Annotated in this window: 62 protein-coding genes, 3 tRNA genes and 1 pseudogene (1 of these 66 cut by a window edge); 6 read left to right on the top strand and 60 right to left on the bottom strand. The window is 68.8% G+C overall.

The features are described 5' to 3' along the window. Window positions 1-276, bottom strand: partial view of a glutamine--fructose-6-phosphate transaminase (isomerizing) gene (glmS, locus tag GA0115242_RS04990; protein ID WP_093824889.1) — the 5' end (the start) only. It extends 1572 nt beyond the left edge of the window; only the first 276 of its 1848 coding nucleotides appear in the window; its start codon is at window positions 274-276; its stop codon lies off the left edge, out of view. A 153-nt stretch (window positions 277-429) separates the two neighbouring features. On the opposite strand from glmS, the gene coaA reads away from it, so the two are divergent. Together coaA and GA0115242_RS04980 are read left to right on the top strand one after the other, a co-directional pair. Beyond that, window positions 430-1398 (top strand): type I pantothenate kinase, encoded by a 969-nt coding sequence (gene coaA, locus GA0115242_RS04985; RefSeq protein WP_161353003.1) that lies wholly within the window; start codon window positions 430-432, stop codon window positions 1396-1398. Between the two features lie 47 nt (window positions 1399-1445). Beyond that, on the top strand, window positions 1446-2393 hold the full coding sequence (locus GA0115242_RS04980; RefSeq protein WP_093824885.1) for a DUF389 domain-containing protein: 948 nt from the start codon (window positions 1446-1448) through the stop codon (window positions 2391-2393). 132 nt (window positions 2394-2525) lie between these two features. Here the strand turns inward: GA0115242_RS04980 and glmM are convergent, their stop codons facing one another. The 4 genes from glmM to GA0115242_RS04960 all read right to left on the bottom strand — a co-directional run bounded on the left by glmM (window position 2526) and on the right by GA0115242_RS04960 (window position 6502). Further along, window positions 2526-3884, bottom strand: coding sequence for a phosphoglucosamine mutase (gene glmM, locus GA0115242_RS04975; protein ID WP_093824883.1), 1359 nt, complete (start codon window positions 3882-3884; stop codon window positions 2526-2528). Between the two features lie 193 nt (window positions 3885-4077). Next, complete coding sequence (rpsI, locus tag GA0115242_RS04970) at window positions 4078-4590, bottom strand: 30S ribosomal protein S9 (RefSeq protein ID WP_093824881.1); 513 nt, start codon at window positions 4588-4590, stop codon at window positions 4078-4080. A gap of 43 nt (window positions 4591-4633) precedes the next feature. Continuing rightward, window positions 4634-5077 (bottom strand): 50S ribosomal protein L13, encoded by a 444-nt coding sequence (gene rplM, locus GA0115242_RS04965; protein WP_093824879.1) that lies wholly within the window; start codon window positions 5075-5077, stop codon window positions 4634-4636. A gap of 204 nt (window positions 5078-5281) precedes the next feature. Continuing rightward, window positions 5282-6502, bottom strand: a complete 1221-nt coding sequence (locus GA0115242_RS04960; RefSeq protein WP_093824877.1) for a glycosyltransferase 87 family protein — start codon at window positions 6500-6502, stop codon at window positions 5282-5284. A gap of 74 nt (window positions 6503-6576) precedes the next feature. On the opposite strand from GA0115242_RS04960, the gene GA0115242_RS04955 reads away from it, so the two are divergent. Next, window positions 6577-7455 (top strand): hypothetical protein, encoded by an 879-nt coding sequence (locus tag GA0115242_RS04955; protein WP_093824876.1) that lies wholly within the window; start codon window positions 6577-6579, stop codon window positions 7453-7455. 4 nt (window positions 7456-7459) lie between these two features. On the opposite strand, the gene truA is transcribed toward GA0115242_RS04955, so the two are convergent. The 47 genes from truA to GA0115242_RS04710 form a co-directional block, all read right to left on the bottom strand. Beyond that, window positions 7460-8317, bottom strand: a complete 858-nt coding sequence (gene truA / locus GA0115242_RS04950; RefSeq protein WP_093824874.1) for a tRNA pseudouridine(38-40) synthase TruA — start codon at window positions 8315-8317, stop codon at window positions 7460-7462. Between the two features lie 74 nt (window positions 8318-8391). Beyond that, window positions 8392-8907, bottom strand: a complete 516-nt coding sequence (gene rplQ, locus GA0115242_RS04945) for a 50S ribosomal protein L17 (protein ID WP_093824873.1) — start codon at window positions 8905-8907, stop codon at window positions 8392-8394. 126 nt (window positions 8908-9033) lie between these two features. After that, on the bottom strand, window positions 9034-10056 hold the full coding sequence (locus GA0115242_RS04940; protein WP_003966937.1) for a DNA-directed RNA polymerase subunit alpha: 1023 nt from the start codon (window positions 10054-10056) through the stop codon (window positions 9034-9036). 125 nt (window positions 10057-10181) lie between these two features. Next, on the bottom strand, window positions 10182-10586 hold the full coding sequence (gene rpsK / locus GA0115242_RS04935) for a 30S ribosomal protein S11 (protein WP_003956432.1): 405 nt from the start codon (window positions 10584-10586) through the stop codon (window positions 10182-10184). Window positions 10587-10652: 66 nt separating this feature from the next. Further along, a complete protein-coding gene (gene rpsM / locus GA0115242_RS04930; RefSeq protein WP_037680379.1) occupies window positions 10653-11033 on the bottom strand; it encodes a 30S ribosomal protein S13 in 381 nt (126 codons plus the stop codon). 199 nt (window positions 11034-11232) lie between these two features. Continuing rightward, entirely contained in the window at window positions 11233-11346 is a 114-nt protein-coding gene (gene rpmJ / locus GA0115242_RS04925; RefSeq protein WP_003998809.1) for a 50S ribosomal protein L36, read from the bottom strand. A 59-nt stretch (window positions 11347-11405) separates the two neighbouring features. After that, entirely contained in the window at window positions 11406-11627 is a 222-nt protein-coding gene (gene infA / locus GA0115242_RS04920; RefSeq protein WP_003948620.1) for a translation initiation factor IF-1, read from the bottom strand. Window positions 11628-11987: 360 nt separating this feature from the next. Beyond that, window positions 11988-12824, bottom strand: coding sequence for a type I methionyl aminopeptidase (gene map, locus GA0115242_RS04915; protein WP_093824871.1), 837 nt, complete (start codon window positions 12822-12824; stop codon window positions 11988-11990). Between the two features lie 99 nt (window positions 12825-12923). Next, window positions 12924-13586 carry an adenylate kinase gene (locus tag GA0115242_RS04910; protein ID WP_093824869.1) on the bottom strand — a complete coding sequence of 221 codons (663 nt, stop codon included), beginning with the start codon at window positions 13584-13586 and terminating at the stop codon, window positions 12924-12926. Further along, window positions 13586-14899, bottom strand: coding sequence for a preprotein translocase subunit SecY (gene secY / locus GA0115242_RS04905; RefSeq protein WP_093824867.1), 1314 nt, complete (start codon window positions 14897-14899; stop codon window positions 13586-13588). Before secY ends, GA0115242_RS04910 begins: the two co-directional genes overlap by 1 nt. Before the next feature lie 174 nt (window positions 14900-15073). Continuing rightward, window positions 15074-15529, bottom strand: a complete 456-nt coding sequence (gene rplO, locus GA0115242_RS04900; RefSeq protein WP_093824865.1) for a 50S ribosomal protein L15 — start codon at window positions 15527-15529, stop codon at window positions 15074-15076. A gap of 2 nt (window positions 15530-15531) precedes the next feature. Next, entirely contained in the window at window positions 15532-15714 is a 183-nt protein-coding gene (rpmD, locus tag GA0115242_RS04895; RefSeq protein WP_006376032.1) for a 50S ribosomal protein L30, read from the bottom strand. Next, complete coding sequence (gene rpsE / locus GA0115242_RS04890) at window positions 15714-16319, bottom strand: 30S ribosomal protein S5 (RefSeq protein WP_007494753.1); 606 nt, start codon at window positions 16317-16319, stop codon at window positions 15714-15716. The genes rpmD and rpsE overlap by 1 nt, the downstream gene beginning before the upstream one ends. Window positions 16320-16358: 39 nt before the next feature. Next, on the bottom strand, window positions 16359-16742 hold the full coding sequence (gene rplR, locus GA0115242_RS04885; protein WP_093824863.1) for a 50S ribosomal protein L18: 384 nt from the start codon (window positions 16740-16742) through the stop codon (window positions 16359-16361). 3 nt (window positions 16743-16745) lie between these two features. Further along, the gene (rplF, locus tag GA0115242_RS04880; RefSeq protein WP_093824861.1) at window positions 16746-17285 is read right to left on the bottom strand and encodes a 50S ribosomal protein L6; all 540 of its coding nucleotides are present in this window, start codon (window positions 17283-17285) and stop codon (window positions 16746-16748) included. 24 nt (window positions 17286-17309) lie between these two features. After that, window positions 17310-17708, bottom strand: a complete 399-nt coding sequence (gene rpsH, locus GA0115242_RS04875) for a 30S ribosomal protein S8 (protein WP_057607912.1) — start codon at window positions 17706-17708, stop codon at window positions 17310-17312. A 212-nt stretch (window positions 17709-17920) separates the two neighbouring features. Then, on the bottom strand, window positions 17921-18106 hold the full coding sequence (locus tag GA0115242_RS04865; RefSeq protein WP_003948630.1) for a type Z 30S ribosomal protein S14: 186 nt from the start codon (window positions 18104-18106) through the stop codon (window positions 17921-17923). Between the two features lie 5 nt (window positions 18107-18111). After that, window positions 18112-18669 carry a 50S ribosomal protein L5 gene (gene rplE, locus GA0115242_RS04860; RefSeq protein ID WP_007494758.1) on the bottom strand — a complete coding sequence of 186 codons (558 nt, stop codon included), beginning with the start codon at window positions 18667-18669 and terminating at the stop codon, window positions 18112-18114. Then, window positions 18669-18992, bottom strand: coding sequence for a 50S ribosomal protein L24 (gene rplX, locus GA0115242_RS04855; protein ID WP_003992365.1), 324 nt, complete (start codon window positions 18990-18992; stop codon window positions 18669-18671). The genes rplE and rplX overlap by 1 nt, the downstream gene beginning before the upstream one ends. Before the next feature lie 2 nt (window positions 18993-18994). Continuing rightward, the gene (gene rplN / locus GA0115242_RS04850; RefSeq protein WP_003998823.1) at window positions 18995-19363 is read right to left on the bottom strand and encodes a 50S ribosomal protein L14; all 369 of its coding nucleotides are present in this window, start codon (window positions 19361-19363) and stop codon (window positions 18995-18997) included. 100 nt (window positions 19364-19463) lie between these two features. Next, the gene (gene rpsQ, locus GA0115242_RS04845) at window positions 19464-19748 is read right to left on the bottom strand and encodes a 30S ribosomal protein S17 (protein WP_093824859.1); all 285 of its coding nucleotides are present in this window, start codon (window positions 19746-19748) and stop codon (window positions 19464-19466) included. Further along, a complete protein-coding gene (rpmC, locus tag GA0115242_RS04840) occupies window positions 19748-19972 on the bottom strand; it encodes a 50S ribosomal protein L29 (RefSeq protein WP_030221001.1) in 225 nt (74 codons plus the stop codon). Before rpmC ends, rpsQ begins: the two co-directional genes overlap by 1 nt. Next, window positions 19972-20391, bottom strand: coding sequence for a 50S ribosomal protein L16 (gene rplP / locus GA0115242_RS04835; RefSeq protein WP_046732372.1), 420 nt, complete (start codon window positions 20389-20391; stop codon window positions 19972-19974). The genes rpmC and rplP overlap by 1 nt, the downstream gene beginning before the upstream one ends. A gap of 5 nt (window positions 20392-20396) precedes the next feature. Continuing rightward, on the bottom strand, window positions 20397-21224 hold the full coding sequence (rpsC, locus tag GA0115242_RS04830) for a 30S ribosomal protein S3 (protein ID WP_093824857.1): 828 nt from the start codon (window positions 21222-21224) through the stop codon (window positions 20397-20399). Further along, entirely contained in the window at window positions 21224-21571 is a 348-nt protein-coding gene (rplV, locus tag GA0115242_RS04825; protein ID WP_003974262.1) for a 50S ribosomal protein L22, read from the bottom strand. Before rplV ends, rpsC begins: the two co-directional genes overlap by 1 nt. A 40-nt stretch (window positions 21572-21611) precedes the next feature. Then, the gene (gene rpsS, locus GA0115242_RS04820) at window positions 21612-21893 is read right to left on the bottom strand and encodes a 30S ribosomal protein S19 (protein ID WP_007384069.1); all 282 of its coding nucleotides are present in this window, start codon (window positions 21891-21893) and stop codon (window positions 21612-21614) included. 12 nt (window positions 21894-21905) lie between these two features. Then, a complete protein-coding gene (rplB, locus tag GA0115242_RS04815) occupies window positions 21906-22742 on the bottom strand; it encodes a 50S ribosomal protein L2 (protein ID WP_093824855.1) in 837 nt (278 codons plus the stop codon). A 38-nt stretch (window positions 22743-22780) separates the two neighbouring features. Beyond that, complete coding sequence (gene rplW, locus GA0115242_RS04810; RefSeq protein ID WP_093824853.1) at window positions 22781-23200, bottom strand: 50S ribosomal protein L23; 420 nt, start codon at window positions 23198-23200, stop codon at window positions 22781-22783. Beyond that, complete coding sequence (rplD, locus tag GA0115242_RS04805; RefSeq protein WP_093824851.1) at window positions 23200-23856, bottom strand: 50S ribosomal protein L4; 657 nt, start codon at window positions 23854-23856, stop codon at window positions 23200-23202. Before rplD ends, rplW begins: the two co-directional genes overlap by 1 nt. Before the next feature lie 8 nt (window positions 23857-23864). Continuing rightward, a complete protein-coding gene (gene rplC / locus GA0115242_RS04800) occupies window positions 23865-24509 on the bottom strand; it encodes a 50S ribosomal protein L3 (RefSeq protein WP_093824849.1) in 645 nt (214 codons plus the stop codon). A gap of 17 nt (window positions 24510-24526) precedes the next feature. Next, on the bottom strand, window positions 24527-24835 hold the full coding sequence (gene rpsJ, locus GA0115242_RS04795) for a 30S ribosomal protein S10 (RefSeq protein ID WP_003948644.1): 309 nt from the start codon (window positions 24833-24835) through the stop codon (window positions 24527-24529). A 500-nt stretch (window positions 24836-25335) separates the two neighbouring features. Next, entirely contained in the window at window positions 25336-26565 is a 1230-nt protein-coding gene (locus GA0115242_RS04790) for an acyltransferase family protein (protein ID WP_093824846.1), read from the bottom strand. Between the two features lie 303 nt (window positions 26566-26868). Beyond that, window positions 26869-28062, bottom strand: a complete 1194-nt coding sequence (gene tuf, locus GA0115242_RS04785; RefSeq protein WP_093824844.1) for an elongation factor Tu — start codon at window positions 28060-28062, stop codon at window positions 26869-26871. Window positions 28063-28226: 164 nt separating this feature from the next. Then, window positions 28227-30356 carry an elongation factor G gene (gene fusA / locus GA0115242_RS04780; RefSeq protein WP_093824842.1) on the bottom strand — a complete coding sequence of 710 codons (2130 nt, stop codon included), beginning with the start codon at window positions 30354-30356 and terminating at the stop codon, window positions 28227-28229. A gap of 39 nt (window positions 30357-30395) precedes the next feature. Beyond that, the gene (gene rpsG / locus GA0115242_RS04775) at window positions 30396-30866 is read right to left on the bottom strand and encodes a 30S ribosomal protein S7 (RefSeq protein ID WP_003992340.1); all 471 of its coding nucleotides are present in this window, start codon (window positions 30864-30866) and stop codon (window positions 30396-30398) included. 2 nt (window positions 30867-30868) lie between these two features. Further along, window positions 30869-31240 carry a 30S ribosomal protein S12 gene (gene rpsL, locus GA0115242_RS04770; RefSeq protein ID WP_003948652.1) on the bottom strand — a complete coding sequence of 124 codons (372 nt, stop codon included), beginning with the start codon at window positions 31238-31240 and terminating at the stop codon, window positions 30869-30871. 446 nt (window positions 31241-31686) lie between these two features. After that, entirely contained in the window at window positions 31687-32193 is a 507-nt protein-coding gene (locus tag GA0115242_RS04765; protein ID WP_256089369.1) for a DUF1707 and DUF4190 domain-containing protein, read from the bottom strand. Window positions 32194-32342: 149 nt separating this feature from the next. Further along, the gene (locus GA0115242_RS04760) at window positions 32343-36242 is read right to left on the bottom strand and encodes a DNA-directed RNA polymerase subunit beta' (RefSeq protein WP_093824838.1); all 3900 of its coding nucleotides are present in this window, start codon (window positions 36240-36242) and stop codon (window positions 32343-32345) included. 94 nt (window positions 36243-36336) lie between these two features. Beyond that, window positions 36337-39822 carry a DNA-directed RNA polymerase subunit beta gene (gene rpoB / locus GA0115242_RS04755; RefSeq protein ID WP_093824836.1) on the bottom strand — a complete coding sequence of 1162 codons (3486 nt, stop codon included), beginning with the start codon at window positions 39820-39822 and terminating at the stop codon, window positions 36337-36339. A gap of 560 nt (window positions 39823-40382) precedes the next feature. Beyond that, window positions 40383-40763 carry a 50S ribosomal protein L7/L12 gene (gene rplL / locus GA0115242_RS04745; protein ID WP_093824834.1) on the bottom strand — a complete coding sequence of 127 codons (381 nt, stop codon included), beginning with the start codon at window positions 40761-40763 and terminating at the stop codon, window positions 40383-40385. A gap of 152 nt (window positions 40764-40915) precedes the next feature. Further along, window positions 40916-41446 (bottom strand): 50S ribosomal protein L10, encoded by a 531-nt coding sequence (gene rplJ, locus GA0115242_RS04740; RefSeq protein WP_093824832.1) that lies wholly within the window; start codon window positions 41444-41446, stop codon window positions 40916-40918. Between the two features lie 345 nt (window positions 41447-41791). Next, window positions 41792-42649 carry a hypothetical protein gene (locus GA0115242_RS04735; protein ID WP_093824830.1) on the bottom strand — a complete coding sequence of 286 codons (858 nt, stop codon included), beginning with the start codon at window positions 42647-42649 and terminating at the stop codon, window positions 41792-41794. Between the two features lie 167 nt (window positions 42650-42816). Then, a complete protein-coding gene (gene rplA, locus GA0115242_RS04730) occupies window positions 42817-43542 on the bottom strand; it encodes a 50S ribosomal protein L1 (RefSeq protein WP_093824829.1) in 726 nt (241 codons plus the stop codon). Window positions 43543-43624: 82 nt separating this feature from the next. Continuing rightward, window positions 43625-44059: a 50S ribosomal protein L11 gene (gene rplK / locus GA0115242_RS04725; protein WP_030671915.1), complete on the bottom strand. Its 435-nt coding sequence runs from the start codon at window positions 44057-44059 to the stop codon at window positions 43625-43627. A gap of 265 nt (window positions 44060-44324) precedes the next feature. Next, window positions 44325-45182, bottom strand: coding sequence for a transcription termination/antitermination protein NusG (gene nusG / locus GA0115242_RS04720; protein WP_093824827.1), 858 nt, complete (start codon window positions 45180-45182; stop codon window positions 44325-44327). Window positions 45183-45262: 80 nt separating this feature from the next. Continuing rightward, window positions 45263-45547: a preprotein translocase subunit SecE gene (gene secE / locus GA0115242_RS04715; protein ID WP_093824825.1), complete on the bottom strand. Its 285-nt coding sequence runs from the start codon at window positions 45545-45547 to the stop codon at window positions 45263-45265. A 108-nt stretch (window positions 45548-45655) separates the two neighbouring features. Beyond that, a tRNA-Trp gene (locus GA0115242_RS04710) sits at window positions 45656-45728 on the bottom strand. Between the two features lie 283 nt (window positions 45729-46011). On the opposite strand from GA0115242_RS04710, the gene GA0115242_RS04705 reads away from it, so the two are divergent. After that, window positions 46012-47238, top strand: a complete 1227-nt coding sequence (locus tag GA0115242_RS04705; protein WP_093824823.1) for a pyridoxal phosphate-dependent aminotransferase — start codon at window positions 46012-46014, stop codon at window positions 47236-47238. A gap of 143 nt (window positions 47239-47381) precedes the next feature. After that, window positions 47382-48419, top strand: a complete 1038-nt coding sequence (locus GA0115242_RS04700; RefSeq protein ID WP_093824820.1) for an adenosine deaminase — start codon at window positions 47382-47384, stop codon at window positions 48417-48419. A gap of 44 nt (window positions 48420-48463) precedes the next feature. Here the strand turns inward: GA0115242_RS04700 and GA0115242_RS04695 are convergent, their stop codons facing one another. The 8 genes from GA0115242_RS04695 to GA0115242_RS04660 all read right to left on the bottom strand — a co-directional run bounded on the left by GA0115242_RS04695 (window position 48464) and on the right by GA0115242_RS04660 (window position 53483). Then, a complete protein-coding gene (locus tag GA0115242_RS04695) occupies window positions 48464-49519 on the bottom strand; it encodes a UDP-N-acetylmuramate dehydrogenase (protein ID WP_093824818.1) in 1056 nt (351 codons plus the stop codon). A gap of 120 nt (window positions 49520-49639) precedes the next feature. After that, a complete protein-coding gene (locus GA0115242_RS04690; protein ID WP_093824816.1) occupies window positions 49640-51088 on the bottom strand; it encodes a DHA2 family efflux MFS transporter permease subunit in 1449 nt (482 codons plus the stop codon). Between the two features lie 142 nt (window positions 51089-51230). After that, a complete protein-coding gene (locus GA0115242_RS04685; protein ID WP_176729745.1) occupies window positions 51231-51803 on the bottom strand; it encodes a TetR/AcrR family transcriptional regulator in 573 nt (190 codons plus the stop codon). A gap of 171 nt (window positions 51804-51974) precedes the next feature. Beyond that, entirely contained in the window at window positions 51975-52403 is a 429-nt protein-coding gene (locus GA0115242_RS04680) for a MaoC family dehydratase (protein WP_093824814.1), read from the bottom strand. A 7-nt stretch (window positions 52404-52410) separates the two neighbouring features. After that, a complete protein-coding gene (locus GA0115242_RS04675) occupies window positions 52411-52863 on the bottom strand; it encodes a MaoC family dehydratase N-terminal domain-containing protein (protein ID WP_093824812.1) in 453 nt (150 codons plus the stop codon). A gap of 174 nt (window positions 52864-53037) precedes the next feature. Then, entirely contained in the window at window positions 53038-53202 is a 165-nt protein-coding gene (gene rpmG, locus GA0115242_RS04670) for a 50S ribosomal protein L33 (protein ID WP_003948671.1), read from the bottom strand. Between the two features lie 89 nt (window positions 53203-53291). Continuing rightward, a tRNA-Met gene (locus GA0115242_RS04665) sits at window positions 53292-53364 on the bottom strand. 46 nt (window positions 53365-53410) lie between these two features. Beyond that, window positions 53411-53483, bottom strand: a tRNA-Thr gene (locus GA0115242_RS04660). Window positions 53484-53719: 236 nt separating this feature from the next. On the opposite strand from GA0115242_RS04660, the pseudogene GA0115242_RS04655 reads away from it, so the two are divergent. Further along, a pseudogene (locus tag GA0115242_RS04655) lies at window positions 53720-54436 on the top strand (hydrolase); the annotation flags it as partial.

Here is a 54436-nt window from a genome sequence, read left to right as displayed (position 1 = left end):
GTTGTCGAGATGCGGGTGGGCGTTGGCGTCGGTCGGGCCGCCGTGCGTGGCCCAGCGGGTGTGCCCGATGCCCGTGGAGCCGCTCGGCAGCGGCCGTTCGAGCAGTTCCTTCTCCAGGTTGACGAGCTTGCCCGCCCGCTTCGCCGCGGCCAGCCCCCCGTCCGCGGGCACCGCCACGCCCGCCGAGTCGTACCCCCGGTACTCCAGCCGCTTCAGTCCGGCCATGACCACGTCCAGCGCCGACTGCGACCCCACGTATCCCACAATTCCGCACATGAGCGGCAGCCTAGGCGCCAGACCCGGTCAGAACACGGCACATCGTGCCCGATTCCGGAAATCGCGGCGGCCGTTCGGCCGACGTGACCGACCCCACCCTCCGCCCCGTTCAAACTCCGTTAACAATGGACTGTGATCTCTCCGGTCTCCCCGATGCCCCGGAGCGCCCACCGGCACAGGCCGGAGGCGACTCCCTACGTCGATCTCACCCGAGCCGAGTGGAGCGCGCTGCGGCACAAGACACCGCTGCCGCTCACCGCCGAGGAGGTCGAGAAGCTGCGCGGCCTCGGCGATGTCATCGACCTCGACGAGGTGCGTGACATCTACCTCCCGCTCTCCCGGCTCCTCAACCTCTACGTCGGCGCCACCGACGGCCTGCGCGGCGCCCTGAACACGTTCCTCGGCGAGAAGGGCTCCCAGGCCGGGACGCCGTTCGTCATAGGGGTCGCGGGTTCGGTCGCGGGCGGCAAGTCGACCGTGGCCCGGCTGCTCCAGGCGCTGCTCTCGCGCTGGCCCGAACACCCCCGGGTGGAGCGCGTCACCACGGACGGCTTCCTGCTGCCCACCAAGGAGCTGAAGGCGCGCGGCCTGATGGCCCGCAAGGGTTTCCCCGAGTCGTACGACCGCCGCGCGCTCACCCGCTTCGTCGCCGACATCAAGGCGGGCAAGGACGAGGTGACGGCCCCCGTCTACTCCCACCTCATCTACGACATCGTCCCGGACGAGAAGCTCGTCGTGCGCCGCCCCGACATCCTGATCGTGGAGGGCCTCAACGTCCTCCAGCCCGCCCTGCCCGGCCAGGACGGGCGCACCCGGGTCGCCCTCGCCGACTACTTCGACTTCAGCGTCTACGTCGACGCGCACCCCGACGACGTCGAGCGCTGGTACCTCAACCGGTTCCGGCAACTGCGCGCCACCGCGTTCCAGGACCCGTCGTCGTACTTCCGCACTTACACCCAGGTCTCCGAGGAGGAGGCCCTCGACTACGCGCGCACCCAGTGGCGCACGATCAACCTCCCCAACCTGGTGGAGAACATCGCGCCCACCCGGGGCCGGGCCACCCTGGTGATCCGCAAGGGCCCCGACCACAAGGTGCAGCGGCTGCGGCTGCGCAAGCTCTGACCCACCGGGCGCGGGCCGCGCGGCGGGCTGCCTGTTAGATGAGCGCCATGCTGCATCTGCGTCTGATCACACCGTCCGGGACGACCGACGCCGTCGTCCGTCTGATCGGGGCGACCGTCGGCACCGCCCACCTGGTGGTGCTGCCGGGCGCGGCCCGCGATCCGGCGGGCGACCTGGTCCTGTGCGACGTCGCCCGCGAGGCGGCCGACGACCTCCTCACCGGGCTGCGCGAGCTGGGCCTCGACCGGACCGGTTCCATCGCCGTCGGGTCGATCGACCTGTCGCTGTCGGAGCGGGCCGACCGGGCCGAGGAGGACGCCCCGGGCGAGGGCGCGGACGCGGTCGTCTGGGAGCAGTTGTCGGAGGCCACCCACGAGGAGTCCACGCTCTCCGTCACCTACCTGGCGTTCATCACCCTGGCCACGATGATCGCGGCCTGCGGCGTGGTCCTGGACAACGCGATCCTGATCGTGGGCGCGATGGCGGTGGGGCCGGAGTTCGGCCCGCTCGCCGGGGTCTGCACCGCGCTCGTCCAGCGGGCCCCGCGGCTCGCGCTGCGCTCACTGATCGCGCTGCTGGCCGGGTTCGCGGTGGCGATGGCGGTGACGGTCGGCTTCACCCACCTCATGGACGCGTTCGACCTGTTCACCCGGGTCCGGCTGGAGGCGGACCGCCCCAACACCAACTTCATCTACCGGCCCGACGCGTTCTCCTTCGTCGTGGCGGTCCTGGCGGGCGTGGCCGGCACCCTCTCCCTGACGTCGTCGAAGTCGGGCGCCCTGGTGGGGGTGGCGATCTCCGTGACGACGGTCCCGGCGGCGGCCAACGCGGCGGTGGCCTTCGCCTACGACGAGTACCGCCAGGCCTGGGGCTCCACGGAACAGCTCCTGCTGAACCTGGCGGGCATCACCGTGGCGGGCACCCTGACCCTGCTGACCCAGAAACACCTCTGGAACCGCCACCGCACAAGCCCACCCAGCACCACTCCCCGCTAGCCACCCACCAGGGGCGCGGGGAACCAAGCACCCGGGATCAGAACAACCCACCAGGGGCGCGGGGAACTGCGCGCCCAGCCACAACACACCCGCGGCCGAACCACCACAGCACCCCCCACCCCTCCCCGCTCACTACCCCAACGCGGACTTCACCGCATCAGCCAGCCGCCCCGCGACAGCACGGGCCTGCTCGATGTCCGCGGCCTCGACCATCACCCGCACCAGCGGCTCGGTCCCGGACGGCCGCAGCAGCACCCGCCCGGTACCCCCCAGCTCCCGCTCGGCCTCGGCGACGGCGGTCGCCAGCTCTGCGGACGTCCCCACCTTGCCCCGGTCCACGTCCGGCACGTTCACCAGCACCTGCGGCAACCGCTCCATCACCGCGGCCAGCTCCCGCAGCGGCGTCCCCGTGGCGGCGACCCGCGCCGCCAGCATCAGCCCGGTCAGCGTGCCGTCACCGGTCGTCGCGTGGTCGAGGATGATCACGTGCCCGGACTGCTCGCCCCCGAGCGCGTACCCGTGCTGCTTCATCTCCTCCAGCACGTACCGGTCGCCGACCGCGGTCTGGACGAGCTTCAGCCCCTCCCGCTCCAGCGCCAGCTTGAACCCGAGGTTCGACATGACCGTCGCGACGACGGTGTCGGACCGCAGCGCGGAACGTTCCCGCATGTCCAGCGCGAGCACCGCGAGGATCTGGTCGCCGTCGACCTCGGCACCGGTGTGGTCCACCGCGAGGCACCGGTCGGCGTCACCGTCGTGGGCGATGCCGAGCGCCGCGCCGTGCTCGACGACCGCGGCCTTCAGCTGCCCCATGTGGGTGGAGCCGCAGCCGTCGTTGATGTTGAGTCCGTCGGGGGCCGCGCCGATCGTGATGACCTCGGCTCCGGCCCGCGAGAACGCCTCGGGCGAGACCCGGGAGGCCGCGCCGTGTGCCTCGTCCAGGACGATCTTCAGACCGTCGAGCCGGTTCGGGAGCACGCCGATGAGATGCGCGACGTACTGGTCGAACCCCTCGTCGTAGGAGCGCACCCGGCCGACGCCCGAGCCGGTCGGCCGCTGCCAGGGCTCGCCGCGCCGGTGCTCGTCGTAGACGTGCTCGATGCGGTCCTCCAGCTCGTCGGCGAGCTTGTGGCCGCCGCGCGCGAAGAACTTGATCCCGTTGTCGGGCATGGCGTTGTGGCTGGCGGAGAGCATCACACCGAGGTCGGCGCCGAGCGCGCCGGTGAGATAGGCCACCGCGGGCGTCGGCAGCACGCCGACCCGCAGCACGTCCACGCCCGCGCTGGCCAGGCCCGCGACGACGGCCGCCTCCAGGAACTCCCCGGACGCGCGCGGATCCCGTCCGACGACGGCCTTCGGCCGGTGGCCCTCGAAGGTGCCCGCCTCGGCGAGTACGTGCGCCGCGGCCACGGAGAGGCCGAGCGCCATCTCCGCGGTCAGATCCGCGTTGGCGACGCCGCGCACGCCGTCCGTGCCGAAGAGTCGTCCCACTTGTCCTCCTTGAGGAAGCGTGGGTCCGGGATGCGCGGCTCCCGCGTCCCGGACCTGCCATGTGTGAACATCCGATCACACCAGCCTTTGAGCATCTTGTGCCGTTATACGCCCTGGCCGGTGATAAACGAACGCCCCGGCGGCACAAGTGGCGTGCCGCCGGGGCGTTCGAGGTACAGAGCAGCAGCTGTGTTTAGCGCTTGCTGTACTGCGGGGCCTTGCGGGCCTTCTTGAGACCGGCCTTCTTGCGCTCGACCGCACGGTCGTCACGCTTGAGGAACCCGGCCTTCTTGAGGGGGGCGCGGTTGTTGTCCACGTCGGCCTCGTTCAGCGCGCGGGCCACACCGAGGCGCAGGGCACCGGCCTGACCGGAGACACCGCCGCCGGAGATGCGGGCGACGACGTCGTAGCGGCCCTCGAGCTCGAGCACCTTGAAGGGCTCGTTGACTTCCTGCTGGTGCACCTTGTTGGGGAAGTAGTCCTCAAGGGTGCGACCGTTGATCTTCCACTTGCCGGTGCCCGGGACGATCCGGACGCGGGCGATGGCGTTCTTGCGACGGCCCAGGCCGGCGGCCGGCTGGGGCTCGCCGAAGCGGGACGCGAGGGACTCGGAGGTGTACTCGCCCTCGACGGGGACGTCCGACTCCGTGGTGTAGCTGTCGATCTCAAGCTCTTCGAGCGGCTGCTCGGCAGTGGTCTCGGCCACGATGCTCCTCAGATTCTGTTTCAGTCTTAGGGGGTGGCCGGAACTACTGCGCGACCTGGGTGATCTCGAACGGCACCGGCTGCTGCGCAGCGTGCGGGTGCTGGTCGCCCGAGTAGACCTTCAGCTTGGTGAGCATCTGACGGCCCAGGGTGTTCTTGGGGAGCATGCCCTTGACGGCCTTCTCGACGGCCTTCTCGGGGTTCTTGTCGAGCAGCTCGTCGTAACGGACGGAGCGCAGACCACCCGGGTAGCCGGAGTGGCGGTACGCCATCTTCTGGGTCCGCTTGTTGCCGGACAGGTGCACCTTGTCCGCGTTGATGATGATGACGAAGTCACCAGCGTCGACGTGGGGGGCGTAGATCGGCTTGTGCTTGCCCCGCAGAAGGGTGGCGGCGGTCGTGGCGAGACGACCCAGGACGATGTCCTGGGCGTCGATGACGTGCCACTGGCGCGTCACATCGCCGGGCTTGGGGCTGTACGTACGCACGGTTCGTAGCCTTCGCTTCGAGTGAATGGTCCTGAACAGGTCACCGAAACGATCACGACAGCCTGGACCGCACTGCGGCGACGCATACCGCGTACGTGGGTCGCTGGTCATCGGCCCGGTGGACCGGTGTAAGGGCCCGTCCCGTGAGAATGAGCAAGCCAATACACAACGAAGAGGCAGAATACCCGGGCTGCCCCGGACGGGTCAAAACGCGGGATCCCCGCCCACGACCGGCTCGGCCGCGGCGGCCTCCCGGCGCCGGGCGGCCGGGGGCACGGCGACCCGGAACCGGCCCGGCCGCGCGTTGTGCCGGGCCACGGTCGCGGCCAGCGCGAGCAGCGTCCAGGCGTCCTTGAAGGCCCTGCGCTGCGGCGCCTCCAGCAGGGGCAGCCGGAGCCCCGGGAGCTGCGGGGCCAGCGACAGCCAGAACCACGGCGTCCGGGCCACCGCCCCCGGGAACGGCAGCCCGGCGAGCAGCAGCGGCACCACCACCAGCAGGTAGTGGTCGTAGGACGGGCGGGAGACCAGGAACGCCGAGAGCATCAGCCCCGCCGCCGTCTCCGCCAGCCGCTGCGGCTGCGGCCCGCCCCGCCGCCAGCGCAGGTACGCGCACCCCACCCCGGTCACGCACAGCAGCAGCGCGACACCCTGCGCCGCCGTCTGCGGCACCCCGAGCCGCGGCAGCACCGCCGCCGGGGACGCCTCGTAGAGCCGCACGAACCCGTCGTCGCCGCGCAGCAGGAACGGCAGCGTGCGGGTGACGAACCCCAGGGGGTCGGGCAGCAGCAGCGCAGAGACGACCGAGGTGACGGCGGGCACCAGGACCAGCGCCGCCAGCGCGCGCGGACGCCGGGCGAAGACGAGGAGCAGCGCCACCGGCGCCAGCAGCGGCTTCAGGGCGACGGCCGCGCCGAGCACCGCGCCCGCCGCCGTCCAGCGGCCCCGCCCGGCCAGCAGCAGGGCGAGCGGCAGCGCGAGCGCCGCGGTCGCCGTCCAGTTCCCGAGCCGCACCAGATGCCCGAACGGCGCGAACCCGGCCGCCAGCGCCGTGAGCCCCAGCACCGCGAACCGGCTGCGCGGCGGGACACCGTACAGCCGCAGCGCGCACCCCCAGCCGAGCACCAGGCAGCCGCTGACCGCCACCGGCACCAGCAGCCGCAGCACGGAGAGGGGCAGCAGCGCCTGCGGAGCCGCCGCGAGGACCGCGCTCGGGAAATAAAGGAAGTGCGGATCGTCATACGGCGACCCACCGGCCAGCCAGGTCCGCGCGGCCCGCACGACGATGGCGTTGTCCATCCCTCCGTCCGAGGTCACACGGGCCGTGGCCACCGCGGCGGACCCCAGGACGAGCGCCAGCACCGCCCACAGATGCCAGGAGGCCCGCCGTACCAACCACCCTGAGATGTCGTCTTTGCCGGTCTTCACCGGGGCAACGCTAGGGCCTGCGAGCCCTCTTGGGGCGCACCAGCACGCCCCGCGCCCCGTCTAAGATGCGCCCCATGAGCTTTGGGCAGCAGGGGGGACCCCCGTCCCAGTGGGATCCCTGGAAACCGCACTCCCAGCAGCCGTGGACCGACGACGGCAACGGCGGCACCCCGGACTGGGCCGCGCTCGCCGAGGCGTCCGAGAGCCGCAACCGCAAGAAACGGCTGCTGCTGATAGGCGGCGGCGCCTTCGCCACCCTCGCGATAGGCACCGCCGTCGCCATGGCCGTCGTCTCCGCGGGCGACGACAAGCGCGCCGACAAGCCGACCTCGGAGCTTCCGGCCTCGGCCTCGCTGCCGGGCGGCGGCACCGCCCCCTCCTTCGCGCCGACCAGCGCCGCGCCACCGCTGGACCCGAAGGAGTTCATCGCCAGCAAGGCCAAGGACACGGCGCCCCTCAGCGCGGAGCTGCTCTTCCCCGGCACCCAGCTGACCATGGGCTCGACCGTGTACAAGAAGGGCGCCACGGCCGACGCCAAGGACTGCTCGGCGGCCTCCCAGGGCACCCTGCCGACGGCCCTGCGCGCCAACGGCTGCACCAGCCTGATGCGCGCGACCTACGTCAAGGACGGCGCCGCGGTCACCGTCGGCGTCGCGGTCTTCGACACCGAGGCGCAGGCGGCGAAGGCGAAGGCGCAGTCGGACAAGAAGGGCTTCGTGAAGCCCCTCGCGGGCAGCGGCGTGAAGGACTTCTGCGTCTCCGCGCTCTGCCGCACGACCATCAACTCGGTCGGCCGCTACGCCTACTTCACCATCGCCGGCTTCACCGACGGCAAGGACGTCACGACCAAGGACACCCAGGTCTTCTCGATCGGCGACGACCTGGCGGAGTTCACCTTCCGCCAGATCAACCGCCGCGGCGAGGCCCAGGCGTCTGCCGCCGCCAACCGCTGACCGCTCAGCAGCACCCCGCCGCCGGCAGGGAGCGCCTGTTGCGGGCCTCCTTGCTGCGCGCGGCCAGCAGTTCGTCGGCGGGGTAGCCGACCTCCTCGAGGGTCAGCCCGTGCGGGCGCACCACGTGCACCGCCGAGTCCCGCACCCCCGCCGCGAGCACCTTCCCCGGCCACTCGGGACCGCGGTGCCCGTCCCCCACGAACAGCAGCGCCCCGATCAGGGAGCGCACCATGTTGTGGCAGAAGGCGTCGGCGCGCACGGTCGCCGTGACGATCCCGTCCTCCCCGCGCACCAGGCTCAGCTCCTGGAGGGTGCGGATGGTGGTGGCGCCCTCCCGCTTCTTGCAGTAGGCCGCGAAGTCGTGCTCGCCGAGCAGCCGCAGGGCCGCCTCGTTCATGGCGTCCACGTCGAGCGGCCAGTCGTGCCACAGCACGTGTCCGCGCAGCAGCGGGTCGACGCCCCCGGGGTGGTCGGTGACCCGGTACGCGTAGCGCCGCCAGATCGCCGAGAAACGGGCGTTGAAGCCCTCGGGCGCCTCGGTGAGGCTCCACACCCTGACGTCCTTCGGCAGCCGCCCGGCGAGCCGCTTGAGCAGCTTCTCGCGGTGCTCGGCCCACAGCGCGCCCGGCAGGTCGACGTGGGCGACCTGGCCGCGCGCGTGCACCCCCGCGTCGGTGCGCCCCGCCACCGTCAGGTCGAACGGGGTCTCCTTCGCCCTGGTCACCGTGCGCAGCGCGGCCTCGATCTCGCCCTGCACGGTCCGGCGGCCGCCCGCCTGCTTGGCCCAGCCGTGGAACTCGCCGCCGTCGTACGACAGGTCGAGGCGCACCCGGACGTACCCGGGCTGTACTTCGTCACTCACTCCCGCATCCTCTCAGGTACGCGAAAGCGGGCCCGCCCCGAAGGGCGAACCCGCTGTCGACGTCAGGCGGAGCCTCAGGCGTCCTTGGACTCCTCGGCCGACTCGGCCGGCTTGGCGTCCTCGACGGCCTCGTCGGACGGGGCCTCGGCGGCCTGGTCCTTCTTGGCGGTGTCTTCCTTGACGGCGCGCTTGGTGGCGGCCTCGGCCTCACCGGTCGCCTGCTGGGCGACGGTCAGGGCCTCGACCAGCTCGATGACGGCCATGGGCGCGTTGTCGCCACGGCGGTTACCGATCTTGGTGATGCGGGTGTAGCCACCGGGGCGGTTCTCGTACCGCGGGCCGATCTCGGTGAAGAGCGTGTGGACGACGCCCTTGTCCGTGATGGTCTGCAGGACCTGGCGGCGGTTGTGAAGGTCGCCCTTCTTCGCCTTGGTCACCAGACGCTCGGCGTACGGCCGCAGCCGACGGGCCTTCGCCTCGGTGGTGGTGATCCGGCCGTGCTCGAAGAGCGACTTCGCGAGGTTCGCGAGGAGCAGCTTCTCGTGCGCGGCGCTGCCGCCCAGACGGGCACCCTTGGCGGGCTTCGGCATGGTGTTCTCCTAGGTGTCTGCCCCGGCCGTATCAGGTACCGGGGTCAGTATCCGAGCAGACGGTCGTCTGTCGGAGATCCGGGACGGCCCCGAGGGGTCGCCCCGGAGGGGGCTCGGTCGGACCGGTCAGTACTGCTCGGTCTCCACGAACCCGGCGTCCGCGTCGTCGTCGGCGCCGAAGGCGTCGGCGGCGGCGGTCGGGTCGAATCCGGGCGGGCTGTCCTTGAGGGCCAGGCCCATGCCGGCCAGCTTCGCCTTGACCTCGTCGATGGACTTCGCGCCGAAGTTGCGGATGTCCAGGAGGTCGGCCTCGGAACGCGCCACGAGCTCACCCACGGAGTGGATGCCCTCGCGCTTGAGGCAGTTGTACGACCGAACGGTGAGCTCGAGCTCCTCGATCGGCAGCGCCAGATCGGCGGCGAGCGCGGCGTCCGTCGGGGACGGACCCATGTCGATGCCCTCGGCGTCGATGTTCAGCTCGCGCGCGAGACCGAACAGCTCGACCAGCGTCTTACCGGCGGAGGCCATGGCGTCACGGGGACGCATCGCCTGCTTGGTCTCGACGTCGACGATGAGCTTGTCGAAGTCGGTGCGCTGCTCGACTCGGGTCGCCTCGACCTTGTACGTGACCTTGAGGACCGGCGAGTAGATCGAGTCGACCGGGATGCGCCCGATCTCCTGACCGACCTGCTTGTTCTGCACGGCGGAGACGTAACCGCGGCCGCGCTCGACCGTCAGCTCCATCTCCAGCTTGCCCTTGCCGTTGAGGGTGGCGAGGACGAGGTCGGGGTTGTGGACCTCGACACCGGCCGGGGGCGCGATGTCGGCGGCGGTGACCAGACCCGGGCCCTGCTTGCGCAGGTACATCACGACCGGCTCGTCGTGCTCCGAGGAGACGACCAGCTGCTTGATGTTGAGGATCAGGTCGGTGACGTCCTCCTTGACGCCCGGCACGGTGGTGAACTCGTGCAGGACGCCGTCGATGCGGATGGACGTGACCGCCGCACCGGGGATCGACGACAGGAGGGTACGGCGGAGGGAGTTGCCGAGGGTGTAGCCGAAGCCCGGCTCCAGCGGCTCGATCACGAACCGGGAGCGGAACTCGTCGACGACCTCTTCGGTCAGCGACGGACGCTGAGCGATCAGCATGGTGTGCATCCTTCAGTCAGGGGCGCCCGCTATTTGACGCCCGACTCTGTACAGCAAGGGTACGGGCGGCACGACCCTTTTACGGAGCCGTACCGCCCGAGAACCTCAGGTCCAAGCTGCTCGCGTCAGACGCGGCGGCGCTTGGGGGGACGGCAGCCGTTGTGCGGGGTCGGCGTGACGTCCTGGATCGAGCCGACCTCGAGGCCGGTGGCCTGGAGGGAGCGGATCGCGGTCTCGCGACCGGAACCCGGGCCCTTCACGAACACGTCGACCTTGCGCATGCCGTGCTCCTGGGCGCGGCGGGCGGCCGACTCGGCGGCCATCTGCGCGGCGAACGGCGTGGACTTCCGGGAGCCCTTGAAGCCGACGTGGCCGGCGGAGGCCCAGGAGATCACGTTGCCGGACGGGTCCGTGATGGAAACGATCGTGTTGTTGAACGTGCTCTTGATGTGCGCGTGGCCGTGAGCGACGTTCTTCTTTTCCTTGCGGCGCACCTTCTTGGCAGCGCCCTGACGACCCTTGGGGGGCATCTATATCTCCTACGGGAGGTGGTCGGTCCTACAGCGAAGACCGCTGGACGGCGTGTCCGCTGCGGACTACTTCTTGCCCGGCTTCTTCTTGCCGGCGATGGCGCGACGCGGGCCCTTGCGGGTACGGGCGTTCGTGCTGGTGCGCTGACCGCGGACGGGCAGACCACGACGGTGACGGAGACCCTGGTAGCAGCCGATCTCGACCTTGCGGCGGATGTCGGCCTGGATCTCGCGACGGAGGTCACCCTCGGTCTTGATGTTGTTGTCGACGTACTCGCGGATCGCGACGAGCTGCTCCTCGGAGAGGTCGCGAACGCGGGTGTTCGGGTCGATGCCGGTCTCGGCCAGCGTCAGCTGGGAGAGCGTCCGGCCGATGCCGAACACATAGGTCAGGGCGACCTCCACGCGCTTTTCGCGCGGGATGTCAACACCGGAAACGCGTGCCATTCAATGGCTCCTGGTGATCTTCGGAGGTCTTCCGCAGAACCGGCTCCCAGCCGCCGTACCAGGTACGAACTGGGTCCCCGGCCTCCGAGCCGGGGGTGTCAGGCGCACGAGGGCGCCCGGGATCCGCGTATGAACATGTTCAGCTCGCGTCGTGCGAAGTCTCTGCGATGTCGATGCAGAGGGTGAGGTCGATCGTGCGTCAGCCCTGGCGCTGCTTGTGGCGCGGGTTCTCGCAGATGACCATGACCCGACCGTGACGGCGGATCACCCTGCACTTGTCGCAGATCTTCTTGACGCTCGGCTTGACCTTCATGGGATTGAGGTTCTCCGGGTCAGTGCCACCACCCCGCCGGAACGGGATGCGGGCAAGATCTACTTGTAGCGGTAGACGATCCGGCCACGCGTCAGGTCGTACGGAGACAGCTCCACCACGACCCGGTCGTCAGGGAGGATACGGATGTAGTGCATCCGCATCTTGCCGCTGATGTGTGCCAGGACCTGGTGGCCGTTCTGGAGCTCGACCTTGAACATGGCGTTCGGAAGAGACTCGACGACAGTGCCCTCGATCTCGATGGCACCTTGCTTCTTGGCCACGCTTCGCCCTTCGAATCGACTACCTTGATCGACTCATGTGCGTTTCCCCGAGGGGCGCATGCGGACATGCGGGTGCACGAGAGCCGACGAGTCAGTCTACGTCAGCGCACCCGGAAAGACGAATCGCAGAAGTCTGCCCCATACGGGAGATCCTTAAGCAGGGGCATCGCGCGCCGCCACGGCCCGACCGCCCGGCCGCCACGGCGCGGGCGGCGCCGGGAGAGCGGCGCCGGACGGATGTCAGGCAGGCGTCGGACCGGTGCCGGCGGGGTCACGCCGCCGTCAGGCCGACGGGACGGGCGCCGCGGTCAGGCCGGCGGGACGGGCGCCGCGGTCAGGCCGGCGGGGTGGGCGCCGTCGTCAGGCCAGCGGGTCGGGCGCCGCCGTCACGCCGTGCTCGGCGAGCTTCGCCTTGCCGCCGTCCGGGGCGGTCAGCACCAGCGGCCCCGCCTCCGTGAGCGCCACCGAGTGCTCCCAGTGGGAGGACCAGGTGCCGTCGGTGGTGATGACCGTCCAGTCGTCGGAGAGGACCTCGGTGCGCGGGGTGCCCAGCGAGACCATCGGCTCGATGGCGAGGCAGAAGCCCGGGACCAGCTTGGGGCCCTTGCCGCGGCGGCGGTCGACGTAGTTCAGCAGATGCGGGTCCATGTGCATCTCGGTGCCGATGCCGTGGCCGCCGTAGTCCTCGATGATCCCGTACTTGCCGCCGCCCGGCTTCGGCTGGCGGCGGATGTACGTCTCGATCGCGCGCGAGACGTCGACCAGCCGGTTGCCCTGCTTCATGGCCGCGATACCGGCCCACATCGACTCCTCGGTCACCCGGGACAGCTCGACCAGCTCGGGAGCGTGCCCGGAGCCCACGAAAGCCGTGTACGCGGCGTCGCCGTGCCAGCCGTCGATGATCGCGCCGCAGTCGATGGAGATGATGTCGCCGTCCTTCAGGACGACCTCGTCGGACGGGATGCCGTGCACGACGACCTCGTTGACCGAGGTGCAGATGGTGGCCGGGAAGCCGCCGTAGCCGAGGAAGTTGGGCTTGGCGCCGTGGTCGGCGAGGACCTTGCGGGCCACCTGGTCCAGGTCCTTGGTGGTGGCGCCGGGCACCGCCGCCTCCCGGGTCGCGGCGTGGATGGCGGCGACGACAAGACCCGCCTGACGCATCGTGGCGATCTGCTCGGGGTTCTTGATCTGCACCATGGGGGGCCTGCGCTCTCCGTCACTCACGACAACCGGTCAGTACACAACAGTACGGCCGTGACGCCCGAGGGGGCGTCACGGCCGGTTCGAGCTCGACGGCTACTTGCCGGCGTCCTCGCGCTTGAGGGCCTCCAGGGCCCGCCGCGTGATCTCGTCCACCGGGCCCAGCGAGGAGATCGTGACGACCAGCCCCTGCGCCTTGTAGTAGTCGATGATCGGCTCGGTCTGCGTGTGGTAGACCTCGAGCCGCTTGCGGACGGTCTCCTCGGAGTCGTCGTCGCGCTGGTACAGCTCACCGCCGCAGACGTCACAGACGCCGTCCTGGGCCGGCGGGCTGTAGGTGACGTGGAAGACATGCGCGGAGTCGTTGCGGCAGATCCGCCGACCGGCGATCCGCTTGACGACCTCCTCCTCGGGAACCTCGAGGTCCAGCACCGCTTCCAGCTTGATGCCCTCGGTCTTCAGCAGCTCGTCGAGCGCCTCGGCCTGCGAGACGTTGCGCGGGAAACCGTCGAGCAGGAAGCCGTTCTCGGCGTCCGGCTGCTCCATGCGGTCCTTGGCCATCGCGATGGTGACCTCGTCGGGGACGAGGTTGCCCGCGTCCATGTAGGACTTCGCGAGTTTCCCGAGCTCCGTCTGCTGGCTGATGTTGGCGCGGAACAGGTCGCCCGTGGAGATGTGCGGAACACGCAGCGTCGCGGCGAGACGCGTGGCCTGCGTGCCCTTTCCCGCACCCGGAGGCCCGACGAGAACGATTCGCATCAGCGGAGGAACCCTTCGTAATTGCGCTGCTGAAGCTGGCTCTCGATCTGCTTCACCGTCTCGAGACCGACACCCACGATGATGAGGATGCTGGTCCCGCCGAACGGGAAGTTACCGGTTGCCCCGAACCCGACCAACGCCATCGTTGGCACAAGAGCGATCAGCCCCAGATACAGCGAACCCGGCCAGGTGATCCGGTTGAGCACGTACGACAGGTACTCAGCGGTCGGTCGGCCAGCCCGGATGCCCGGGATGAAGCCACCATACTTCTTCATGTTGTCGGCGACTTCTTCGGGGTTGAAGGAGATCGCCACGTAGAAGAACGCGAAGAAAACGATCAGCAAGAAGTAGCTGACCAGGTAGATCGGGTGGTCACCCTTGGTGAGGTTCTGCTCGACCCAGGTCTTCCAGCCGGAGTTGCCGCTGGAGAACTGCGCGACCAGCGCCGGGATGTAGAGCAGCGACGACGCGAAGATGACCGGGATGACACCCGCCTGGTTGACCTTCAGCGGGATGTACGTCGACGTGCCGCCGTAGGAACGGCGTCCGATCATGCGCTTCGCGTACTGGACGGGGATGCGGCGCTGAGCCTGCTCGACGAAGACCACCAGGCCGACCATGACCAGGCCGACGAGGATGACGGTCCCGAACTCGATCCAGCCGTCGGCCAGGTTGCCCTGCTTCTTGATGGCCCACAGCGCGGACGGGAACGTCGCGGCGATCGAGATGAACATGAGGATCGACATGCCGTTGCCGATGCCGCGGTCGGTGATCAGCTCGCCCAGCCACATGACGACGGCCGTACCGGCGGTCATGCAGATGACCATGGTGATGGTGGTGAAGATCGCCTGGTCCGGGACGATGCTCGACGCGACGGTGCAGCCCGAGAAGAGCGCGCCGCTGCGGGCGGTGGCGACCAGGCCGGTGCCCTGCAGGATGGCGAGCGCGACGGTCAGGTAGCGCGTGTACTGCGTGATCTTCGCGGTACCGGCCTGGCCCTCCTTCTTGAGGGCCTCCAGACGCGGGATCACCACGGTCAGCAGCTGGAGGATGATGCTCGCCGTGATGTACGGCATGATCCCCAGCGCGAAGATGGTGATCTGCAGCAGCGCGCCGCCGCTGAACATGTTGACGAGACCGAAGAGGCCCTGGTTGCCGGACGCCTCGTCCACGCACTGTTGGACGGCCGTGTAGTTGACGCCGGGGATCGGGACGTGGGTACCGACCCGGTACACCACGATGATGCCGAGCGTGAAGAGCAGTTTCTTGCGCAGGTCGGGCGTCCTGAACGCCCGGGCGAACGCGGTGAGCACGGTGCCTCCTGCGACCCCCGCGCAACTGCGTCAAGGGTGACGGTCTTGAGGTTCGACGAATACGGAAATGAACAGCGCAGGCCACCTTACCGGCGACCCTGCCCCCGTGGAACGACCAACCGGGGATACCCCGTTATGGGATATCCCCGGTCGGGATCGTTCACGTCATCGCGCTCAGACGAGCTCGGTGACAGTACCGCCCGCGGCGGTGATCTTCTCCTTGGCGGAGCCGGAGACGGCGTCCACCGTCACCTGCAGCGCCACCGAGATCTCGCCCTGTCCGAGGACCTTGACGAGGCTGTTCTTGCGAACGGCGCCCTTGGCCACCAGACCCTCGACGGTGACCTCGCCACCCTCGGGGTAGAGCGAGGCCAGCTTGTCGAGGTTGACAACCTGGAACTCGGTCTTGAACGGGTTCTTGAAGCCCTTCAGCTTCGGGAGACGCATGTGGAGGGGCATCTGGCCACCCTCGAAGCGCTCCGGAACCTGGTAACGGGCCTTCGTGCCCTTGGTACCACGACCGGCCGTCTTACCCTTCGACGCCTCACCACGACCCACACGGGTCTTGGCGGTCTTGGCGCCCGGGGCGGGACGGAGGTTGTGGATCTTGAGCGGGTTGTTCTCCGCCATGATCAGTCGACCTCCTCGACCGTCACGAGGTGGCGGACGGTGTGCACCATTCCGCGGAACTCGGGGCGGTCCTCCTTGACGACCACGGTGTTGATCCCCTTGAGACCAAGCGACCGCAGGGTGTCACGGTGGTTCTGCTTGCTGCCGATGTACGACTTCGTCTGCGTGACCTTGAGGCGAGCCATTACGCACCCGCCCCGGCACGTGCACGAAGGAGAGCCGCGGGGGCGACGTCCTCGAGCGGCAGACCGCGGCGGGCCGCGACCTCCTCGGGACGCTGCAGGCCCTTGAGGGCCGCCACGGTCGCGTGCACGATGTTGATCGCGTTGTCGGAGCCGAGCGACTTCGACAGGATGTCGTGGATACCGGCGCACTCGAGCACGGCACGCACCGGGCCACCGGCGATAACACCGGTACCGGGGGACGCGGGCTTGAGCAGGACGACGCCGGCAGCCTTCTCACCCTGGATGGGGTGGGGGATGGTGCCCTGGATGCGGGGGACCTTGAAGAAGTGCTTCTTGGCCTCCTCAACACCCTTGGCGATGGCGGCCGGCACCTCCTTGGCCTTGCCGTAACCGACACCGACGGTGCCGTCACCATCGCCCACCACGACCAGCGCGGTGAAGCTGAAGCGACGACCACCCTTCACAACCTTGGCGACGCGGTTGATCGCGACAACGCGCTCAACGTACGCGGTCTTCTCGGCGGCAGCAGCGCCGCCGTCACGGCCCTTCCGGTCCCGCCGCTCGCCGCCACCGGCACCGCCACCGCGGCGCTGGGGTCCAGCCATTGGAATTACCTCTCTCTTTTTCCGCTAGCTACGGCAGGCTCAGAAGTTGAGCCCGGCTTCGCGGGCGGCGTCCGCCAGGGCGGCGATGCGCCCGGCGTACTGGTTGCCACCACGGTCGAACACGACAGACTCGACACCGGCGGCCTTGGCGCGCTCGGCGACCAGGGCGCCGACCTGCTTGGCCTGGGCGGACTTGTCGCCCTCGCCACCGCGGATCGAGGTGTCCAGGGTGGACGCCGACGCCAGGGTGTGACCCTTGATGTCGTCGATCACCTGGGCCACGATGTGCCGGTTCGAGCGGGTAACGACCAGACGGGGGCGCTCCGCCGATCCGGCGATCCGCTTGCGGATCCGGATGTGACGGCGCTTGATGGCGGCACGCTTGTACGCGTCGCCCTTCAGAATCTTCTGCCCGTATGCCATGGCTTACTTACCCGCCTTTCCGACCTTGCGGCGGATGACTTCGCCCTCGTACTTGACGCCCTTGGCCTTGTACGGGTCGGGCTTGCGCAGCTTGCGGATGTTGGCCGCAACCTCGCCGACCTTCTGCTTGTCGATGCCCTCGACCTGGAAGCGGGTCGGGGTCTCCACCTTGAAGGTGATTCCCTCGGGCGCCTCGACGGTGATCGGGTGGCTGTAGCCGAGAGCGAACTCGAGGTTCGATCCCTTGGCCGTCACGCGGTAACCGACACCGCTGATCTCGAGCTTCTTCACGTAACCCTGGGTCACGCCGGTGATCATGTTCGCCACCAGCGTGCGGGACAGGCCGTGCAGGGCCTTGTTCTGACGCTCGTCGTTGGGGCGGGTGACGTTCAGAACGCCGTCCTCACCCTTGGCGATGTCGATCGGCGATGCGACGGTGTGGGTCAGCGAGCCCTTGGGGCCCTTGACCAGTACCGTACGGCCGTCGATGGTGACGTCCACGCCGGCGGGAACCGTGATGGGGAGCTTGCCAATACGCGACATAGCTGTTTCCTCCGTTCCCTTCCGCTACCAGACGTAGGCGAGGACTTCCCCACCCACGCCCTTCTTGCCGGCCTGCTTGTCAGTGAGGAGCCCGTGCGACGTGGAGATGATCGCCACGCCCAGGCCGCCGAGCACCTTCGGCAAGCTGGTGGACTTCGCGTACACCCGGAGACCGGGCTTGGAGATCCGCTTGATGCCCGCGATGGAGCGCTCACGGTTGGGGCCGAACTTCAGCTCCAGGACGAGGCTCTTGCCGACCTCGGCGTCCTCGACCTTCCAGCCCGTGATGAAGCCCTCCTGCTGGAGGATCTCCGCGATGTGCGACTTGATCTTGGACGCCGGCATCGTCACGGAGTCGTGGTATGCCGAGTTCGCGTTCCGCAGACGGGTCAGCATGTCTGCGATCGGATCAGTCATGGTCATGAATTGGCCTTCGGCCTCTCTCGCCGGGGTTTCCTGGTGCGCCATCCCTCTCCCCGATCCGAGACGGGACGGGTGCGGCGCGGTGGACCTACGGCGTAGTAAGTCGTACGGGCGCGACAGGCGCCCAACCCCGCAAGCCTAATGCATGCGGGGGTGGGCCCCTGTCCACCCAGATGCTTACCGAGAGCCCTGCTAGTTCCGGATTACCGGGACTACCAGGAGCTCTTGGTCACGCCCGGCAGCTCGCCACGGTGAGCCATCTCACGAAGGCACACGCGGCAGAGGCCGAACTTGCGGTACACGGAGTGCGGACGGCCGCAGCGCTGGCAGCGCGTGTAGCCACGCACCCCGAACTTGGGCTTGCGAGCAGCCTTAGCGATCAGAGCCTTCTTCGCCATCTCGCTCACGCCTCCTTGAACGGGAAGCCGAGGTGACGAAGGAGCGCGCGGCCCTCAGCGTCGTTGGTCGCCGTGGTGACCACGGTGATGTCCATACCCCGGACGCGGTCGATCTTGTCCTGGTCGATCTCGTGGAACATGACCTGCTCCGTGAGACCGAAGGTGTAGTTGCCACGGCCGTCGAACTGCTTGGGGGACAGGCCGCGGAAGTCGCGGATGCGCGGAAGCGCCAGCGACAGGGTGCGGTCCAGGAACTCCCACATGCGGTCGCCACGGAGCGTGACGTGGGCACCGATCGGCTGGCCCTCACGCAGCTTGAACTGCGCGATGGACTTGCGGGCCTTGGTGACGGCCGGCTTCTGACCGGTGATGGTGGTCAGGTCGCGGATCGCGCCCTCGATCAGCTTCGAGTCACGGGCGGCGTCGCCGACACCCATGTTGACCACGATCTTGACGAGGCCGGGGATCTGCATGACGTTCTCGTACTTGAACTCGTCACGCAGCTTGCCCGCGATCTCCTCGCGGTACTTCGTCTTGAGACGCGGAGTGGTGGTGGTAGCCATCAGATGTCCTCACCCGTCCGCTTGGCAACGCGGATCTTGTTGCCCTCGTCGTCGAAGCGGTAACCGACACGCGTGACAACCTTGTTGCCGTCCTTCTCCACGACCAGCTGGACGTTGGAGACGTGGATCGGCGCCTCGGTGGTGACGATGCCGCCGGCCTGCGAACCGCGAGCGGTCGGACCGGCCTTGGTGTGCTTCTTGACCCGGTTGACACCCTCGACCAGGACGCGGTCCTCGCGGGGGAAGGCCGCGATGACCTTGCCCTGCTTGCCCTTGTCCTTACCGGTGATGACCTGGACCAGGTCGCCCTTCTTGATCTTCATGCTTACAGCACCTCCGGAGCCAGCGAGATGATCTTCATGAACTTCTTCTCGCGCAGCTCACGCCCGACCGGGCCGAAGATGCGGGTGCCGCGAGGGTCGCCGTCGTTCTTCAGAATGACGGCGGCGTTCTCGTCGAAGCGGATGTACGAGCCGTCCGGACGGCGGCGCTCCTTGACGGTGCGAACGATGACCGCCTTGACGACGTCACCCTTCTTCACGTTGCCACCGGGGATCGCGTCCTTGACGGTGGCGACGATGACGTCACCGATGCCCGCGTAGCGGCGACCGGAGCCACCGAGCACACGGATGCAAAGGATTTCCTTCGCACCAGTGTTGTCGGCGACGCGCAGTCGCGACTCCTGCTGGATCACGTCTATCTCCTGTGTGTCTGCCGGTTCCCCGGGAGCCGCTCAGCGGAGCGGCTCCCGGAGCCTGGCGGAACTGTCCTGCGAGGTCTGCCCCGCAGGAGATTTACTTGGCCTTCTCGAGGATCTCGACGATGCGCCAGCGCTTCGTCGCGGACAGCGGCCGGGTCTCCGCGAGGAGGACACGGTCGCCGACACCCGCAGCGTTCTGCTCGTCGTGCGCCTTGAGCTTGTTCGTACGGCGGATGACCTTGCCGTACAGCGCGTGCTTGACGCGGTCCTCGACAGCGACGACGACGGTCTTGTCCATCTTGTCGCTGACGACGAGACCCTCACGGGTCTTGCGGAAGCCGCGCGCCTCTGCGTTCTCAGTCACGTTGTTCTCGCTCATCAGGCGTTCTCCACCGTCTCGATGCCCAGCTCGCGCTCGCGCATCAGGGTGTAGATCCGCGCGATGTCCTTGCGGACGGCCTTGAGCCGACCGTGGTTCTCGAGCTGTCCGGTCGCCGCCTGGAAGCGGAGATTGAACAGTTCTTCCTTGGCTTCGCGGAGCTTGCCGAGCAGCTCCTCGTCACCCAGTTCGCGCAGCTCGGACGCCTTGGTACCGGCCGACATCACGCTTCACCTGCCTCGCGCTTGACGATCCGGCACTTCATCGGCAGCTTGTGGGCCGCACGGGTCAGCGCCTCACGGGCGATCTTCTCGTTGGGGTACGACAGCTCGAACATCACGCGTCCGGGCTTGACGTTGGCGATCCACCACTCGGGAGAACCCTTACCGGAACCCATGCGGGTCTCGGCCGGCTTCTTGGTGAGCGGACGGTCCGGGTAGATGTTGATCCAGACCTTGCCACCACGCTTGATGTGACGCGTCATGGCGATACGAGCGGCCTCGATCTGACGGTTCGTCACATACGCCGGGGTGAGCGCCTGGATGCCGTACTCGCCGAACGCAACCTGCGTGCCGCCCTTGGCAGCGCCGTCGCGCTTCGGGTGGTGCTGCTTGCGGTGCTTGACCCTACGGGGGATCAGCATGACGGTCAGGCCTCCGTTCCGGTGCTCTCAGCCGGCGCGGCGGCGGGGGCCTCGGCCTTGGGGGCCTCGGCGCCGGCAGCCTGCTGCGGCTTACGACCACGCCGCTCGCCACCGCCACCACGGCCACCACGGGCCGGGCGGTCGGCGCCACCGCGGGCCGGGCGGTTACCCGCACGGGCCGCAGCGTTCTCGGCGCGGACCTCGGCGATGTTCTTGACATCGCCCTTGTAGATCCAGACCTTCACGCCGATGCGGCCGAAGGTCGTCTTGGCCTCGAAGAAGCCGTAGTCCACGTTCGCGCGGAGCGTGTGCAGGGGCACACGGCCCTCGCGGTAGAACTCCGAGCGGGACATCTCGGCGCCGCCGAGGCGGCCACCGCACTGGATCTTGATGCCCTTGGCGCCGGCCTTCATGGCGGACTGCATGCTCTTGCGCATGGCCCGGCGGAAGGAGACGCGGGAGGAGAGCTGCTCGGCGACGGCCTGCGCGACCAGCTGGGCATCCGTCTCGGGGTTCTTGACCTCGAGGATGTTCAGCTGGACCTGCTTGCCGGTGAGCTTCTCGAGGTCACCGCGGATGCGGTCGGCCTCGGCGCCGCGGCGGCCGATGACGATGCCCGGACGAGCGGTGTGGATGTCCACCCGCACGCGGTCACGGGTGCGCTCGATCTCCACCTTCGAGATGCCGGCGCGCTCCATGCCGGACGTCATCATCCGACGGATGGCGACGTCTTCCTTGACGTAGTCCTTGTACAGCTTGTCGGCGTACCAACGCGACTTGAAGTCGGTCGTGACACCGAGCCGGAACCCGTGCGGGTTTACCTTCTGGCCCATTACCGGGTTCCTTCCTTGCTGCTGACGACCACAGTGATGTGGCTGGTCCGCTTGCGGATCCGGTAGGCGCGACCCTGGGCGCGCGGCCGGAACCGCTTCAGGGTCGGACCCTCGTCGACGTACGCCTCGGAGATGAAGAGGCTGTCGGCGTCGGTGTGGTCGTAGTTGTGCGCGGCGTTGGCGATGGCGCTGTCCAGCACCTTGCCGACCGGCACGCTCGCGGCCTGCGGGGCGAAGCGCAGGACGGCCTGAGCCTCCGTGGCGTCCATGCCACGGATGAGGTCCACCACGCGGCGGGCCTTCATGGGCGTGACGCGGATGTACCGCGCCTGGGCCCTGGCTTCCATGGTTGTCCCTTCAGTGTTTGTCATGGTCGTTCACCCCGCGCTAGCGGCGCTTCGACTTCCGGTCGTCCTTGACGTGACCCCGGAAGGTGCGCGTCGGCGAGAACTCGCCGAGCTTGTGGCCGACCATCGACTCGGTGACAAACACCGGGATGTGGGTCTTGCCGTTGTGCACCGCGATCGTGTGACCGAGCATGGCCGGGACGATCATCGAGCGGCGGGACCAGGTCTTGATGACGTTCTTGGAACCGGCTTCGTTCTGGGCGTCCACCTTCTTGATCAGGTGGTCGTCGACGAAGGGCCCCTTCTTGAGACTGCGCGGCATCTAAACCCGCTCCTAGCGCTTCTTGTTCGTCTTGCGGCGGCGGACGATGTACTTGTTCGAAGCCTTCTTCGGCGAACGAGTACGACCCTCCTTCTGACCCCAGGGGCTGACCGGGTGGCGACCACCGGAGGTCTTGCCCTCACCACCACCGTGCGGGTGGTCAACCGGGTTCATCGCCACACCGCGAACGGTCGGGCGGACGCCCAGCCAGCGCTTGCGACCGGCCTTGCCCCAGTTGATGTTGCTCTGCTCGGCGTTGCCGACCTCGCCGACCGTGGCGCGGCAGCGCTGGTCGACCAGGCGGATCTCACCGGACGGCATGCGGAGGTGGGCCATCGAGCCCTCCTTCGCGAGCAGCTGCACGGAGGCACCGGCGGAGCGGGCGAACTTGGCACCGCCACCGGGACGGAGCTCGATCGCGTGGATCGTGGTACCGACCGGGATGTTGCGGAGGGCCAGGTTGTTGCCCGGCTTGATGTCGGCCCCGGGACCGTTCTCGACGCGGTCGCCCTGCGACAGGTTGCGGGGGGCGAGGATGTAGCGCTTCTCGCCGTCCGCGTAGTGCAGCAGCGCGATGCGCGCGGTGCGGTTGGGGTCGTACTCGATGTGCGCGACCTTCGCCGGCACGCCGTCCTTGTCGTGACGACGGAAGTCGATCACACGGTAGGCGCGCTTGTGTCCGCCACCCTGGTGGCGAACGGTCACACGACCGGCGTTGTTACGGCCGCCCTTGCTGTGCAGGGGGCGGACCAGCGACTTCTCCGGCGTGGACCGCGTGACCTCGACGAAGTCGGCGACGCTGGAGCCACGACGGCCCGGCGTAGTCGGCTTGTACTTGCGGATTCCCATTTCTCAGTCCTCGTCCGATATCGGACGATCCGACCCGCTTACGCGGTCGGACCGCCGAAGATGTCGATACGGTCGCCCTCAGCGAGGGTCACGATCGCGCGCTTGGTGGCGGCACGCTGACCGAAACCGGTCTTGGTGCGCTTGCGCTTGCCCTGGCGGTTGATCGTGTTGACCCCGGTGACCGTGACCGAGAAGACCGCCTGGACGGCCTGCTTGATCTGGGTCTTGTTGGAGCCCGGGGCGACGATGAACGTGTACTTGTTCTCGTCGAGGAGCGCGTAGCTCTTCTCCGACACGACCGGCTTCAGCAGCACGTCACGGGGGTCCGTGTACGCCTTGCTGGGCGCGGTGACGACGGTGTTCTTGCCCTCGGCGGCGTGGCGACGCGCCTTGGCGACGCGCGCGGCCTTGGCGGCCTTGGCCGCCTTGGAGGCGATGCTCGGGTGACGCGTGGCCATCAGACCTCGCTCCCTTCGGTGTCATTGGCCTTCGGGCCGGACACGAAGGACTCGAAAGCGGCCTGGGTGAAGACCACGTCGTCCGAGACGAGAACGTCGTACGTGTTCAGCTGGCCCGGCTCCAGGATGTGCACCTGGGGCAGGTTGCGGGCGGACAGCCACGAGGCCTCGTCGGCGCGGTCGACGACCAGGAGCAGGTTCTTGCGCTCCGAGATCTTGCCGAACAGCGTCCGGGCGGCCTTCGTCGACGGGTTCTCACCCTCGACGACGCCGGAGACGACGTGGATGCGGTTGTGGCGGGCCCGGTCGGTGAGGGCGTGACGCAGCGCGGCCGCCTTCATCTTCTTCGGGGTCCGCTGCGAGTAGTCACGCGGCACGGGACCGTGCACGACGCCACCACCGGCGAACTGCGGCGCGCGGGTCGAGCCCTGACGGGCGCGGCCGGTGCCCTTCTGGCGGTACGGCTTCTTGCCGCCACCACGGACCTCGCCACGGGTCTTCGTCTTGTGCGTGCCCTGGCGGGCAGCGGCCAGCTGTGCGACAACGACCTGGTGGATCAGCGGGATGCTGACCTTCTCGACGTCGAAGATCTCCGAGGGGAGCTCGACGGAACCGGCCTTGTCGCCCGCGGGCGAAAGGATGTCAACAGTGCTCATCGGTTACCTCAGGCCCCCTTGGCCGCGGTGCGGACCAGGACGAGGCCGCCGTTCGGACCGGGAACCGCGCCCTTGATGAGCAGCAGACCCTTCTCCGCGTCAACGGCGTGGACGGTCAGGTTCTGGGTGGTGACCCGCTCGTTGCCCATGCGACCCGCCATGCGGAGGCCCTTGAACACACGGCCCGGGGTGGCGCAGCCACCGATGGAACCGGGAGAGCGGTGCTTGCGCTGGGTGCCGTGACCGGCGCCGAGGCCCTTGAAGTTGTGACGCTTCATGACACCGGCGAAGCCCTTGCCCTTGCTCTTGCCGGTCACGTCCACCTTGACACCGGCCTCGAAGGACTCGGCGGTGATCTCCTGGCCGAGGGTGTACACGCTGGCGTCAGCGGTACGGATCTCGACGAGGTGACGGCGGGGGGTGACGTCGGCCTTGGCGAAGTGGCCCTTGAGGGGCTTGTTCACCTTGCGCGGGTCGATCTCGCCGAAGGCGATCTGGACCGACTCGTAGCCGTCGACGTCGTTCGTACGGACCTGGGTCACGACGTTGGGGCCGGCCTTGACGACGGTGACCGGAACAACACGGTTGTTCTCGTCCCACACCTGCGTCATGCCGAGCTTCTCGCCCAGGATGCCCTTGATCTGCTTAGCCATCTCTCAGATCACCGGCCTCAGAGCTTGATCTCGATGTCGACACCGGCCGGGAGGTCGAGTCGCATCAGGGAGTCAACGGTCTTGGGCGTCGGGTCGAGGATGTCGATCAGGCGCTTGTGCGTGCGCATCTCGAAGTGCTCGCGCGAGTCCTTGTACTTGTGCGGCGACTTGATGACGCAGTACACGTTCTTCTCAGTGGGCAGCGGCACCGGGCCCGCGACCGACGCACCAGTCCTGGTCACCGTCTCGACGATCTTCTTCGCCGAAGAGTCGATGACCTCGTGGTCGTAGGCCTTGAGCCGGATGCGGATCTTCTGTCCCGCCATGGCTACTCAGTAGTCCTGTCTCTCTAACGCTCTGGAACCCGGTGTTCCCATATCCCGTTCGTCCGACCCACGCGGTCGGGCGTGTCGCGCTGTCGCTGACACAGATGCCCCTTGTTCGAGCATCCCTGTACGGAACAAGCACGGCCCTTCCGGTACCGCAAGCCGGGAACGAAAGTCCACCGGGTGCCTGGCCGGCGCTGCACTGTCGCTTCCCGAAAGATTCCCGTACGTCCAACCCTGAAAGGGTTGACGAGTACTGTGGGACTCGCTTTCGGTCCTCCCGGCGGGAGGCGCGCAGCATCAACACTCGACCGAGCAACCAGGCTAGTCTGCCATATGGGGCAGGGGCCTGGCCAATCGAGCCGGAGACAATACCCCGAGAGTGACGCAGGTCAAACACAGGTGCCCGCGCGGTGGGGCGAACGGCCCGTGACGACCCCCGTCCGGCCGCGCTCCCGCGGGTTCCCGCGGTGGCGCCGGCCCCCCGGCCGTCCGCCCGCTCAGCCCCCGTTCCCCGCGTTGCGCATCCGCGCGAAGGACGTGTCGAGGCCGCGCTTGAGCAGCCCCGCGAGCGGCCGCTCCACCCACCGGTGCACGCCCCAGCTCAGCACCAGGAACCCGGCCACGACGAGGACCACGAGCAGCCGCGGGTCGACCGTGTCGCGCAGCCTGCTGATGACCGCCGTCCCGGCCGCGTAGTGCAGCAGGTAGAACGGGTAGGTCAGGGCGCCCGCCGTGACCAGCCAGCGCCAGCGGATCCGGTCGGTCGCGCCGAGCGCGACGGCCACCATCACCAGCAGGAACACGGTGTAGATCGCCACGCTCCCCCGCCAGCCGGAGACGTGCTCGACCTCGTCGATCCGGGTGCCCAGCTCCCGCTGCGCCATCAGCCAGGACATCGCGAGGATGCCCCACAGCAGCAGGTCCTGCCCGAAGCGGTACATCAGGTAGAGGGCGAGCCCGGCGATGAAGTACCAGGCGCCGTCCGGGTTGGCGACCAGGTCGAGCAGCGGCAGCTCGGCCCGCGGCGCCAGCATCGCGGCGGCGCCCCACGCGCAGCAGAAGACCACGACCCTGCGGTACGTCAGACCGGTGACGACGACCAGCAGGAAGAGCAGGTAGAAGCGGAGTTCGGCCCAGAGCGTCCAGTAGACCCCGTCCACGTTCCCGACGCCCGAACCCGCCTGCAGCATGGTCAGGTTGAGCAGCGTCTCCCGCGGGTCGAGCCGCTCCCAGACACCGGGGACGAGCGCGAGGACCACGCTGGTGAAGGCGATCGCGAACCAGTACGCCGGGTAGAGGCGGATCACCCGGGAGACGAAGAACTGCCGCGGGGTGCGGCCCCAGCAGGACATGCAGATCACGAAGCCGCTGATGACGAAGAAGATCTCGACGCCGGTCCAGCCGTAGGACGCGAGGCGGAACACCGTCGGCATGACGTCCGACACCGACCGGTCCCAGATCGGGTTGCCCGCCCGGTCCACGCGCTCGGTGCCCGCGTAGTGGTGGACGGCGACCATCAGCGCGGCGACCAGCCGGATGCCGTCGACGACGTACAGGCGGGGGCGTTCGCGCCGCAGCGGGGCGCGGGCAGTGCCGCGCCGGGGAGCGGTGTCGGCCGGCCGGGCCGGGCCCGCGGACCGCGGCGGCGGCCCGTCCGCGGGTACCGGCGGACGGTGCCCGTGGTCGGCCCTCGTGCTGATCAGCGTCCCGTTCCGCGCGCCACGCATCAGAACCCGGTCATCTCCTGTGTGCGATCCGGCGGCCCCGGTGGCCCCGCTCCTCCTTCACGCTAGGCCGTCACAAGACCCGCACAGTGAGCAGACGAGGACCAACGGGACATCCAGGACACGGAGTTGGCCCAAGGCTCGACGACCCGCCCGTCAGCCTTCCCGAAGACTTCACCCGCCCGTGGCCAACTCTGCGTCCGCGAGATGGTCGGCCGGGCATGCGAAAGGGCCCGCACGACCGGAGTCGTGCGAGCCCCTTCAGGTGCTTCAGCTCAGGCTGGAGCTACCGGGTCGAACCCGAGATCACTTGTTGATCTTGGTGACCTGGCCGGCGCCCACGGTACGACCACCCTCGCGGATGGCGAACTTCAGGCCCTCCTCCATGGCGATGGGCTGGATCAGCTCCACCTTCATCTCGGTGTTGTCGCCCGGCATGACCATCTCGGTGCCCTCGGGGAGGGTCACGACGCCGGTCACGTCCGTGGTACGGAAGTAGAACTGCGGGCGGTAGTTGTTGAAGAAGGGGGTGTGACGGCCACCCTCGTCCTTCGACAGGATGTACGCCTGCGCCTCGAACTCCGTGTGCGGGGTGACCGAGCCCGGCTTGATGATGACCTGGCCGCGCTCGACGTCCTCGCGCTTGATGCCGCGGAGCAGCAGACCGACGTTCTCACCGGCCTGGCCCTCGTCGAGCAGCTTGCGGAACATCTCGATACCGGTGACCGTGGTGGTGGTCTTCTCGGTCTTGATGCCGATGATGTCGACGGTCTCGTTGACCTTGAGGACACCACGCTCGATACGGCCGGTGACGACCGTACCGCGACCGGTGATCGTGAAGACGTCCTCGATGGGCATGAGGAACGGCTTGTCGACGTCGCGCTCGGGCTCCGGGATCGACTCGTCGACGGCCTTCATCAGGTCGAGGACGGTCTGGCCCCACTCGGCGTCGCCCTCGAGCGCCTTGAGCGCCGAGACCTTGACGACGGGCAGGTCGTCGCCCGGGAACTCGTACTCGGAGAGGAGCTCACGGACCTCGAGCTCGACGAGCTCCAGGATCTCCTCGTCGTCCACCATGTCGGCCTTGTTCAGGGCGACGACGATGTACGGAACGCCGACCTGGCGGGCCAGGAGCACGTGCTCCTTGGTCTGCGGCATCGGGCCGTCGGTCGCGGCGACGACGAGGATGGCGCCGTCCATCTGCGCCGCACCCGTGATCATGTTCTTGATGTAGTCCGCGTGACCCGGGCAGTCGACGTGGGCGTAGTGACGGGTCTCCGTCTGGTACTCGACGTGCGCGATGGAGATGGTGATACCGCGCTGGCGCTCCTCAGGAGCCTTGTCGATCTGGTCGAACGCCGAGGCCTCGTTCAGGTCCGGGTACGCGTCGTGCAGCACCTTGGTAATGGCGGCCGTGAGGGTCGTCTTACCGTGGTCGATGTGACCGATGGTGCCGATGTTGACGTGCGGCTTAGTCCGCTCGAACTTCGCCTTCGCCACTGGGGTCCTCCTGGGAGTGGTTCTGGTACGCCTTACTTGAACGGCGCCAGGTGATCTTTGCTGTCAAAGCCCGGGCCCGGGGCATCCACCGTCATACGGTGATGAATTCGGGTGAATGCCCCTGGAGGCTCGGAGTCAAGCCTACGGCGTGTGAACGCGGTGCGTTACTCGCCCTTGGCCTTCGCGATGATCTCCTCGGCGACGTTCCGGGGAACCTCGGCGTAGGAGTCGAACTGCATCGAGTAGCTCGCGCGACCCGACGTCTTGCTGCGGAGGTCGCCGACGTAGCCGAACATCTCCGAGAGGGGCACGAGGCCCTTCACGACGCGAGCGCCGCTGCGCTCCTCCATGGCCTGGATCTGGCCACGGCGGGAGTTGAGGTCGCCGATGACATCGCCCATCGACTCCTCGGGCGTGGTGACCTCGACGGCCATCATCGGCTCGAGGAGCACCGGGGACGCCTTGCGCGCGGCCTCCTTGAAGGCCTGCGAACCGGCGATCTTGAAGGCGAGCTCGGAGGAGTCGACCTCGTGGTAGGCACCGTCGAGAAGCGTGACGCGGACGCCCGTCATCTCGTACCCGGCCAGGATGCCGAACTGCATGGCCTCCTGCGCACCGGCGTCCACCGACGGGATGTACTCCCGCGGGATGCGACCACCGGTCACCTTGTTCACGAACTCGTACGCCGGGCCGTCGCTCTCGGTGATCGGCTCGATCGCGATCTGCACCTTGGCGAACTGACCGGTACCACCGGTCTGCTTCTTGTGGGTGTAGTCCACGCGCTCGACGGCCTTGCGGATCGTCTCGCGGTACGCGACCTGCGGCTTGCCGACGTTGGCCTCGACCTTGAACTCACGGCGCATCCGGTCGACCAGCACCTCGAGGTGCAGTTCGCCCATACCGCCGATGATGGTCTGGCCGGTCTCCTCGTCCGAGTGGACCTGGAAGGAGGGGTCCTCCTCCGCGAGACGCTGGATGGCGACACCCAGCTTCTCCTGGTCACCCTTGGACTTGGGCTCGATGGCGACCTGGATGACCGGCGCCGGGAAGTCCATGGACTCCAGGATCACCGGGTTCTTGTCGTCGGACAGCGTCTCACCGGTGGTGGTCTGCTTCAGGCCCATGACGGCGACGATGTCACCGGCGCCCACCGACTCGATCTCCTCACGCTTGTTCGCGTGCATGCGGTAGATCTTGCCGATGCGCTCCTTCTTGCCCTTGACCGAGTTCAGCACCGCGGTGCCGGACTGGAGGCGACCGGAGTAGATCCGGACGAAGGTGAGCTTGCCGAGGTGCGGGTCGCTCATGATCTTGAACGCGAGCGCGGAGAGCGGCTCCTCGTCCGACGGCTTGCGCGTGACGACGACCTCGGGGTCCTTGACGTCGTGGCCCTCGATGGCCTCGACGTCGAGCGGGGTCGGCAGGTAACGCACGACCGCGTCGAGCAGGGGCTGGACGCCCTTGTTCTTGAACGCGGTGCCGCAGAACACGGGGGTGACCGTGGTGCCCTGGGACTTGCCGGACGCGATGGTGATGCGACGGACCGCGGCGTACAGCTGCTCCTCGGTGGGCTCCTGGCCCTCCAGAAACAGCTCCATGATCTCGTCGTCGTTCTCCGCGACGGTCTCGACCAGCTTGCCGCGGTACTCCTCGGCGGCCTCGGTGTGCGTGGCGGGGATGTCGACGACGTCGTACATCTCGCCCTTCGCGGCCTCGGCGGACCACACGAGCGCCTTCATGCGGACCAGGTCCACGACGCCCTTGAAGTCGGCCTCGGCACCGATCGGCAGCTGCATGACGATCGGAACGGCACCGAGCCGGTCCTTGATCATGTCGACGCAGCGGTGGAACTCGGCACCGGTGCGGTCCAGCTTGTTGACGAAGCAGATGCGCGGCACGCCGTAACGGTCGGCCTGACGCCACACCGTCTCGGACTGCGGCTCGACACCGGCGACACCGTCGAACACCGTGACGGCACCGTCGAGGACGCGCAGCGAGCGCTCCACCTCGACCGTGAAGTCGACGTGACCCGGGGTGTCGATGATGTTGATCGTGTAGTCGTCGTCCTCGAGCGGCCAGTGACAGGTGGTGGCAGCAGAGGTGATCGTGATGCCACGCTCCTGCTCCTGCTCCATCCAGTCCATGGTGGCGGCGCCGTCGTGGACCTCACCGATCTTGTAGGAGACGCCGGTGTAGAACAGGATCCGCTCGGTGGTGGTCGTCTTGCCCGCGTCGATGTGGGCCATGATCCCGATGTTGCGGACCTTGGCCAGGTCAAGTGAAGTGGTAGCCATAAGGCTTCGGTCTTCTCTCGGTCTCGATGTGGGTAGCGACTACCAGCGGTAGTGCGCGAAGGCCTTGTTGGACTCGGCCATCTTGTGCGTGTCCTCGCGCTTCTTGACGGCCGCACCGAGGCCGTTCGAAGCGTCGAGAAGCTCGTTGAGCAGACGCTCGGTCATGGTCTTCTCGCGACGGGCGCGGGAGTAGCCGACCAGCCAGCGCAGCGCCAGGGTGTTCGCACGACCGGGCTTGACCTCGATCGGAACCTGGTACGTCGCGCCACCGACACGGCGGGACTTGACCTCGAGGGTCGGCTTGATGTTCTCGAGCGCGCGCTTCAGCGTGATGATCGGGTCGTTGCCCGTCTTCTCACGCAGACCCTCCATGGCACCGTAGACGATGCGCTCGGCGGTGGAGCGCTTGCCGTTCAGCAGCACCTTGTTGATGAGGGAGGTCACCAGAGGAGAACCGTAGACCGGGTCGATGATGACCGGGCGCTTCGGGGCGGGGCCCTTACGAGGCATTCTTACTTCTCCTTCTTGGCGCCGTAGCGGCTGCGGGCCTGCTTGCGGTTCTTGACACCCTGGGTGTCGAGCGAGCCGCGGATGATCTTGTAGCGAACACCCGGCAGGTCCTTCACACGGCCGCCGCGCACGAGCACGATCGAGTGCTCCTGCAGGTTGTGTCCCTCACCCGGAATGTAAGCGGTGACCTCGATCCCGCTGGTCAGACGCACACGCGCGACCTTACGCAGGGCCGAGTTCGGCTTCTTCGGGGTGGTCGTGAACACACGCGTGCAGACGCCACGACGCTGAGGGGAACCCTCGAGTGCGGGCGTCTTGTTCTTCTCGACCTTGTCCTGCCGGCCCTTCCGGACCAGCTGCTGGATCGTAGGCACTACTTCTCCGGTTTCTGTGTGCCGATTGGTAAAGCTAACCTGGAACGTCACCGACCCACGCGGTCGGGTGTGTCGGATCCGGCGGACCTTCGCCGTGAGGCGGAAGGGGCACGGATCACGGTGGCCGCTCACGGCTCGCCGTGCGGTTGAAGGCACGCACAAGAGCCAGGGCACACCCCAGGCACAAGGTCTGAGCGTACCTACCTCATTCGCTGCGGTCAAAACAAATGGACCGCGCACGGATCGCCCCGCTGTCCATGTCAAGTCGCCCCGCTCCGGACGATCTTGGATCGGGCCGGGCCGACCCCGCCCCGCTCCCCCGCCGACCACCCCGCCGGGTCGTCCCACGGCGCGTGCACCGCCCCCGCGCACGCCCCTGACCTGGCCGGATCACACCCGGTCCGCCCCGGCGCACCCCCGGTCACACCCCGCGCGCCCGCCGCGGCTCAGTGCGCCAGGACCATCAGCACCAGCAGCCCGGCCAGCAGCAGCACCCAGCCCGCCACCGACACCCAGCCGAGCACCAGTCCGGTCACCGCCAGCCCGTCCCCGTTCTCGCCGGTGCGCCGGATCTCGGCCCGCGCCGAGTGCCCGAGGACGATCGCCGGGAGCGCGGTCAGCCCGCCGGTGAACACCGTCAGACCGCCGCAGACCACCGCGCCCACCGCCTTGCCGTTGGTCGGCCGCGGCGGCACGGGCAGGAAGGTGCCGGGGACAGGCCCCAGGGCCGCCTGCTGCGGGACGGGACCGGCCGGCAGGTCCGCGACCAGCAGGCCCAGCTCCCCCACCGTACGGGCCGCGTACGCCCGCTCCAGCCGCCGGTCGAACTCCGGCTTCTCCAGCCGGCCCTCGCCGTACCCCGCTCTCAGCACGTCGACGGCGCGCTCGCGGTCGGCGTGGGAGGCGAGCATGGACGGCCCGGCCTGACCCTGCCAGGGCGTAGGAAACGACACGGGCACCATCCCCCAGGGCGTCGAAGTGTCTCCATCATCCTTCAACGCACCGGTTTCGGCATCGGTTCCCGGTCCCGCGCGCGGGGGCGCGGACACGCCGAAGGGCGGCCACCCCGGAAGGTGACCGCCCCTCAACCGGTACGACCCGCTTACTGGTTGTACGGACCGTAGTCGTAGTCCTCCAGCGGAACGGCCTGGCCGGAGCCGGTGCCGAACGGCGAGTAGTCGATGTCGTCGTAGCCGACGGCCGAGTACATCGCGGCCTTGGCCTCCTCGGTGGGCTCCACCCGGATGTTGCGGTAGCGGGACAGACCCGTACCGGCCGGGATGAGCTTACCGATGATGACGTTCTCCTTGAGGCCGATGAGGCTGTCGGACTTGGCGTTGATCGCCGCGTCCGTCAGCACCCGGGTCGTCTCCTGGAAGGAGGCGGCCGACAGCCAGGACTCCGTCGCCAGCGAGGCCTTGGTGATACCCATCAGCTGCGGACGACCGGAGGCGGGGTGACCGCTCTCCTGGACCACACGACGGTTCTCGGTCTCGAACTTGGAGCGCTCGACCAGCTCGCCGGGCAGCAGCTCGGCGTCGCCGGACTCGATGATCGTCACGCGGCGCAGCATCTGCCGGATGATGATCTCGATGTGCTTGTCGTGGATCGACACACCCTGCGAGTTGTAGACCTTCTGGACCTCGCCGACCAGGTGGACCTGGACGGCGCGCTGGCCCAGGATGCGCAGCACGTCGTGCGGGTTGGTGGCACCCACGGTGAGCTTCTGGCCCACCTCGACGTGCTCGCCCTCGCTGACCAGGAGCCGGGCACGCTTCGAGATCGGGAACGCCGTCTCGTCGCTGCCGTCGTCCGGGGTGACGACGATCTTCTTCGTCTTCTCGGTCTCCTCGATCCGGATGCGGCCGGAGGCCTCGGAGATCGGGGCGACACCCTTCGGGGTACGGGCCTCGAAGAGCTCGACGACACGCGGCAGACCCTGGGTGATGTCGTCACCGGCCACACCACCGGTGTGGAAGGTACGCATCGTCAGCTGGGTGCCGGGCTCACCGATGGACTGGGCGGCGATGATGCCGACCGCCTCACCGATGTCGACCAGCTTGCCGGTGGCCAGCGAACGGCCGTAGCACATGGCGCAGGTGCCGACGGCGGACTCGCAGGTCAGGACCGAGCGGGTCTTGACCTCCGCGACGCCGTACTTGACCAGCTCGTCGATGAGCACGTCACCGAGGTCGGTACCGGCCGGGCCGAGCACCTTGCCGTCGACGACGATGTCCTCGGCGAGGCAGCGCGCGTACACGGACGTCTCGACGTTCTCCGCCTTGCGCAGCACGCCGTCCGCGCCGACCTCCGCGATCTGGAGCTTGAGACCGCGCTCGGTGCCGCAGTCCTCCTCGCGGATGATGACGTCCTGGGAGACGTCGACCAGACGACGGGTGAGGTAACCCGAGTCGGCGGTCCGCAGCGCGGTGTCCGCCAGACCCTTACGGGCACCGTGGGTGGAGATGAAGTACTCCAGCACGGACAAGCCCTCACGGAACGACGCCTTGATGGGACGCGGGATCGTCTCGTTCTTGGCGTTGGACACCAGACCGCGCATACCGGCGATCTGACGCATCTGCATCATGTTTCCTCGGGCGCCCGAGTCGACCATCATGAAGATCGGGTTCGTCTTCGGGAAGTTCTCGTTCATGGCCTCGGCGACCTCGTTGGTCGCCTTGGTCCAGATCGCGATGAGTTCCTGAGTCCGCTCTTCCTTGGTGATCAGACCGCGCTCGTACTGCTTCTGGACCTTCTCGTCCAGCGCCTCGTAGCCCTTGACGATCTCCTTCTTCGCGTCCGGGACGACGATGTCGGAGATGGCCACGGTGACGCCGGAGCGGGTGCCCCAGAAGAAGCCGGCCGCCTTCAGGTTGTCGAGCGTCGCCGCCACGATGACCTTGGGGTAGCGCTCGGCCAGGTCGTTGACGATCTCGCCGAGCTGCTTCTTGCCCACCGAGTAGTCGACGAACGGGTAGTCCTCGGGCAGCAGCTCGTTGAAGAGCGCGCGGCCCAGGGTGGTGCGCAGCCGGAAGGTGTCGCCGGGCTGCCACTCGGGCTCGCCCTCCTCGCGGGCCGGGGGCGTCCAGCCGCGCGGCGGGATGGTGCCCACCGGGAAGCGGATGTCGACGGCCGACTGGAGCGCCAGCTCACCGGCGTCGAACGCCATGGTCGCCTCGGCCGTGGAGCCGAACGCGCGGCCCTCGCCCTTGACGTCCCGCAGCTCGCCGTCCGTGGTCAGGAAGAACAGACCGAGGACCATGTCCTGGGTCGGCATCGTGACCGGGCGGCCGTCGGCCGGCTTGAGGATGTTGTTCGAGGACAGCATCAGGATGCGGGCCTCGGCCTGCGCCTCCGCGGAGAGCGGCAGGTGGACGGCCATCTGGTCACCGTCGAAGTCCGCGTTGAACGCGGTGCAGACGAGCGGGTGGATCTGGATGGCCTTGCCCTCGACCAGCTGCGGCTCGAAGGCCTGGATGCCCAGGCGGTGCAGGGTGGGCGCACGGTTCAGCAGCACCGGGTGCTCGGCGATGACCTCTTCGAGGACGTCGTACACGACGGTGCGGCCGCGCTCGACCATCCGCTTGGCGCTCTTGATGTTCTGCGCGTGGTTCAGGTCGACCAGGCGCTTCATCACGAACGGCTTGAAGAGCTCCAGCGCCATGGCCTTCGGCAGACCGCACTGGTGCAGCTTCAGCTGCGGACCGACGACGATGACGGAACGCGCCGAGTAGTCGACGCGCTTGCCGAGCAGATTCTGGCGGAAGCGGCCCTGCTTGCCCTTGAGCATGTCGGACAGCGACTTCAGCGGACGGTTGCCGGGGCCCGTGACGGGGCGACCGCGGCGGCCGTTGTCGAAGAGGGCGTCGACCGCCTCCTGGAGCATGCGCTTCTCGTTGTTGACGATGATCTCGGGGGCACCGAGGTCGAGAAGCCGCTTCAGGCGGTTGTTGCGGTTGATCACGCGGCGGTACAGGTCGTTCAGGTCGGAGGTCGCGAAGCGGCCACCGTCCAGCTGCACCATCGGACGCAGGTCCGGCGGGATGACCGGCACGCAGTCCAGCACCATGCCCTTGGGGCTGTTGCTGGTCTGCAGGAACGCGGAGACGACCTTGAGGCGCTTGAGCGCGCGGGTCTTCTTCTGGCCCTTGCCGGTGCGGATGATCTCGCGGAGCTTCTCGGCCTCCTCGTCGAGGTCGAAGGACTCCAGGCGCTTCTGCAGCGCGGCGGCGCCCATCGAACCGTCGAAGTAGGTGCCGAAGCGGTCCCGCAGCTCGCGGTAGAGCAGCTCGTCGCCCTCCAGGTCCTGGACCTTGAGGTTCTTGAAGCGGGTCCAGACCTCGTCGAGGCGGTCGATCTCGCGCTGCGCGCGGTCGCGCAGCTGCTTCATCTCGCGCTCGGCGCCCTCGCGCACCTTGCGGCGCACGTCGGCCTTGGCGCCCTCGGCCTCCAGCTCGGCCAGGTCGGTCTCGAGCTTCTTGGCGCGGGCCTCCAGGTCGGCGTCGCGGCGGTTCTCGACCTGCTGGCGCTCGACGGAGACGTGGGCCTCCAGGGAGGGCAGGTCGCGGGTGCGGCGCTCCTCGTCGACGTACGTGATCATGTACGCCGCGAAGTAGATGACCTTCTCCAGGTCCTTCGGGGCGAGGTCGAGCAGGTAGCCCAGCCGCGACGGGACTCCCTTGAAGTACCAGATGTGGGTGACCGGGGCGGCAAGCTCGATGTGGCCCATCCGCTCACGGCGCACCTTGGCGCGCGTGACCTCGACGCCACAGCGCTCGCAGATGATGCCCTTGAAGCGGACGCGCTTGTACTTGCCGCAGTAGCACTCCCAGTCCCGGGTCGGACCGAAGATCTTCTCGCAGAAGAGTCCGTCCTTCTCGGGCTTGAGGGTGCGGTAGTTGATCGTCTCGGGCTTCTTGACCTCGCCGTGGCTCCACTGACGGATGTCGTCGGCGGTGGCCAGGCCGATCCGGAGCTCGTCGAAGAAGTTGACGTCGAGCACTATGCGTCAATCCCTCTCAGGGTTGTAAGTCTTGGGGTCTGAAACGGGGGTCCTGGGGCCGGAGACCTTCTGGGCGAAGGTCTCCGGACTCCCGTCAGACCTCTTCGACGCTGCTCGGCTCGCGCCGGGACAGGTCGATGCCGAGCTCCTCCGCAGCGCGGAAGACATCCTCGTCGGTGTCACGCATCTCGATGGACATACCGTCACTGGACAGCACCTCCACGTTCAGGCAGAGCGACTGCATCTCCTTGATGAGCACCTTGAAGGACTCGGGGATGCCGGGCTCGGGGATGTTCTCGCCCTTGACGATGGCCTCGTAGACCTTCACGCGGCCGGTGACGTCGTCGGACTTGATCGTGAGCAGTTCCTGGAGGGCGTAGGCGGCGCCGTACGCCTCCAGCGCCCACACCTCCATCTCACCGAAGCGCTGACCGCCGAACTGCGCCTTACCACCCAGCGGCTGCTGGGTGATCATGGAGTACGGGCCGGTCGAGCGCGCGTGCAGCTTGTCGTCGACCAGGTGGTGCAGCTTCAGGATGTACATGTACCCGACCGAGATCGGGTCCGGGAACGGCTCACCGCTGCGGCCGTCGAACAGCCGCGCCTTGCCGGACGGGAGCACCATGCGCTCGCCGTCGCGGTTGGGGATGGTGTGCTGGAGCAGACCCGCGAGCTCGTCCTCGCGGGCGCCGTCGAAGACCGGGGTCGCGACGTTGGTGCCGGGGTCGACCTGGTCGGCGCCGATGGCCTGGAGGCGCTCCGCCCACTCGTCGGCGAGCCCGGAGACGTCCCAGCCGCGGCTGGCGAGCCAGCCGAGGTGGATCTCCAGCACCTGTCCCGGGTTCATGCGGGACGGCACACCGAGCGGGTTGAGGATGATGTCGACCGGGGTGCCGTCCTCCAGGAACGGCATGTCCTCGATCGGCAGGATCTTCGAGATGACGCCCTTGTTGCCGTGACGGCCGGCGAGCTTGTCACCGTCGGTGATCTTGCGCTTCTGCGCGACGTAGACGCGCACCAGCTGGTTGACACCGGGGGGAAGCTCGTCGCCCTCCTCGCGGTCGAAGACGCGGACGCCGATGACCTTGCCGGTCTCGCCGTGCGGCACCTTCAGCGAGGTGTCACGGACCTCACGGGCCTTCTCACCGAAGATCGCGCGCAGCAGGCGCTCCTCGGGGGTCAGCTCGGTCTCGCCCTTGGGGGTCACCTTGCCGACGAGGATGTCGCCGGCGATGACCTCGGCGCCGATGCGGATGATGCCGCGCTCGTCGAGGTCGGCGAGGACCTCCTCGGAGACGTTCGGGATGTCCCGGGTGATCTCCTCGGGGCCGAGCTTGGTGTCACGGGCGTCGACCTCGTGCTCCTCGATGTGGATCGAGGAGAGGACGTCGTCCTGCACGAGGCGCTGCGACAGGATGATCGCGTCCTCGTAGTTGTGGCCCTCCCACGGCATGAACGCCACGAGGAGGTTCTTGCCCAGGGCCATCTCGCCGTCCTCGGTGGCCGGACCGTCGGCCAGGACCTGGCCCTCGATGATCCGGTCGCCCTCGTTGACGATGACCTTCTGGTTGACCGAGGTGCCCTGGTTGGAGCGGGCGAACTTGGCCAGGCGGTACGTGATGTACGTGCCGTCGTCGTTGGCGGTGGTGATGTAGTCCGCGGAGACCTCCTGGACGGCACCCGCCTTCTCGGCCCTGACCACGTCACCGGCGTCGACGGCGGAGCGGTACTCCATGCCGGTGCCGACGAGCGGGGCCTCGGACTTGATGAGGGGCACGGCCTGGCGCATCATGTTCGCGCCCATGAGGGCACGGTTGGCGTCGTCGTGCTCCAGGAAGGGGATCATGGCGGTCGCGACCGACACCATCTGGCGCGGCGAGACGTCCATGTAGTCGACGTCGTCACCGGGGACGTAGTCGACCTCTCCGCCGCGGCGGCGGACCAGGACGCGGGCCTCCTCGAACCGCAGCTCGTCGTTGAGCGTGGCGTTGGCCTGCGCGATGACGAAGCGGTCCTCCTCGTCGGCGGTCAGGTAGTCGACCTCGTCGGTGACCTGGCCGTCGACGACCTTGCGGTACGGGGTCTCGACGAAACCGAACGCGTTGACCCGGCCGTAGGAGGCGAGCGAGCCGATCAGACCGATGTTCGGGCCTTCGGGCGTCTCGATCGGGCACATGCGGCCGTAGTGCGAGGGGTGCACGTCACGGACCTCGAAGCCGGCCCGCTCACGCGAGAGACCACCCGGGCCGAGCGCCGACAGACGGCGCTTGTGGGTGAGACCCGAGAGCGGGTTGTTCTGGTCCATGAACTGCGACAGCTGGCTGGTGCCGAAGAACTCCTTGATGGAGGCCACGACCGGCCGGATGTTGATCAGGGTCTGCGGCGTGATCGCCTCGACGTCCTGGGTGGTCATGCGCTCGCGCACGACGCGCTCCATCCGGGCCAGACCCGTGCGGACCTGGTTCTGGATGAGCTCGCCGACGCTGCGCAGACGGCGGTTGCCGAAGTGGTCGATGTCGTCGGTCTCGACGACGATCGCGTCGCCGCTGTCGCCGACCGTCTCGGTCTCACCGGCGTGCAGCTTCACCAGGTACTTGATCGACGAGATGATGTCCTCGACGGTCAGGATGCCGGCGTCGAGCGGGGCGTCGGCGCCCAGCTTCTTGTTGACCTTGTAGCGGCCGACCTTGGCGAGGTCGTAGCGCTTGGGGTTGAAGTAGAGGTTCTCGAGCAGCGTCTGCGCGGCCTCACGCGTGGGGGGCTCGCCCGGACGCAGCTTGCGGTAGATGTCGAGCAGCGCGTCGTCCTGGCCCTGGGTGTGGTCCTTCTCCAGGGTGGCGCGCATGGACTCGTACTCGCCGAACTCCTCGAGGATCTGCTCGGTGGTCCAGCCGAGCGCCTTGAGCAGGACGGTGACGGACTGCTTGCGCTTGCGGTCGATGCGGACACCGACCATGTCGCGCTTGTCGATCTCCATCTCCAGCCAGGCACCCCGGGACGGGATGATCTTGGCGGAGAAGATGTCCTTGTCGGACGTCTTGTCGATGCTGGAGTCGAAGTAGACGCCGGGGGAACGGACCAGCTGGGACACCACGACACGCTCGGTGCCGTTGATGACGAAGGTGCCCTTGTTCGTCATGAGCGGGAAGTCGCCCATGAAGACGGTCTGAGACTTGATCTCACCCGTCTCGTTGTTCGTGAACTCCGCGGTGACGAAGAGCGGGGCGGCGAACGTGAAGTCGCGCTCCTTGCACTCGTCGATGCTGTTCTTCGGCGGCTCGAAGCGGTGGTCGCGGAAGGTCAGGGACATCGACCCGGAGAAGTCCTCGATCGGGGAGATCTCCTCGAAGATCTCCTCCAGACCGGACTTGGTGGGGACGTCCTGACCTGACTCCAGAGCCGCCTCGACTCGAGCCTTCCACGCGTCGTTGCCGAGCAGCCAGTCGAAGCTCTCGGTCTGCAGAGCAAGAAGGTTCGGAACCTCGAGGGGCTCCTTGATCTTTGCAAAAGAGATGCGCAGCGGGGCGGTGCTGGCAGCGTTGTTCGTATTCGCGGTCGAGGCAGTGCGCGAGGCGGCCAAGAGGGGGTCCTTCCGAGGGCTCGGACTCACTACGCGCGTACCGGCCCCCCACCGGCGCACAGAGCCAGACATCCCTGATCAGGGACGTTCGGCTGTCGGTGCTCAAGTGAGGGAATGCCCCTGGTGACGGGCAGGGGACAGCTAACAGGCAGCGCAAAGGGACAGTGTAGCCACTCGGCACACTGATGTCCAGCCCCGATTTTCTGTGACCCTCGTTGTCCTCAACGCCCTCGGCATAGTCGCCCTCAACGCACGTTGATACTGCCCTCTTCGTCGCCGATCCATGCCTCGGATTCGGATCGTTGTGACGACGCGTCCTGAGAATTGCGCGCTGCGTGCGGTTCGTCAAGGCCCCCCTGCCCGAACCAGGGGTGTCCGGAGACACGACGAAGATCACCATACCCCCCGTGCGGAGGGCCGCAAGGCAACCGTGGCCGCGCCTCCAGGAACGCAGAAGAGCGACCACCCGGATGGATGATCGCTCCTCGCCGCGTTCGCGTTACAGGCCCGCGGGGCCGTGTTCCGACGCGCGCCGGGTCCGTGTCGGGACCCGAGGGGTGTTACTTGACCTCGACCGAGGCGCCGGCGCCCTTGAGGGACTCGGCGGCCTTCTCCGCGGCCTCCTTGGCGACCTTCTCGAGGACGGGCTTCGGGGCGCCGTCGACGAGGTCCTTGGCCTCCTTGAGACCCAGCGAGGTCAGCTCACGCACGACCTTGATGACCTGGATCTTCTTGTCGCCGGCACCGGTGAGGATGACGTCGAACTCGTCCTGCTCCTCGACGGCCTCGGTGGTGGCGGCGGGGCCGGCCGGGGCGGCGGCGACCGCGGCGGCGGCGGTGACGTCGAACTTGTCCTCGAACGCCTTCACGAACTCGGAGAGCTCGATGAGGGTCATGTCCTCGAACTGCGCGAGCAGGTCTTCCTGGCTGAGCTTCGCCATGATGGGCGATCCTTCCACTTGTTCGGCAGGTGCCGTGTGTACATGTCTGGCGGGCGTTCGCCTTGCGGCGTTACTGCGTAGACGTTCGGCCCGCTACGACCGTGTCCCGGGGGCTGGACGCCCGTCAGGCCGCGGTCATTTCGCGAGCCGAATTACTCGGCACCGCCCTGCTCGGCCTGCTTGGCACGGAGCGCGTCCACGGTGCGGACGAGCTTCGACGGGAGCGCCTGGAAGACCTGAGCAGCCTGAGTCTGCTTGCCCTTGAAGGCGCCCGCCAGCTTGGCGAGCAGAACCTCGCGGGACTCGAGGTCCGCGAGCTTCTTGATCTCGTCGGCGGACAGCGCCTTGCCGTCAAGGACACCGCCCTTGATGACGAGGTTCGGGTTGTCCTTGGCGAAGTCACGAAGACCCTTCGCCGACGTCACCGGGTCACCGGTGATGAAGGCGACCGCCGTCGGACCGTTGAACAGGTCGTCGAGCGTGGAGATCCCGGCCTCGTTGGCCGCAATCTTGGTCAGCGTGTTCTTCACCACGGCGTACTGGGCGTCGTCACCGAGCGAACGGCGCAGCGTCTTGAGCTGCGCCACGGTGAGACCCCGGTACTCGGTCAGCACGGCGGCGCTCGAGCTGCGGAACTGGTCCGCCAGCTCGGCCACCGCGGCAGCCTTGTCGGGCCTTGCCATAGAGCGTCGGCCTCCTTCCGGGTGATGAGGACCGCTCGGAAAGGAGCCGACAAAACGAAACGCCCCGGCGCAGGCGCACGGGGCGTGGCTCGACCGGTCGTCCGCCGCGTGGGCAGCGGTCTCCGGGAGCACATCCACAAACACCTGCGCGGGTCGTCCGCGGTTCAGCGGATCCTTCGGCCACCGTGTCCTCTTGCGATTCCACGGCAACGACCAGCGGTCTTTGGCTTCCTCAGAAACATACGCGAAGCCGCCACCGGCAGGCAAATCCGCTCCCCCGCGGTGCCCGGCGGCCGTGCGGAGGCGCCGTCCGCACTCCTCGGCGGGCGCCGCGGGCCGGTGCCGTCACCGCTCGCCGTCGGTGGCCGTCAGCTCCTTGTAGTCCGCGGTGTCGGCGGCCGGGGGCCGGGTGACGGAGACGTCCACGCCGTAGTCGCGGTAGTGGGCGGTCTGGCTGTACCCGCCGCTCGCCGTCTCGCCCTTCTCGGCCTTCTTGACGAGCAGGTCCCGGCCGTCGACCCAGAGGTCGACGCGTTCGGTGGCGACCCCGGCCCGGGTCAGCCGCTCGCGCACCGCGGCCAGCTCGCGGGCGTCCAGGCGGGAGCCGGGGCCGGTCAGCGCGGCGGTGGTGACGGTGCCGGTGTAGTGCGTGGTGTCGACGCCCTCCACCCGCTCGGCGCCGACCCTGCGCAGGTCCCCGGCGGCCAGCAGCAGCTTCACGGACTGGTGCGGGGCGCCGTCGCGGACCTGGTCCAGGCCGCCGAGGTCGGCGTACCCGTAGCGGATCCAGTGCCGTCCGCCGGACTGCGCGGCGAAGGTGTCGCCCATCCGCGCGTAGTAGGCGTCAGGCAGGTACCGCGTCTGGGGCGTGGTGCTGCCGAGCCGCCGCATGGTCTCCAGGGCGGTGCCGCCGGTGTAGGTGAGGGTGAGGGTGCCGGTCACGTCGTCGGACCAGCCGAGGGCGCCGTCGGCCCGCAGGGACATCTGGGAGCCGACGGTGGTCGTGGACCGCACCCTGGCGGAGTCGGCGGCGTCGGTGGCCCGGTCGGCCCGGCGCAGCGCGGCGACCACCTCGGGGGACGCGCTGTGGACGTGCTCGGGGCGGCCGGCGGCGCCGTCGGTGGAGGTGCAGGCGACCAACCCGGTGAGCGCGGCCGCCACCGCCGTGCTCAGGGTGACCCGGCGCAGCCTCGTGCTGTTCATTCGTCCCACCCCTGTGCGGTCGCTGTGGCCCCGACGGTAACGCAGGGCACGGGCGCCGGTGCCCGTGCGGCCCGGACGCGACGAAGGCGGGCCCCGCACCTCGGAAGGTGCGGGGCCCGCCTCGCGATGTCGCGTCCCTGACGCGGCTACCGGGCTGAACCGAGGGCTCAGACGGCGGCCGGGTCCTCCTCGACGAGGAGGTTGCGGGTGCGGTTCGGGTCGAGCGGAATGCCGGGGCCCATCGTGGTGGCCAGGGAGGCCTTCTTGATGTAGCGGCCCTTGGCGGCCGACGGCTTCAGGCGGAGGACTTCCTCCAGCGCGGCGCCGTAGTTCTCCACCAGCTGGCTGTCGTCGAAGGACGCCTTGCCGATGATGAAGTGCAGGTTCGAGTGCTTGTCGACGCGGAACTCGATCTTGCCGCCCTTGATCTCGGTCACGGCCTTCGCCACGTCCGGGGTCACGGTGCCGGTCTTCGGGTTCGGCATGAGGCCACGGGGACCGAGCACGCGGCCGAGGCGGCCGACCTTGCCCATGAGGTCCGGGGTGGCGACGACGGCGTCGAAGTCCAGACGGCCCTTCGCGACCTCGTCGATCAGTTCGTCGGAGCCGACGATGTCGGCGCCCGCGGCTTCCGCGGCGGCAGCACGGTCACCGGTCGCGAAGACCAGGACCCGGGCGGTCTTGCCGGTGCCGTGCGGCAGGTTCACGGTGCCACGGACCATCTGGTCGGCCTTGCGCGGGTCGACACCCAGGCGGAAGGCGACCTCGACGGTGCCGTCGAACTTGGTCGTGGAGGTCTCCTTGGCGAGACGGACGGCCTCGAGCGGGGCGTAGAGCTTCTCCCGGTCGATCTTGGCGTCCGCAGCGCGGAGAGCCTTGCTGCGCTTGCTCACTGCTTTCTCCTGTGGTTGCTAGGAGTCGTGGTCCAGGCCGAGCAGGCCCTGCCACTTCTGCTGATGTACGGGGGAGTGGGGCTCAGCCCTCGACCGTGACGCCCATGGAACGCGCGGTACCGGCGATGATCTTCGCGGCGGCGTCCAGGTCGTTGGCGTTGAGGTCGGGGAGCTTGGTCGTGGCGATCTCGCGGACCTGCGCCTGGGTGATCTTGGCGACCTTGGTCTTGTGCGGCTCGCCGGAGCCCTTCTCGATGCCCGCGGCCTTGAGGATCATCTTCGCGGCCGGCGGCGTCTTGGTGACGAAGGTGAAGGAGCGGTCCTCGTAGACCGTGATCTCCACCGGGATCACCCAGCCGCGCTGCGACTCGGTCGCGGCGTTGTAGGCCTTGCAGAACTCCATGATGTTCACGCCGTGCTGACCCAGCGCGGGGCCGACCGGCGGGGCCGGGTTGGCGGCGCCGGCCTGGATCTGGAGCTTGATGAGCCCCGTGACCTTCTTCTTCTTGGGAGGCATGCTCTCTCCGGGTCCTTACTGAGAGGTTGGTTACCACCTGCGCCACGTGGATGAATCATCCGGCAGATGGCATACCGCACAACGGTAGCCGATAGCACCCCGACCGCTGTAATCGAGCAGGTCAGGGCCGGTTTGACGGAGCCCGCAGGCGCCGCGACGGTCGTCGGGCGCGGACGCACGAGAAGGGCGCCAGAACCGGGTGGCGATGTGCGATCGCCCGGTTCGTGGCGCCCTGTCCGTACGTGCCGGTGCGGGACCGGGTCCGTCAGTTCTTCTGGATCTGGTCGAACGACAGCTCGACCGGCGTCTCGCGGCCGAAGATCTCGACGAGACCCTTGACCTTCTTCGAGTCGGGGTTGATCTCGTTGATGGTCGCCTGGAGCGTGGCGAACGGGCCGTCCGTGACGGTGACCGAGTCGCCGACCTCGAAGTCGAGCACCTGGACCTCGACCTTGCGCTGCGGCGCCGGCTTGCCCTCGGCCTCGGCGGCCTCGCGGGCGGCCTTCTCCTCGGCCTCCGGGGCGAGCATCTTGACGATCTCGTCCAGCGTCAGCGGGTACGGGTCGTAGGCGTTGCCGACGAAGCCGGTGACACCGGGGGTGTTGCGGACGACGCCCCAGGACTCGTTCGTCAGGTCCATGCGGACGAGAACGTATCCGGGGAGCTTGTTCTGCCGGATCGTCTTGCGCTCGCCGTTCTTGATCTGCGCGACCTCTTCCTGCGGCACCTCGGCCTGGAAGATGAAGTCCTCGACGTTGAGCGAGACGGCACGCTGTTCGAGGTTGGTCTTCACGCGGTTCTCGTACCCGGCGTAGGTGTGGATCACGTACCACTCGCCGGGGAGGGAGCGCAGCTCCTCGCGGAGGGCCTGGACGGGGTCGACCGGCTCGGCCTCCTCCTCGTCCTCCTCGGCGTCGGCGGTCTCGTCCTCGGCGGACGGCTCGCCCTCGGGGCTCTCGTCCTCGGCGTCTTCGACGTGCGGTGCGGCTTCGTCGGCGGGGTCGCCCGCCTCGGCCTCGGCAGCCTCGAACTCATCCTGCTCGTCCGCGCCCTCGACGATGTCGAGCTCGGCATCGTCCGCCTTGGCGGGCTCGCGGGAGTCGTTCAGGTTCGGGTCAGACACGATGGCTGCTTCTTCCTGGATACATAGGGGTGGAACATGCGAAAAAGGCGCCGGGTACCTCGGCGCCCTTCGCTCTCGGCTCAGCCGAAGACGTACTTGGCGGCGTGGCTGAGCCCATAGTCGATCACGGTCACCAGGCCGATCATGATGACCACGAAGACGATCACCACGGTGGTGTACGTGCTCAGCTGGTTGCGCGTCGGCCAGACGACCTTGCGGAGTTCGGCGATGACCTGGCGGTAGAAGAGGGCAAGCCTCTTGAGCGGACCCTTCTTGGCCCGCTTGCCGCCCTTGCGGGCCTTCTTCGAATCCTGTGCCTCGTCCTGGGCATCAGGCGTATCGATGGAGCCCACGGCGTCCGCCATTCGTCCTCACCTGATTCCGGGTCGTGGCCGTGCCGCGCCCGGTTGGAGCCGCACGGCTGTGCATTGCTGTACGTACATGCGCACACATCCTGGCGAAGGTGTGTGTAGCAGGGCCGGAGGGACTTGAACCCCCAACCGCCGGTTTTGGAGACCGGTGCTCTACCAATTGAGCTACGACCCTTTGTTGCGCCCCCCAACGTACCGCATCCGACCGGGTGCTCGGTGTGCACCCTGTCCGGCGCGGCTGCTGAAGGCCAACGAGGGATGAGTGTACGTGCTCCCGGGCCCCCCGTCGAACAGAAAGCGCCCGTAGGGGCCTTGGCGGCGGGAGATCGTCCGCGGGCCCCGTGAAGATCCACCAGGCCACCGCCCGATTCCGGACGCGTGTTCAATGCGTGACCCCCAGCTGTTCAGTCCGTGAAACCCGCGTGCCGGGGGTGTTTCCGGTCTGGAACGATGGGCCCATGAGCGCTGCAATCCCTCCCACCGAGCGCCGGGTCTCCGCCCGAGTCGGCGCGATCTCCGAGTCCGCCACCCTCGCCGTGGACGCCAAGGCCAAGGCCCTCAAGGCCGCCGGGCGTCCGGTGATCGGCTTCGGCGCCGGTGAACCCGACTTCCCGACCCCCGGCTACATCGTCGACGCGGCCGTCGAGGCCTGCAAGAACCCGAAGTACCACCGGTACACGCCGGCCGGCGGGCTGCCCGAGCTGAAGGCCGCGATCGCCGCGAAGACGCTGCGCGACTCCGGCTACGAGGTCGACGCCTCCCAGGTCCTGGTGACCAACGGCGGCAAGCAGGCCATCTACGAGGCCTTCGCGGCGATCCTCGACCCGGGCGACGAGGTCATCGTCCCCGCGCCGTACTGGACGACCTACCCGGAGTCGATCCGGCTGGCCGGCGGTGTCCCGGTGGAGGTATTCGCCGACGAGACGACCGGCTACCGGGTCTCCGTCGAGCAGCTGGAGGCGGCCCGCACCGAGCGCACCAAGGTGCTCCTGTTCGTCTCCCCCTCCAACCCGACCGGCGCCGTCTACTCGCGCGCGCAGATCGAGGAGATCGGCCGCTGGGCCGCCGAGAAGGGCCTGTGGGTCCTGACCGACGAGATCTACGAGCACCTCGTCTACGGCGACGCCGAGTTCCACTCGCTGCCCGTGGTGGTGCCCGAGCTGGCCGACCGCACGATCGTCGTCAACGGCGTCGCCAAGACGTACGCCATGACGGGCTGGCGGGTGGGCTGGGTGATCGGCCCCGAGGACGTCGTCAAGGCCGCGACCAACCTCCAGTCGCACGCCACCTCGAACGTCTCGAACGTGGCGCAGGTGGCCGCCCTCGCCGCCGTCTCCGGCGACCTCTCGGCCGTCCGGGAGATGCGGACGGCGTTCGACCGCCGCCGCACCACGATCGTGCGCATGCTCAACGAGATCGACGGCGTCCTGTGCCCCGAGCCCGAGGGCGCGTTCTACGCCTACCCGTCGGTCAAGGCGCTGATCGGCAAGGAGATCCGCGGCAAGCGCCCGCAGAACTCGGTCGAGCTGGCCGCGCTGATCCTGGAGGAGGCGGAGGTCGCCGTCGTCCCCGGTGAGGCGTTCGGCACCCCCGGCTACCTGCGGCTGTCGTACGCCCTGGGTGACGAGGATCTCGTCGAGGGCGTCAGCCGGATCCAGAAGCTCCTGGCGGAGGCCAGGGACTGACGCGACAGCGCTCCACGCGCGCGTGAGCAGGGGCGGCGACCACCCGGTGCGGGGTCGCCGCCCCTCTCGTTCCCGCGTGCGAGCAGGACCACGTCCGGGGAACCGGCTACCGGGAGGGCCCGCGGGTACGGCAGGATCTTGGGATGGAGCGTGTACGTGATGTCTCTGAGCTGCCGAAGGCCCATCTGCATCTGCACTTCACCGGTTCGATGCGGCCCGGCACCGTCCTCGAACTGGCCGACAAGTACGGCGTGCGGCTGCCCGACGCCCTCACCGAGGCGCTGACCGGCGGGGAGCCCCCGCGGCTGCGCGCGACGGACGAACGGGGCTGGTTCCGCTTCCAGCGCCTGTACGACGCCGCCCGGTCCTGTGTGCGGGAGCCGGACGACATCCGGCGGCTGGTGCGCGAGGCCGCCGAGGAGGACGTCAGAGACGGCTCGGGCTGGCTGGAGATCCAGGTAGACCCCACGTCGTACGCGCCCCGGCTCGGCGGGCTGATCCCGGCGCTGGAGATCATCCTGGACGCGGTCGCGACGACGTCGCGGGAGACCGGGCTCGGGATGCGGGTGCTGGTCGCTGCGAACCGCATGAAGCATCCGCTGGAGGCCCGCACGCTGGCCCGGCTCGCGGTGCGCTACGCCGACCGCGGCGTGGTCGGCTTCGGTCTGTCGAACGACGAACGCCGGGGCATGGCACGGGACTTCGACCGCGCCTTCCACATCGCGCGGGAGGGCGGGCTGCTGTCGGCCCCGCACGGCGGCGAGCTGACCGGACCGGCGTCCGTGCGCGACTGCCTGGACGACCTGCACGCGGCCCGGATCGGCCACGGCGTCCGGGCGGCCGAGGACCCGAGGCTGCTGAAGCGGCTCGCTGACCGGGGCGTGACGTGCGAGGTGTGCCCGGCGTCGAACGTCGCCCTCGGCGTCTACGAGAAGCCCGAGGACGTGCCGCTGCGCACCCTGTTCGACGCGGGTGTCCCGCTCGCCCTCGGCGCCGACGACCCGCTCCTGTTCGGCTCCCGGCTGGCCGCGCAGTACGAGATCGCCCGCCGTCACCACGGTTTCACGGACGCGGAGCTGGCGGAGCTGGCCCGTCAGTCGGTGCGGGCCTCGGCGGCCCCCGAGGGCGTCAAGGCGGAGCTGCTGGCCGGGGCGGACGCCTGGCTGGCCCGCCCGGCCTGATACCCCGAGGGGGCCGGTCGTCACCCGGCGGCCGCCCCCGGGGGCTAGAGGCTGACGCCCACCGTCACCGGTTCGTTGACCAGGGTGACGCCGAACGCCTCGTGGACGCCCGCGACGACCTCGCGGGCGAGCGCGAGGAGGTCCTCGGTGGTGGCACCGCCCCGGTTGGTGAGGGCGAGGGTGTGCTTGGTGGAGATGCGGGCCGGGCCGCTGCCGTAGCCCTTGGCGAAACCGGCCTTGTCGATCAGCCAGGCCGCCGAGGTCTTGGTGTGCCCCTCCCCCGCCGGGTACGCGGGCGGCGTGACGTCGTCGCCGAGGCGCTCGCGCACGCGCGCGTGGAACGCGGTGAACGCGGTGTCGGTGAGGATCGGGTTGGTGAAGAAGGACCCGGCCGACCAGGTGTCGTGGTCCTCGGGGTCGAGCACCATGCCCTTGCCCGCCCGCAGCTTCAGCACTGTCTCCCGGGCGGCTTCGAGCGGGACGCGGTCGCCCGGCTCCACCCCCAGCGACCGTGCCGTCTCGGCGTACCTGACCGGCGCCGAGAGGCCGCCCGCGTCCTCCAGGCGGAGCCGGACGCGCAGGACGACGTACCGCTCGGGGTCGGACTTGAAGCGGCTGTGCCGGTAGGAGAACGCGCACTCCTCGTTGGTCAGGGTGACCTTCTCGCGGGCGGTCCGGTCGTAGGCGACCACCTCGGTGATCGTCGAGGAGACCTCCTGGCCGTACGCCCCCACGTTCTGGATCGGCGTGGCGCCCGCCGAGCCGGGGATGCCCGCCAGGCACTCGACACCGGCGAGCCCGGCCTCGACGGTGCGGGCCACGGCGTCGGTCCACACCTCGCCCGCGGCCAGCTCCAGCAGGGTGCCGTCCAGGACGAAGCCCCGGGTGGCGACGACGAGCGCGGTCCCGGCGAAGCCCTTGTCGCCGACGACGAGGTTCGAGCCGCCGCCGATCAGGAGCAGCGGGGTGCCGCTGTCGTCGGCCTCGCGGACGGCGGCGATCACCTCTTCGTCGCTCGTCGCGGTGACCAGCCGGTCGGCGGGGCCGCCCAGCCGGAAGGTGGTCAGCGGGGCGAGGGGGGCATCGTGGAGTTCCTGCACGCGCCCAAGACTACGAGACGCCACTGACAGCGGCGGCGGGCCCGGCCGGGGCACCGGCACGCGCGTGTACGGCCCCGCCGCGATGACGGGGCCGTACACGCGCGTGCCGGTGGCGGAGGGTCAGGAGACCGCCTTCTCCAGGGAGGGCTCCGGCAGGTCGGCCGGTGTCCCGGCCCGCTCGGCCCGGGTGCCGCCGCCCCCGGCCGGGATCAGCAGGGCGGCCAGCGCGGCGACGGCGACCACCGCGGAGCCGGTGACCAGGGCGGGCTTGAGGCCGTCCACGAAGGCCTGCCCCGACTCGTAGCCGCCCCGGGCCGCGAAGATCGACGCCATGACGGCGATGCCGAGCGCGCCGCCGACCTCGCGCAGGGCGTTGTTGGCGCCGGACGCGATGCCCTGTTCGGTGGCCCGGACGCTGGACATGACCAGGTTGGCTGCGGGCGCGAAGAACAGGCCCATGCCGATCCCGCTGACGATCAGCGCGGGGAGCTGACCGGCGTAGTCCACGTCGGCGGTGACCACGGCGGCCATCCAGCCGAGCCCGACGGCCTGGAGGAGAAGCCCCGCGGCGACGACGGGCCGTCCGCCGATCCGGTCGGAGAGGATGCCGGCGAGCGGGGCGACCAGCATCGGCATGCCGGTCCAGGGCAGCATCCGCAGCCCCGCCTCGGTGGGCGAGTAGCCGAGGACGCCCTGCATGTACTGGCTGAGCAGGAAGATCGACCCGAACATGCCGAGGAACATCAGCAGGCTCGCCGCGTTGATGCCGGAGAAGGCGCGGGAGCGGAACAGCCGCATGGGGAGCATGGGGTTTTTGGCGCGGACGCTGTAGGCGACGAAGGCGACGAGCAGGGCGCCACCGGCGATCAGGCCGGTCAGCACCAGGGAGCCGGTCCAGCCCACGACGGGGCCGCGCACCAGGCCGTACAGGACGCCGAAGAGGCCGCCGCTGGCCAGCAGGGTGCCGGGGGCGTCGAGCGGCGCCCCGGTGCCGAACGACTCGGCGAGGCGCAGCCGGGCCAGCGGCAGCAGGGCGAGGCCGAGCGGAACGTTCAGCCAGAAGATCCAGTGCCAGGAGATGTGTTCGGTGAGGCTGCCGCCGATGAGGGGCCCGGAGGCGACGGCGAGTCCGTTGACGGCGCCCCATATGCCGTACGCCATCCCGCGCCTGGCGACCGGCACGGCGGCCGTCAGGAGGGTCAGCGTCAGCGGCATCATGATCGCCGCGCCGACGCCCTGGACGGCGCGGGCGGCGATGAGGCCGTCGATGCCGGAGGCCAGGGCCGCGGCGGCGGACGCCCCGGTGAAGACGGTGAGCCCGATCAGGAACATCCGGCGCCGTCCGAAGCGGTCGCCGAGGGCCGCGCCGAACATCAGCAGGACGGCGAAGGTGAGCGTGTAGGCGCTCACGGTCCATTCCAGGTCGTCCAGCCTGCCGCCCAGGTCCTCGCGGATGGAGGGCAGGGCGGTGGTGACGACGAGGTTGTCGAGGGCCGCCATGAATCCGGCGACGCTGGTGATGACGAGGGCCCAGAAGGTCCCCCCGCTCCGTGCGGTCTGCTGCGACACCACTCCCCCAGAGGGTGATCGATTGGTTAGTAATTGATGACTAACTTTTGCGGACAGAAAAGACGGCCGGTCCGGCCTCCCGCCCTGCCGTGCTGCGTACCGTCCGCCGCCGCGCGCGGGGCGGCGCCCGGCACGCCCTCTGTCAGGGCGTCCGCTCGCTCCCCTCGGCGAGCGCCTGCGGGGAGAGGCCTTCCCAGACCCGGTGGTCGGCCGGGAACCCCATGGCCACCAGGCAGTTGATGAGCATGCCGTACGCCATGAAGGTCGTCGTCCCGCCGACCTCGGCGCCGAGCGGCCCGTGCACCGTGTCCCACAGGCGCATCCACCCGGCCCGGACGGCCTCGCCCAGCTCCCGGTCGCCCGCCTGCTCGGCCGAGGCCACCGCGACGTACATCTGCATCTGCATGAGGAGTTGTTCGGGCCGTTCGCTGATGACGCGGGTGTAGGCGTCGCCGATCGCGTGGACCGCCTCCTCGCCCTCCAGCCCCTCGCCCGCCTCCTCGAAGACGCGCACGAGGTCGTCCATGCACCGCTGGACCACTTCGAGGAAGAGCGCCTTCTTGCTCGGGAAGAGACGGAAGAGATAGGGCTGCGAGACCCCGACCCGCTTGGCGATCGCCTCGGTCGACGTGCCGAAGTAGCCCCCGCGGGCGAACTCGGCGGTCGCCGCGCGGATGACGCTCTCGCGCCTCTCTTCTGCGCTCATCCTGACCATGCGACGAAGTTAGTGCTCAATCACTAACTAAGTCAAGCGGTCGGCCGGGGGCGGACACGGGTAAGGGGCGCCCGCAGTGGCGGGCGCCCCTTACCGAAGCCGGTGGCGGCCCTGAGCCGGTGGCGAACCCTGAGCCGGTGGCGGCCCTGCCGGGCCCGGCTCAGGACGTCGTCAGGCCAGGCGCACGACGGCCCGGGACATGCCGAGCACCTTCTGGCCGCCGCAGGTGGCGAGGAGGTCGACGCGGACGGTCCCGTCGTCGAGCTTGGCCGCGACCTTCCCGCTGACCTCGACGACGGCGCCCTGGTCGTCGTTGGGGACCACGACGGGCTTGGTGAAGCGGACGCCGTACTCCACGACCGCGGCCGGGTCGCCGGTCCAGTCGGTGACCACACGGATCGCCTCGGCCATGGTGAACATGCCGTGCGCGATCACGTCCGGCAGCCCGACCTCCTTGGCGAACTTCTCGTTCCAGTGGATCGGGTTGAAGTCCCCGGAGGCGCCCGCGTACTGCACGAGCGTGGCCCGCGTCACGGGGAAGGTCTCGGCGGGCAGTTCGGTGCCGACCTCGACGTCGTCGTAAGCGATCTTCGCCGTCATGGCTGCCTCACGCCTCCTCTGCCGCGCGCGCGACGAGCTTGGTCCAGGCGGTCACGACGTGCTCGCCGGCCTCGTCGTGGACCTCGCCGCGGATGTCCAGGATGTCGTTGCCCGCGAGGGACTTGATCGCCTCGATGGTGGAGGTGACGGTGAGCCGGTCACCGGCTCGCACGGGGCGCCGGTAGGCGAACTTCTGGTCGCCGTGCACCACCCGGCTGTAGTCGAGCCCCAGTTGCGGGTCCTGGATGACCACGCCCGCGGCCTTGTAGGTGATCGAGAACACGAAGGTCGGCGGGGCGATCACATCGGGGTGACCGAACGCCTTGGCGGCCTCCGGGTCCAGGTACGCCGGATTGGCGTCGCCCACCGCCTCCGCGAATTCCCGGATCTTCTCCCGGCCCACCTCGTAGGGGGCGCTGGGCGGATAGCTCCGCCCGACGAAGGACTGGTCGAGCGCCATGGCCCGGCACCTCCTGATGTCCGCAGACCCGCGTTCCGCGCGCCTGCATCTGATCGACGGTGATCGACGGTGATCGATCCCCGGGTCCGCCCCGGCGACCCATCGGTAACCGGTGGTGAAACGGCACGAGGCCGCCCCCCGACTGCGGGGGCGGCCTCGTGTTCGAGCCTGTTGTTATCGCGTTTCGCGGTGCGCGGTGTGCGCGTTGCAACGCGGGCAGTGCTTCTTCATTTCAAGACGATCCGGGTTGTTACGCCGGTTCTTCTTGGTGATGTAGTTCCGCTCCTTGCACTCCACGCAGGCCAGCGTGATCTTCGGGCGGACGTCGGTGGCAGCCACGTGAGTGCTCCTTGACGAACGGATAGAAACGATTAACGCATGAAAGAGTAGCCGATCGAAGGACCGACCCTGCAATCGGCTACTGTCAGTAGCGGTGACCGGACTTGAACCGGTGACACAGCGATTATGAGCCGCTTGCTCTACCGACTGAGCTACACCGCTTCGGTGGGATCGGCCCCCGTCTTGCGACGGGAGCCTCTCTCACCAGAGCCCCAATACGGAATCGAACCGTAGACCTTCTCCTTACCATGGAGACGCTCTACCGACTGAGCTATTGGGGCGAGCGATGAAGACATTACACGGTCGGCGGCCGTTCGCCCAAATCCGTTGTGAGGCCCCCGTACCGGCCCGTCCCGAGCCCTTCCCGCGGGCCTCGTGACCCCCTCCCGAACGGCGGACCACACCGGTACGACTATTGCGCTCCTCCCCGCCGCGAGCGGATCACCGTCCTAGGCTCGACTCACTCTCCGTGATCTTGTGCGCGTCCCCCGCACAGCCCCCCGAGCCCAGGAGCGCGATGCCGGACAGCCAGCCGCAGCCACCCCACTCGTCGTCGGGCCCGTCCAGATCCTCGGGGTCGTCGGGCCGGGGCGAACCCTCGGGACTGCTGCTGTGCGGAGCGCGGCTGACCGACGGCAGGACCGTGGACGTGCGGCTCGGCGGCGGACGCATCGAGGCGGTCGGCACGGCGGGCAGCCTGGCCGCGGACGCCACCCGGGGCCGGGGCGCGCGCGTGGACCTCACCGGCTACCTGCTGCTGCCCGCCCCGGCCGAACCGCACGCCCACGCCGACACCGCCCTCTCCGCCCAGGGCGAGGGGCCCGTCTCGCACGAGCCGCCCGACGTCCAGCGCCGCGCCACGGAGGCCGCGCTGCTGCAGCTCGGCCACGGCGCGACCGCGGCACGCGCGCACGTACGCGTGGGCGACGTCCAGGGCCTCGGCTCGCTCGCCGCCGTCCTCCAGGCCCGCCGCTCGCTGCGCGGCCTGACCGAGCTGACGGCGGTGGCGATGCCGAGGGTGCTGACCGGCGCGGCGGGCGCGGACGGGCTCGCGATGCTGCGGGACGCCGTGAAGATGGGCGCCTCGGTGGTCGGCGGCTGCCCCGACCTCGACCCCGACCCCACCGGGTACGTGGAGGCCGTCCTGGAGGTCGCCTCCGAGCACGGCAGCCCCGTCGACCTGCACACCGACGCCGCCGACCCGGCCCGCCTGGCCCGCCTCGCCGCGATGGCC

The organism is Streptomyces sp. SolWspMP-5a-2, from assembly GCF_900091845.1.
Lineage (GTDB): Bacteria > Actinomycetota > Actinomycetes > Streptomycetales > Streptomycetaceae > Streptomyces > Streptomyces doudnae.
Note: the sequence above shows the minus strand (reverse complement) of the source record. Positions and strands in the feature narration are given on the sequence as shown.

Bases quoted from the DNA above. Each gene is read 5' to 3' on its own strand.
- coaA (WP_161353003.1), top strand. From the start codon at position 430: ATGCCCCGGAGCGCCCACCGGCACAGGCCGGAGGCGACTCCCTACGTC.
- GA0115242_RS04980 (WP_093824885.1), top strand. From the start codon at position 1,446: ATGCTGCATCTGCGTCTGATCACACCGTCCGGGACGACCGACGCCGTC.
- GA0115242_RS04955 (WP_093824876.1), top strand. From the start codon at position 6,577: ATGAGCTTTGGGCAGCAGGGGGGACCCCCGTCCCAGTGGGATCCCTGG.
- rplQ (WP_093824873.1), bottom strand. From the start codon at position 8,907: ATGCCGAAGCCCGCCAAGGGTGCCCGTCTGGGCGGCAGCGCCGCGCAC.
- GA0115242_RS04940 (WP_003966937.1), bottom strand. From the start codon at position 10,056: ATGCTGATCGCTCAGCGTCCGTCGCTGACCGAAGAGGTCGTCGACGAG.
- rpsK (WP_003956432.1), bottom strand. From the start codon at position 10,586: ATGCCCCCCAAGGGTCGTCAGGGCGCTGCCAAGAAGGTGCGCCGCAAG.
- rpsM (WP_037680379.1), bottom strand. From the start codon at position 11,033: ATGGCACGCGTTTCCGGTGTTGACATCCCGCGCGAAAAGCGCGTGGAG.
- rpmJ (WP_003998809.1), bottom strand. From the start codon at position 11,346: ATGAAGGTCAAGCCGAGCGTCAAGAAGATCTGCGACAAGTGCAGGGTG.
- map (WP_093824871.1), bottom strand. From the start codon at position 12,824: ATGGTGCAGATCAAGAACCCCGAGCAGATCGCCACGATGCGTCAGGCG.
- GA0115242_RS04910 (WP_093824869.1), bottom strand. From the start codon at position 13,586: ATGCGAATCGTTCTCGTCGGGCCTCCGGGTGCGGGAAAGGGCACGCAG.
- rplO (WP_093824865.1), bottom strand. From the start codon at position 15,529: ATGGCGGAGAACAACCCGCTCAAGATCCACAACCTCCGTCCCGCCCCG.
- rpmD (WP_006376032.1), bottom strand. From the start codon at position 15,714: ATGGCTCGCCTCAAGGTCACGCAGACGAAGTCGTACATCGGCAGCAAG.
- rpsE (WP_007494753.1), bottom strand. From the start codon at position 16,319: ATGGCTGGACCCCAGCGCCGCGGTGGCGGTGCCGGTGGCGGCGAGCGG.
- rplR (WP_093824863.1), bottom strand. From the start codon at position 16,742: ATGGCATACGGGCAGAAGATTCTGAAGGGCGACGCGTACAAGCGTGCC.
- rplF (WP_093824861.1), bottom strand. From the start codon at position 17,285: ATGTCGCGTATTGGCAAGCTCCCCATCACGGTTCCCGCCGGCGTGGAC.
- rpsH (WP_057607912.1), bottom strand. From the start codon at position 17,708: ATGACCATGACTGATCCGATCGCAGACATGCTGACCCGTCTGCGGAAC.
- GA0115242_RS04865 (WP_003948630.1), bottom strand. From the start codon at position 18,106: ATGGCGAAGAAGGCTCTGATCGCTAAGGCTGCTCGCAAGCCCAAGTTC.
- rplE (WP_007494758.1), bottom strand. From the start codon at position 18,669: ATGGCTACCACCACCACTCCGCGTCTCAAGACGAAGTACCGCGAGGAG.
- rplX (WP_003992365.1), bottom strand. From the start codon at position 18,992: ATGAAGATCAAGAAGGGCGACCTGGTCCAGGTCATCACCGGTAAGGAC.
- rpsQ (WP_093824859.1), bottom strand. From the start codon at position 19,748: ATGAGCGAGAACAACGTGACTGAGAACGCAGAGGCGCGCGGCTTCCGC.
- rpmC (WP_030221001.1), bottom strand. From the start codon at position 19,972: ATGTCGGCCGGTACCAAGGCGTCCGAGCTGCGCGAACTGGGTGACGAG.
- rplP (WP_046732372.1), bottom strand. From the start codon at position 20,391: ATGCTGATCCCCCGTAGGGTCAAGCACCGCAAGCAGCACCACCCGAAG.
- rpsC (WP_093824857.1), bottom strand. From the start codon at position 21,224: ATGGGCCAGAAGGTAAACCCGCACGGGTTCCGGCTCGGTGTCACGACC.
- rplV (WP_003974262.1), bottom strand. From the start codon at position 21,571: ATGGAAGCCAGGGCCCAGGCGCGGTACATCCGCGTCACGCCCATGAAG.
- rpsS (WP_007384069.1), bottom strand. From the start codon at position 21,893: ATGCCGCGCAGTCTCAAGAAGGGGCCCTTCGTCGACGACCACCTGATC.
- rplB (WP_093824855.1), bottom strand. From the start codon at position 22,742: ATGGGAATCCGCAAGTACAAGCCGACTACGCCGGGCCGTCGTGGCTCC.
- rplW (WP_093824853.1), bottom strand. From the start codon at position 23,200: ATGGCCACGCGTCACCCGAGCATCGCCTCCAAGGCGGCCAAGGCCGCC.
- rplD (WP_093824851.1), bottom strand. From the start codon at position 23,856: ATGAGCACTGTTGACATCCTTTCGCCCGCGGGCGACAAGGCCGGTTCC.
- rplC (WP_093824849.1), bottom strand. From the start codon at position 24,509: ATGGCTAAGCAGATCAAGGGCATCCTGGGCGAGAAGCTCGGCATGACG.
- rpsJ (WP_003948644.1), bottom strand. From the start codon at position 24,835: ATGGCGGGACAGAAGATCCGCATCCGGCTCAAGGCCTACGACCACGAG.
- GA0115242_RS04790 (WP_093824846.1), bottom strand. From the start codon at position 26,565: ATGCGTGGCGCGCGGAACGGGACGCTGATCAGCACGAGGGCCGACCAC.
- fusA (WP_093824842.1), bottom strand. From the start codon at position 30,356: ATGGCTACCACTTCACTTGACCTGGCCAAGGTCCGCAACATCGGGATC.
- rpsG (WP_003992340.1), bottom strand. From the start codon at position 30,866: ATGCCTCGTAAGGGCCCCGCCCCGAAGCGCCCGGTCATCATCGACCCG.
- rplL (WP_093824834.1), bottom strand. From the start codon at position 40,763: ATGGCGAAGCTCAGCCAGGAAGACCTGCTCGCGCAGTTCGAGGACATG.
- rplJ (WP_093824832.1), bottom strand. From the start codon at position 41,446: ATGGCAAGGCCCGACAAGGCTGCCGCGGTGGCCGAGCTGGCGGACCAG.
- GA0115242_RS04735 (WP_093824830.1), bottom strand. From the start codon at position 42,649: ATGAACAGCACGAGGCTGCGCCGGGTCACCCTGAGCACGGCGGTGGCG.
- rplK (WP_030671915.1), bottom strand. From the start codon at position 44,059: ATGCCTCCCAAGAAGAAGAAGGTCACGGGGCTCATCAAGCTCCAGATC.
- secE (WP_093824825.1), bottom strand. From the start codon at position 45,547: ATGGCGGACGCCGTGGGCTCCATCGATACGCCTGATGCCCAGGACGAG.
- GA0115242_RS04705 (WP_093824823.1), top strand. From the start codon at position 46,012: ATGAGCGCTGCAATCCCTCCCACCGAGCGCCGGGTCTCCGCCCGAGTC.
- GA0115242_RS04700 (WP_093824820.1), top strand. From the start codon at position 47,382: ATGGAGCGTGTACGTGATGTCTCTGAGCTGCCGAAGGCCCATCTGCAT.
- GA0115242_RS04685 (WP_176729745.1), bottom strand. From the start codon at position 51,803: ATGGTCAGGATGAGCGCAGAAGAGAGGCGCGAGAGCGTCATCCGCGCG.
- GA0115242_RS04680 (WP_093824814.1), bottom strand. From the start codon at position 52,403: ATGACGGCGAAGATCGCTTACGACGACGTCGAGGTCGGCACCGAACTG.
- GA0115242_RS04675 (WP_093824812.1), bottom strand. From the start codon at position 52,863: ATGGCGCTCGACCAGTCCTTCGTCGGGCGGAGCTATCCGCCCAGCGCC.